Annotated in this window: 48 protein-coding genes, 2 tRNA genes and 1 other RNA gene (2 of these 51 cut by a window edge); 16 read left to right on the forward strand and 35 right to left on the reverse strand. The window is 72.7% G+C overall.

What is annotated here, in order from left to right; all coding sequences use genetic code 11:
* The 4 genes from ribA to ACFQPP_RS10315 form a co-directional block, all read left to right on the forward strand.
* Positions 1-596, forward strand: partial view of a GTP cyclohydrolase II gene (gene ribA, locus ACFQPP_RS10300; RefSeq protein ID WP_376916500.1) — the 3' end only. 685 nt of this gene lie to the left of the window's left edge; the window shows 596 of its 1,281 coding nt (coding positions 686-1,281); the start codon falls outside the window, past its left edge; the stop codon is at positions 594-596.
* A gap of 1 nt (position 597) precedes the next feature.
* Positions 598-1,062 carry a 6,7-dimethyl-8-ribityllumazine synthase gene (gene ribH, locus ACFQPP_RS10305; RefSeq protein ID WP_376916501.1) on the forward strand — a complete coding sequence of 155 codons (465 nt, stop codon included), beginning with the start codon at positions 598-600 and terminating at the stop codon, positions 1,060-1,062.
* 147 nt (positions 1,063-1,209) lie between these two features.
* Positions 1,210-2,610 (forward strand): MFS transporter, encoded by a 1,401-nt coding sequence (locus tag ACFQPP_RS10310; RefSeq protein WP_376916502.1) that lies wholly within the window; start codon positions 1,210-1,212, stop codon positions 2,608-2,610.
* A gap of 147 nt (positions 2,611-2,757) precedes the next feature.
* Positions 2,758-3,228 (forward strand): hypothetical protein, encoded by a 471-nt coding sequence (locus ACFQPP_RS10315; RefSeq protein ID WP_376916503.1) that lies wholly within the window; start codon positions 2,758-2,760, stop codon positions 3,226-3,228.
* An 8-nt stretch (positions 3,229-3,236) separates the two neighbouring features.
* Here ACFQPP_RS10315 and ACFQPP_RS10320 read toward each other — a convergent pair whose 3' ends face one another.
* The 4 genes from ACFQPP_RS10320 to ACFQPP_RS10335 are packed head-to-tail and all read right to left on the reverse strand — an operon-like array spanning position 3,237 to position 6,805.
* Positions 3,237-4,163 (reverse strand): PfkB family carbohydrate kinase, encoded by a 927-nt coding sequence (locus ACFQPP_RS10320; protein WP_376916504.1) that lies wholly within the window; start codon positions 4,161-4,163, stop codon positions 3,237-3,239.
* Positions 4,164-4,209: 46 nt separating this feature from the next.
* Positions 4,210-5,037 carry an ABC transporter permease gene (locus tag ACFQPP_RS10325; protein ID WP_376916506.1) on the reverse strand — a complete coding sequence of 276 codons (828 nt, stop codon included), beginning with the start codon at positions 5,035-5,037 and terminating at the stop codon, positions 4,210-4,212.
* Positions 5,034-5,876 carry an ABC transporter permease gene (locus ACFQPP_RS10330; protein WP_376916507.1) on the reverse strand — a complete coding sequence of 281 codons (843 nt, stop codon included), beginning with the start codon at positions 5,874-5,876 and terminating at the stop codon, positions 5,034-5,036. Before ACFQPP_RS10330 ends, ACFQPP_RS10325 begins: the two co-directional genes overlap by 4 nt.
* A gap of 5 nt (positions 5,877-5,881) precedes the next feature.
* Positions 5,882-6,805 carry an ABC transporter ATP-binding protein gene (locus ACFQPP_RS10335; RefSeq protein ID WP_376916508.1) on the reverse strand — a complete coding sequence of 308 codons (924 nt, stop codon included), beginning with the start codon at positions 6,803-6,805 and terminating at the stop codon, positions 5,882-5,884.
* A 77-nt stretch (positions 6,806-6,882) separates the two neighbouring features.
* Here ACFQPP_RS10335 and ACFQPP_RS10340 point away from each other — a divergent pair, with 77 nt between their 5' ends.
* Positions 6,883-8,718 (forward strand): ABC transporter ATP-binding protein, encoded by a 1,836-nt coding sequence (locus ACFQPP_RS10340; RefSeq protein WP_376916509.1) that lies wholly within the window; start codon positions 6,883-6,885, stop codon positions 8,716-8,718.
* Positions 8,719-8,775: 57 nt separating this feature from the next.
* Here the strand turns inward: ACFQPP_RS10340 and ACFQPP_RS10345 are convergent, their stop codons facing one another.
* On the reverse strand, positions 8,776-10,245 hold the full coding sequence (locus tag ACFQPP_RS10345; RefSeq protein ID WP_376916510.1) for an NAD-dependent succinate-semialdehyde dehydrogenase: 1,470 nt from the start codon (positions 10,243-10,245) through the stop codon (positions 8,776-8,778).
* A 55-nt stretch (positions 10,246-10,300) separates the two neighbouring features.
* Positions 10,301-11,689, reverse strand: coding sequence for a 4-aminobutyrate--2-oxoglutarate transaminase (gene gabT, locus ACFQPP_RS10350; protein ID WP_376916511.1), 1,389 nt, complete (start codon positions 11,687-11,689; stop codon positions 10,301-10,303).
* A 92-nt stretch (positions 11,690-11,781) separates the two neighbouring features.
* On the opposite strand from gabT, the gene ACFQPP_RS10355 reads away from it, so the two are divergent.
* Both ACFQPP_RS10355 and ACFQPP_RS10360 read left to right on the forward strand, forming a co-directional pair.
* Positions 11,782-13,272, forward strand: coding sequence for a PucR family transcriptional regulator ligand-binding domain-containing protein (locus tag ACFQPP_RS10355; RefSeq protein ID WP_376916512.1), 1,491 nt, complete (start codon positions 11,782-11,784; stop codon positions 13,270-13,272).
* A gap of 93 nt (positions 13,273-13,365) precedes the next feature.
* Complete coding sequence (locus ACFQPP_RS10360; protein WP_376916513.1) at positions 13,366-14,658, forward strand: cation:proton antiporter; 1,293 nt, start codon at positions 13,366-13,368, stop codon at positions 14,656-14,658.
* Here the strand turns inward: ACFQPP_RS10360 and ACFQPP_RS10365 are convergent.
* The 4 genes from ACFQPP_RS10365 to ACFQPP_RS10380 all read right to left on the reverse strand — a co-directional run bounded on the left by ACFQPP_RS10365 (position 14,630) and on the right by ACFQPP_RS10380 (position 18,067).
* Positions 14,630-16,867 carry an MMPL family transporter gene (locus tag ACFQPP_RS10365; protein WP_376916514.1) on the reverse strand — a complete coding sequence of 746 codons (2,238 nt, stop codon included), beginning with the start codon at positions 16,865-16,867 and terminating at the stop codon, positions 14,630-14,632. The genes ACFQPP_RS10360 and ACFQPP_RS10365 overlap by 29 nt on opposite strands.
* Positions 16,864-17,427, reverse strand: coding sequence for an isochorismatase family protein (locus ACFQPP_RS10370; RefSeq protein ID WP_376916515.1), 564 nt, complete (start codon positions 17,425-17,427; stop codon positions 16,864-16,866). Before ACFQPP_RS10370 ends, ACFQPP_RS10365 begins: the two co-directional genes overlap by 4 nt.
* Before the next feature lie 54 nt (positions 17,428-17,481).
* A complete protein-coding gene (locus tag ACFQPP_RS10375; RefSeq protein WP_376916516.1) occupies positions 17,482-17,910 on the reverse strand; it encodes a MarR family winged helix-turn-helix transcriptional regulator in 429 nt (142 codons plus the stop codon).
* A gap of 84 nt (positions 17,911-17,994) precedes the next feature.
* Positions 17,995-18,067: transfer RNA gene (locus ACFQPP_RS10380), tRNA-Thr, on the reverse strand.
* A gap of 218 nt (positions 18,068-18,285) precedes the next feature.
* On the opposite strand from ACFQPP_RS10380, the gene ACFQPP_RS10385 reads away from it, so the two are divergent.
* Positions 18,286-19,983, forward strand: coding sequence for an ABC transporter ATP-binding protein (locus ACFQPP_RS10385; RefSeq protein ID WP_376916517.1), 1,698 nt, complete (start codon positions 18,286-18,288; stop codon positions 19,981-19,983).
* 116 nt (positions 19,984-20,099) lie between these two features.
* On the opposite strand, the gene ACFQPP_RS10390 is transcribed toward ACFQPP_RS10385, so the two are convergent.
* From ACFQPP_RS10390 to ACFQPP_RS10450, 13 genes are all read right to left on the reverse strand, one after another.
* Entirely contained in the window at positions 20,100-21,026 is a 927-nt protein-coding gene (locus ACFQPP_RS10390; protein ID WP_376916785.1) for an ABC transporter permease, read from the reverse strand.
* 32 nt (positions 21,027-21,058) lie between these two features.
* Positions 21,059-22,063 (reverse strand): ABC transporter permease, encoded by a 1,005-nt coding sequence (locus ACFQPP_RS10395; protein WP_376916518.1) that lies wholly within the window; start codon positions 22,061-22,063, stop codon positions 21,059-21,061.
* A 77-nt stretch (positions 22,064-22,140) separates the two neighbouring features.
* A complete protein-coding gene (locus tag ACFQPP_RS10400; protein ID WP_376916519.1) occupies positions 22,141-23,805 on the reverse strand; it encodes an ABC transporter substrate-binding protein in 1,665 nt (554 codons plus the stop codon).
* Positions 23,806-24,023: 218 nt separating this feature from the next.
* Positions 24,024-24,620 (reverse strand): TetR/AcrR family transcriptional regulator, encoded by a 597-nt coding sequence (locus tag ACFQPP_RS10405; protein ID WP_376916520.1) that lies wholly within the window; start codon positions 24,618-24,620, stop codon positions 24,024-24,026.
* 46 nt (positions 24,621-24,666) lie between these two features.
* On the reverse strand, positions 24,667-26,256 hold the full coding sequence (locus ACFQPP_RS10410; RefSeq protein WP_376916521.1) for an alpha/beta hydrolase: 1,590 nt from the start codon (positions 26,254-26,256) through the stop codon (positions 24,667-24,669).
* A 57-nt stretch (positions 26,257-26,313) separates the two neighbouring features.
* Positions 26,314-27,474, reverse strand: a complete 1,161-nt coding sequence (locus ACFQPP_RS10415; protein WP_376916522.1) for a DNA polymerase III subunit delta' — start codon at positions 27,472-27,474, stop codon at positions 26,314-26,316.
* 3 nt (positions 27,475-27,477) lie between these two features.
* Positions 27,478-28,104 (reverse strand): dTMP kinase, encoded by a 627-nt coding sequence (gene tmk / locus ACFQPP_RS10420; protein WP_376916523.1) that lies wholly within the window; start codon positions 28,102-28,104, stop codon positions 27,478-27,480.
* Positions 28,105-28,106: 2 nt separating this feature from the next.
* The gene (gene topA, locus ACFQPP_RS10425; RefSeq protein ID WP_376916524.1) at positions 28,107-30,779 is read right to left on the reverse strand and encodes a type I DNA topoisomerase; all 2,673 of its coding nucleotides are present in this window, start codon (positions 30,777-30,779) and stop codon (positions 28,107-28,109) included.
* A gap of 108 nt (positions 30,780-30,887) precedes the next feature.
* Positions 30,888-31,253, reverse strand: coding sequence for a hypothetical protein (locus ACFQPP_RS10430; protein WP_376916525.1), 366 nt, complete (start codon positions 31,251-31,253; stop codon positions 30,888-30,890).
* 19 nt (positions 31,254-31,272) lie between these two features.
* Positions 31,273-31,593 carry a hypothetical protein gene (locus tag ACFQPP_RS10435; protein WP_376916786.1) on the reverse strand — a complete coding sequence of 107 codons (321 nt, stop codon included), beginning with the start codon at positions 31,591-31,593 and terminating at the stop codon, positions 31,273-31,275.
* The gene (locus tag ACFQPP_RS10440) at positions 31,593-31,769 is read right to left on the reverse strand and encodes a DUF4244 domain-containing protein (protein WP_376916526.1); all 177 of its coding nucleotides are present in this window, start codon (positions 31,767-31,769) and stop codon (positions 31,593-31,595) included. The genes ACFQPP_RS10435 and ACFQPP_RS10440 overlap by 1 nt, the downstream gene beginning before the upstream one ends.
* Before the next feature lie 150 nt (positions 31,770-31,919).
* Positions 31,920-32,756, reverse strand: a complete 837-nt coding sequence (locus ACFQPP_RS10445; RefSeq protein ID WP_376916527.1) for a pilus assembly protein TadB — start codon at positions 32,754-32,756, stop codon at positions 31,920-31,922.
* Positions 32,743-33,729, reverse strand: coding sequence for a TadA family conjugal transfer-associated ATPase (locus ACFQPP_RS10450; protein WP_376916528.1), 987 nt, complete (start codon positions 33,727-33,729; stop codon positions 32,743-32,745). The genes ACFQPP_RS10445 and ACFQPP_RS10450 overlap by 14 nt, the downstream gene beginning before the upstream one ends.
* A 331-nt stretch (positions 33,730-34,060) precedes the next feature.
* On the opposite strand from ACFQPP_RS10450, the gene acs reads away from it, so the two are divergent.
* Positions 34,061-36,007: an acetate--CoA ligase gene (gene acs / locus ACFQPP_RS10455; RefSeq protein ID WP_376916529.1), complete on the forward strand. Its 1,947-nt coding sequence runs from the start codon at positions 34,061-34,063 to the stop codon at positions 36,005-36,007.
* 80 nt (positions 36,008-36,087) lie between these two features.
* On the opposite strand, the gene ACFQPP_RS10460 is transcribed toward acs, so the two are convergent.
* Both ACFQPP_RS10460 and ACFQPP_RS10465 read right to left on the reverse strand, forming a co-directional pair.
* Positions 36,088-36,546: a RidA family protein gene (locus tag ACFQPP_RS10460; RefSeq protein ID WP_376916530.1), complete on the reverse strand. Its 459-nt coding sequence runs from the start codon at positions 36,544-36,546 to the stop codon at positions 36,088-36,090.
* Entirely contained in the window at positions 36,543-36,695 is a 153-nt protein-coding gene (locus tag ACFQPP_RS10465) for a hypothetical protein (protein WP_376916531.1), read from the reverse strand. Before ACFQPP_RS10465 ends, ACFQPP_RS10460 begins: the two co-directional genes overlap by 4 nt.
* A 53-nt stretch (positions 36,696-36,748) precedes the next feature.
* On the opposite strand from ACFQPP_RS10465, the gene ACFQPP_RS10470 reads away from it, so the two are divergent.
* The 4 genes from ACFQPP_RS10470 to ACFQPP_RS10485 all read left to right on the forward strand — a co-directional run bounded on the left by ACFQPP_RS10470 (position 36,749) and on the right by ACFQPP_RS10485 (position 40,908).
* Positions 36,749-39,331: a transglycosylase domain-containing protein gene (locus ACFQPP_RS10470; RefSeq protein WP_376916532.1), complete on the forward strand. Its 2,583-nt coding sequence runs from the start codon at positions 36,749-36,751 to the stop codon at positions 39,329-39,331.
* A gap of 55 nt (positions 39,332-39,386) precedes the next feature.
* Positions 39,387-40,283 carry a metallophosphoesterase gene (locus ACFQPP_RS10475; RefSeq protein WP_376916533.1) on the forward strand — a complete coding sequence of 299 codons (897 nt, stop codon included), beginning with the start codon at positions 39,387-39,389 and terminating at the stop codon, positions 40,281-40,283.
* 31 nt (positions 40,284-40,314) lie between these two features.
* Positions 40,315-40,391: transfer RNA gene (locus ACFQPP_RS10480), tRNA-Pro, on the forward strand.
* Between the two features lie 103 nt (positions 40,392-40,494).
* Positions 40,495-40,908: a hypothetical protein gene (locus tag ACFQPP_RS10485; protein ID WP_376916534.1), complete on the forward strand. Its 414-nt coding sequence runs from the start codon at positions 40,495-40,497 to the stop codon at positions 40,906-40,908.
* 25 nt (positions 40,909-40,933) lie between these two features.
* On the opposite strand, the gene ACFQPP_RS10490 is transcribed toward ACFQPP_RS10485, so the two are convergent.
* The 7 genes from ACFQPP_RS10490 to ACFQPP_RS10520 all read right to left on the reverse strand — a co-directional run bounded on the left by ACFQPP_RS10490 (position 40,934) and on the right by ACFQPP_RS10520 (position 49,643).
* Entirely contained in the window at positions 40,934-41,533 is a 600-nt protein-coding gene (locus ACFQPP_RS10490; RefSeq protein WP_376916535.1) for a thymidine kinase, read from the reverse strand.
* An 11-nt stretch (positions 41,534-41,544) separates the two neighbouring features.
* Positions 41,545-42,177 carry a sigma factor-like helix-turn-helix DNA-binding protein gene (locus ACFQPP_RS10495; protein ID WP_376916536.1) on the reverse strand — a complete coding sequence of 211 codons (633 nt, stop codon included), beginning with the start codon at positions 42,175-42,177 and terminating at the stop codon, positions 41,545-41,547.
* A gap of 183 nt (positions 42,178-42,360) precedes the next feature.
* Positions 42,361-43,863, reverse strand: a complete 1,503-nt coding sequence (locus tag ACFQPP_RS10500) for a malate:quinone oxidoreductase (protein WP_376916537.1) — start codon at positions 43,861-43,863, stop codon at positions 42,361-42,363.
* A gap of 123 nt (positions 43,864-43,986) precedes the next feature.
* Entirely contained in the window at positions 43,987-45,030 is a 1,044-nt protein-coding gene (locus tag ACFQPP_RS10505) for an aspartate-semialdehyde dehydrogenase (protein ID WP_376916538.1), read from the reverse strand.
* On the reverse strand, positions 45,027-46,298 hold the full coding sequence (locus tag ACFQPP_RS10510; RefSeq protein WP_376916539.1) for an aspartate kinase: 1,272 nt from the start codon (positions 46,296-46,298) through the stop codon (positions 45,027-45,029). Before ACFQPP_RS10510 ends, ACFQPP_RS10505 begins: the two co-directional genes overlap by 4 nt.
* A gap of 100 nt (positions 46,299-46,398) precedes the next feature.
* On the reverse strand, positions 46,399-46,998 hold the full coding sequence (recR, locus tag ACFQPP_RS10515) for a recombination mediator RecR (protein ID WP_376916540.1): 600 nt from the start codon (positions 46,996-46,998) through the stop codon (positions 46,399-46,401).
* Entirely contained in the window at positions 46,998-49,643 is a 2,646-nt protein-coding gene (locus ACFQPP_RS10520) for a DNA polymerase III subunit gamma and tau (protein ID WP_376916541.1), read from the reverse strand. Before ACFQPP_RS10520 ends, recR begins: the two co-directional genes overlap by 1 nt.
* Before the next feature lie 122 nt (positions 49,644-49,765).
* Here ACFQPP_RS10520 and ACFQPP_RS10525 point away from each other — a divergent pair, with 122 nt between their 5' ends.
* Together ACFQPP_RS10525 and ffs are read left to right on the forward strand one after the other, a co-directional pair.
* Entirely contained in the window at positions 49,766-50,674 is a 909-nt protein-coding gene (locus ACFQPP_RS10525; RefSeq protein ID WP_376916542.1) for an aldo/keto reductase, read from the forward strand.
* Between the two features lie 14 nt (positions 50,675-50,688).
* Positions 50,689-50,785: signal recognition particle sRNA small type (gene ffs / locus ACFQPP_RS10530), an RNA gene on the forward strand.
* A 98-nt stretch (positions 50,786-50,883) separates the two neighbouring features.
* Here the strand turns inward: ffs and ACFQPP_RS10535 are convergent.
* The 3 genes from ACFQPP_RS10535 to pta are packed head-to-tail and all read right to left on the reverse strand — an operon-like array spanning position 50,884 to position 54,350.
* Positions 50,884-51,057 carry a hypothetical protein gene (locus tag ACFQPP_RS10535; protein WP_376916543.1) on the reverse strand — a complete coding sequence of 58 codons (174 nt, stop codon included), beginning with the start codon at positions 51,055-51,057 and terminating at the stop codon, positions 50,884-50,886.
* A gap of 9 nt (positions 51,058-51,066) precedes the next feature.
* Positions 51,067-52,254, reverse strand: coding sequence for an acetate/propionate family kinase (locus tag ACFQPP_RS10540; protein WP_376916545.1), 1,188 nt, complete (start codon positions 52,252-52,254; stop codon positions 51,067-51,069).
* A complete protein-coding gene (gene pta / locus ACFQPP_RS10545; RefSeq protein ID WP_376916546.1) occupies positions 52,251-54,350 on the reverse strand; it encodes a phosphate acetyltransferase in 2,100 nt (699 codons plus the stop codon). Before pta ends, ACFQPP_RS10540 begins: the two co-directional genes overlap by 4 nt.
* A 212-nt stretch (positions 54,351-54,562) precedes the next feature.
* On the opposite strand from pta, the gene ACFQPP_RS10550 reads away from it, so the two are divergent.
* Positions 54,563-57,296, forward strand: the 5' portion of a protein-coding gene (locus ACFQPP_RS10550) for a cell wall-binding repeat-containing protein (protein WP_376916548.1). It continues 1,247 nt past the right edge of the window; the window shows 2,734 of its 3,981 coding nt (coding positions 1-2,734); the start codon lies at positions 54,563-54,565; its stop codon lies beyond the right edge, outside the window.

Below are 57,296 nucleotides of genomic sequence, written 5' to 3' on the forward strand. Positions count from 1 at the left end.
ACGGCGACTTCCGCATGTTCGCCTACCGCGACCTCGTCACGGGCGCGGATCACGTCGCGATCGTCGCCGGGCATCCCGTGACGGACGGCGCGCTCGTGCGCATCCACTCGGAGTGCCTGACGGGCGAGGCGTTCGGCTCGCTGAAGTGCGAGTGCGGCCCGCAGCTCGACGCGGCGCTGCAGCGCATCCACGACGAGGGCGAGGGCGTCGTCGTCTACCTGCGCGGTCAGGAGGGTCGCGGCATCGGGCTCATCAACAAGCTGAAGGCCTACCGACTGCAGGAGGACGGCCTCGACACGCTCGACGCCAACCTCGCGCTCGGCCTGCCCGCCGACGCGCGCGAGTACGGCGCTGCCGCGGCGATCCTGCGCGAGCTGGGCCTCGGCAGCATCCGACTGCTCTCGAACAACCCCGAGAAGGTCGCGCAGCTCGAGCGGCACGGCATCGAGGTCGCGTCGCGCGAGGCGCTCGTCGTCGGCGTCGGCGACTTCAACGAGGGCTACCTCCAGACGAAGCGCGACCGCATGGGCCACATGCTGCCCGACCAGATCGCGCCCGACCACGCAGCGACGCTGCAGAGCACGACGGGAGACTGACATGGCCGGCTCCGGCGCACCCCACCTCGACCTCGACGCGACGGGCGTGCAGGTCGCGATCGTCTACGGGCAGTGGCACGACGTCATCGCGGGCGGCCTGCTCGACGGTGCGCGCCGTTCGCTCGCCTCGATGGGCGCGACCGTGCGCGAGGTCCCCGTCGCGGGCGCGTTCGAGCTCGCGGTCGTCTCGCAGGCCGTGCTCGAGCGGGGTGCCGACGCGGTGGTGGCGCTCGGCGTCATCCTGCGCGGCGGCACGCCGCACTTCGACTTCATCGCGCACGCGGCGACGGATGGGCTCACCCAGGTCGCGTTGCGCACGGGCAAGCCCGTCGGCTTCGGCGTGCTGACGATCGACGACGAGCAGCAGGGCATCGACCGCGCGGGCCTGCCGGGGTCGAAGGAGGACACGGGTGCGAAGGCGGCCGAGGCCGCCGTGGGCGCGGTGCTCGCGCTGCGCTCGCTCTGACGAGCCCCGCCCACCGATCGTTCCGAGGTCCTCGGCCACTCCTGACATCAGAAGTGGCCGAGAACCTCGCATGGTGCGGGCATGGAGGGTACGCGGTGTCGCACGCATGCATGGCTAGGCTGCTCACAGCACTTCTGAAGGAGCCTCATGGCTGACGCAACCGCCACCACCGATCACGCGAAGCCCGCGAACTCTCGCGGACGGGTCATCTTCGCGAGCCTCATCGGCACCTCGATCGAGTTCTACGACTTCTACATCTACGCGACCGCCGCGGTGCTCGTGTTCCCGCGCCTGTTCTTCCCGGCGGAGAACGAGGCGGCGCAGCTGCTCGCCTCGCTCGCCACCTTCGGCGTCGCCTTCGTCGCCCGCCCGATCGGCTCGATCCTCTTCGGCCACTTCGGCGACCGCATCGGCCGCAAGACGACGCTCGTCGCATCGCTGCTCACCATGGGCATCGCGACGGTGCTCATCGGATGCCTGCCGACGGCGCTGACGCCGGGCTGGGAGATCCTCGCGCCGGCGCTCCTCGCCCTCATGCGCTTCTGCCAGGGCCTCGGCCTCGGCGGCGAGTGGTCGGGCGCCGCGCTGCTCGCGACCGAGAACGCCCCCGCGGGCAAGCGCGCCATCTACGGCACCTTCCCGCAGCTGGGCGCTCCGATCGGCTTCATCCTCGCGAACACGGTCTTCATCGTCATCAACGCGACGCTGCCGCCCGAGCAGTTCGACGCGTTCGGCTGGCGCATCCCGTTCCTCCTGTCGGCCATCCTCGTGATCGTCGGCCTCTACGTGCGCCTCAAGCTCATCGAGACGCCCGCGTTCACGAAGGTGGTCGAGCGCAACGAGGTCGTCAAGGTGCCGCTCGGCAGCGTCTTCCGCCACAACTGGGTGCAGGTGCTGCAGGGCACGATCATCATGTTCGCCACGTACGTGCTCTTCTACCTGATGACGACGTTCACGCTCACCTTCGGCACCACGCCGTCGTCGGTCGAGGCGGGCGCCGCAGCCGCCGAGGCCGCCGGCCGGCCGTTCGACCCCGAGGCGTTCGTGCCCGGCCTCGGCTACCTGCGCAACGACTTCCTGTGGATGCTCATCGTCGGCGTCGTCTTCTTCGGCATCTTCACGCTCGTCGCGGGTCCGCTCGCGGAGCGCTTCGGCCGCAAGTGGATGCTCACGGGCGTCACCGCCGCGATCATCGTGTTCGGCCTGCTGTGGGTGCCGCTGTTCGGCGCGGGCTTCGGCGGCGTCATGTTCACGCTCATCCTCGGCTTCACGCTCATGGGCCTCACGTTCGGACCGATGGCGTCGTTCCTGCCCGAGCTCTTCCCGGCGAACGTCCGCTACACGGGCTCGGCGGTCGCCTACAACCTGTCGAGCGTCATCGGCGCGGCACCGGCGCCGTTCGCGGCCGTCGCGCTGTGGGGCGCAGCCGACGGCTCGCCCCTGCTCGTGGGCCTGTACCTCGCGGGCGCGGGCGTCGTGACGCTCATCGTGCTGCTCCTGTCGAAGGACACGCGCGACCGCGACTACGTGGGCACCACCTCGGCCTGACCTCGAGCGCGCATCCGGCTCGCGACGCACGGGCCCCGACCACGGTCGGGGTCCGTTCGTCGTCTCGGAGCGGACGCCCATGCCGCGCACGCCCCGCTCCCGTCGGATGCTCGGCCCGCTCGTCGCTCGTGGCCGTACCGTGCAGGCATGGCCCTCCCCCGCCCTCGCGCCGCGCTCGTCGCCGCGGCCCTCGCCGCCACCGCCGTCGTGCTCGCCGGATGCGTCGCGCTGCCGCCCGGCGCGGATCCCGACATGCCCTGCGGCGCGGTGGGCGTCGCTCCCCTGGCTCGCTGCTCGGTCGAGCCGGCGCTTCGGATCGACCGGGCGATCGTCACGCAGCAGCAGGCGCTCCCCGGCTTCGACGGCGGCCCGTACGTCGTCGACGACGCCGCCATGCTCGACGAGCTCGAGGCGACGCTCGGCGGGAGCGGCGCACGCGACCAGACGCTCGGCGACTCCTGCCCCGGCAGCCGCTCGACGACGATCGACGTGACCGACGCCTCCACGGGCGCCTTCACGATCCAGCTGGGCGCCTGCACCGACGACCCGCTCGTGGCCGAGCTCGACGCGCTCGTCGCCGAGTGGATCGCGTCGGGCACCCTGCAGCCCGCACCGTAGCGCTCGGGTCAGCGCTCCACGCGCTCGACCTGCACGTGCGTCGCGACGGCGCGGATCGCCTCGGCGTCGCCCGTGCCGAGCCCGTGGCGCGTGACGTTGATCGCGCCGGCCGCCGCACCGAGCCGGATGGCGTCCTCGACGCCGTCGCCGGCGGCGAGCGCGACGGCGAGCCCCGCGGTGTACGAGTCGCCGGCGCCCGACGCATCCACGACCTCGAGTCGCGGTGCCGTGACGCGCAGCAGCCCGCCCTCGTGCAGCACGAGCGAGCCGACGTCGGCGCGCGACACGGCGACGACGTCGACGCCGCGCTCGCGCAGCGCCTCCATGGCTGCGACGATCTGCTGCTCGTCCTCACCGTCGTCGACGAGGCCGTCGGCGACGAGCTCCTCATGGCTCACCTTCACGATCGACGCGCCGCCGTCGATGGCCGCCTCGAGCCGGTCGCCCGCGAGGTCGACGAGCACGCGACGGTCGAGCGCCGTCAGGTCGCTCGCGAGCCGCCGGTAGACGTCGGCGTCGAGCGTGTCCTCGTCGACCGGCCCCGAGAGGATGACGAGGTCGGCGTGCGCAGCCTCGCGCAGGACCATCGAGTACAGCGCATCGAGGTCGTGGCGGTTCAGCGGCGTACCGTCGGTCTCGACGATGGCGACGCGCTCGCCGGAGCGCCGATCGGTGATGCGCACGGGGTTGACGCCGCCCTCGCGGTCGAGGTCGGCCACCGCGATGCCCTCGTCGCCCAGCAGCCGCTCGGCGACGCGACCCGGCTCGCCCGCGAACGATGCGGCGAGCGCGACGTCGGCGCCGAGCGCTCGCAGCATGCGCGCCTGCCAGACGCCCTGCCCGCCGACGTGGATGTGCACGTCCGGCTGGTCGCCGTGCTCCTCGATCGCGATCGAGAGCAGCGGGGCGGGGGCGAAGACGAGGATGCGCGGCATGCCTGCCACGCTAGGCGACCTCGGATGCCCGGGCTCGCGACGCGCGTCAGCGCAGGAAGAGCGCCTTCAGCCGCGACGTGGTGAAGACGATGCCGAGCGCCGACATGACGGCGAGGTAGCCGACGTGGATCGCGAGCGACCAGTCGACGACGCCGAGCGTGAGCTGCCGCATCATGTCGACCCCGTGCCACAGCGGCATGGCCATGATGACCCACTGGATGGGCTGCGGGTACACCTCGATCGGGAAGAACGTGGCCGACAGCAGGAACATCGGCATCATGACGAAGTACACGTAGTCGAGGTGCTGGAACGTCTTCATGTAGCTCGTGACCGCCATGCCGAGGCTCGCGAACGCGAACGCGATGAGCACGGCGGCGGGGATCGCGAGCAGCGCCGTCGGCGAGAGGTTGAGGCCCATGATCGTCGTGACCGCCATGAAGCCGCACGCGTAGAGGAAGCCTCGGAAGAGCGCCATGAAGATCTCGCCGAGCGCGACGTCGAGCGGCCCGAGCGACGTCGAGAGCATGCCGTCGTAGAGCTTGCCGTAGTGCATCTTGAAGAACACGTTCATCGTCGAGTCGAAGACGGCGCCGTTCATCGCCGACACTGCCATGAGCGCCGGCGCGATGTAGGCCGCGTACGGCACCTCGACGTCGCGGTACTCGAGCACGCCGATGAGCGTGCCGAGGCCGATGCCCATCGACAGCAGGTAGAAGATCGGCTCGAAGAAGCCGGAGACGACGACCGTGAGGTTGTTGCGCCGCATCACGTGCATGCCGCGGCCGATGACGGCGCGGGCGTTGCCCGCGTAGATGCCGGAGAGCGGACCGCGGGGGCGCTGCGTCAGCAGCGGCTCGGAGGCGTGGATGGTCACAGGTCGAGCCTCCTCCGGAACACGCGCACGGCGAGCAGGAACCCGACGACCGCGAAGCCCACGAGCACGGCGACGTGCACGACGACGAGCCACGGGGGCACGGGCGCCGAGTACAGGGCCCAGCGCCCCAGGTCGACGGCGTGCCACAGCGGCGAGATCCACCCGATCCACTGCAGGAACCACGGCAGCGTCTCGAGCGGGAAGTAGGTGCCGGAGAACAGCATGAGCGGCAGCGTCACGAAGCGGTCGATGAAGTTCAGCTGCCCGCGATCCTGCTCCTGGTGCGCGGCCCACGCGCTGACGGGCAGCGCGACCGCGAGCACCAGCACCCACGCGATCGGCACGAGCCACAGCGCACGCGGCGAGTCGGTGACGCCGAGCAGCCAGATCGCCGCGACGTAGACGAGCGACAGCGGGATGGCGCGCACGAGGGTGCCCACGGTGTAGCCGATCACCATCTGCGCCGGGCTCACGGGGCTCGAGCGCATGGCGAGGAAGATCGGCACCCACTTGAAGCCGCCGAAGATGCCGTACGTCGACTCCTGCGCCGCGGTCTGCATCGCAGAGCCCAGCACGAGGGCGGGGGCGAGGAAGAGCAGGAAGTCGGCGCCCCCGACGTCCTGCCCGCCCTGCGCGTCGTTCACGACGACCGCGAGCCCGAAGCCGAGCCCAGCGACGTACAGGAAGGGCGACGCGAGCCCGAGCCCGATCCACGTGCCCACGTAGGCGCGCATGGCCCGGATGCGCTGCTCGGCGACGTACCACCAGCCGAGCCTGCGGGTGCGGCGCGCGGCGGCGACCCCGATCGCGACGCGATCGAGCTGCGGCGAGGCATCCATCGTGCTCATTCGATGAGCGATCGGCCGGTGAGCCTGAGGAAGACGTCCTCGAGGCTCGAGCGGCGCACGAGGCTCGTGATGGGCCGCAGGTCTCGCGCGTGGATGGCCTGCAGCGCCGCGTCGCCGTCGTGCGCGTAGACGAGGATGCGGTCGGGCAGCACCTCGAGGCGGTCGCCGATGCCGGCGATGGTCGCCGCGGCCTGCTCGTTGCGGCTCGAGCCGAAGCGCACCTCGAGCACCTCGCGCGACGAGTGCTCGCGGATGAGCGTCGCCGGGCTGCCCTCTGCGACGATGCGGCCGTGGTCGACGACGACGAGGCGGTCGCACAGCTGCTCGGCCTCGTCCATGAAGTGCGTCGTGAGCACGAGCGTCGTGCCGCGCTCCTTCAGGCGGAAGAGCCGATCCCACAGGATGTGCCGCGCCTGCGGGTCGAGGCCCGTGGTGGGCTCGTCGAGCAGCAGGATGCGCGGCTCGTTCATGAGGCCGCGCGCGATCGTGAGGCGCCGCTTCATGCCGCCGGAGAGGTCGTCGACGCGGGCCTTCGCCTTCTCCTCGAGCTGGGCGAAGGCGAGCAGCTCGTCGGCGCGCTGCTGCACGACGGCGCGCGGCAGGCCGAAGTAGCGGCCGTAGACGACGAGGTTCTCGCGGGCGCGCAGCTCGGTGTCGAGGGTGTCGGCCTGCGGCACGACGCCCAGCTGCGCCCGGATCTCGGGGCCGTGGTCGTTCGTGTCGAGCCCGAGCACGTCGAGCGAGCCGCCCGTGCGCGTGGAGACGGCGGAGATCATGCGCATCGTCGTCGACTTGCCTGCGCCGTTCGGGCCGAGGAAGCCGAACGACTCGCCCTGCTCGATGTCGAAGTCGATGCCGTCGACGGCGGTGAAGTCGCCGTAGCGCTTGACGAGTCCTCTGGCGGAGATGACGGCGGGCACGAGCACTCACTGTAGCCGCGGCCACCGACACGGTCACCGGCGAGCGGTCGACGGGCGCGGTGGGAGGATGGTGGGCGATGAGCGAGCGACGAGGACCCCTGCGCCGAGCGAAGGACGACGGCGGCCCGAAGGCATCCGTGCGGGAGCTGCTGCCCTACCTGTTCCCCAAGAAGGGGCTGCTCGCCGGCGCGCTCGTGCTGTCGGTGCTCGGCGCGGTGACGAGCCTCGTGCAGCCGCTGCTCGTGCAGCAGATCATCACGGCGGTGCAGGCCTCCGAGCCGCTGCGCTGGCTGCCGTGGGTGCTCGTGATCCTCGTGCTCGTCGACGCCGCGCTCGGCGGCTTCCAGCACTTCCTGCTGCAGATCCTCGGCGAGCACGTCGTGCTGCGCACCCGCACGCAGCTCGTGGGGCGCCTGCTGCACCTGCCGATCGCCGAGTTCGACCAGCGCCGCACGGGCGACCTCGTCTCGCGCGTCGGCTCGGACACGACGCTGCTGCGCGCCGTGCTCACGCAGGGGCTCGTGGAGTCGGTGGGCGGCCTGCTGACGTTCGTCGGCGCCATCGTCGCGATGCTCGTCATCGACCCTGCGCTCTTCGGCCTCACGCTGCTCGTCGTCGTCGCGGCGTTCACCGCGGTCCTCGTCGTCATGCCGATGCTCACGCGCGCCACGCGTGCCGCGCAGGAGCAGGTCGGGCACCTCACGAGCGCGCTGGAGCGCGCGATCTCGGCGGTGCGCACCGTGCGCGCGTCGAACGCGACCGATCGCGAGATCGCGGTCGTCGGCGAGCGCAGCGAGGCCGCGTTCGGCGCGGGCGTGCGCGTCGCGCGCATCTCGGCGCTCGTCGTGCCGATCGCCGGAGTCGCCGTGCAGGTGGCCTTCCTCGTCGTCATCGGCGTCGGCGGCCTGCGCGTGGCGACGGGCGACCTGTCGATCGCGTCGCTCGTCGGCTTCCTGATGTTCCTGTCGTACATGATCTTCCCGCTCGGGCAGATGATCGGCGCCGTCACGGCGGTCTCGACCGCGCTCGGCGCGCTCGGCCGCATCCAGGAGATCGTGCGCCTCGCGCCGGAGGACGCAGGCGACCTCGTCGTCGACGCGGCCCCGACCGGCGACGCCGTGGCGTTCGAGGGCGTCTCGTTCCGGTATCCGGAGTCGGTGGTGCGCTCGCGCCGCGCTGCCGAGGACGGCGTCGAGGAGGACGCACCCGTCGAGTCGCCCACCGTGCTGCACGACGTGTCGTTCACGGTCGCGCCCGGCACGCGCACCGCGATCGTCGGCCCGTCGGGAGCAGGCAAGTCGACGCTCTTCGCGCTCGTCGAGCGCTTCTACGATCCCGTGGCGGGGCGCATCGTCGTCGCCGGCAGGGATGCACGCTCGGTCGAGCGCCGTGCGCTGCGCGCCGGCATCGGCTACGTCGAGCAGGATGCGCCCGTGCTCGCCGGCACCATCCGCGACAACCTGCTGCTCGCATCCCCCGACGCCACCGACGAGCGGCTGCTCGACGTGCTGGGCCGCGTCAACCTGCGCGAGGTCGTCGACCGCTCGCCGGAGGGGCTCGATGCCGTGGTCGGCGAGCGCGGCGTGCGCCTGTCGGGCGGCGAGCGCCAGCGGCTCGCCATCGCGCGCGCGCTGCTCTCGGCGCCTGCGCTGCTGCTGCTCGACGAGTCGACGTCGAGCCTCGACGGCCGCAACGAGGCGCAGCTGCAGGGCGCGATCGACGAGGTCGCCGAGGGGCGCACGCTGCTCGTCATCGCGCACCGGCTGTCGACCGTCGTCGGCGCCGACCAGATCGTCGTGCTCGATCAGGGCCGCGTCGTGGCGACGGGCACGCACGAGCAGCTGCTCGCGTCGAGCCCGCTCTACCGCGAGCTCGCGCAGCACCAGCTGCTCGTGGCGGCCGACCAGCCCTGACGACCGAGCGCAGGACGGCCCCCTCCGACGCGGAGGGGGCCGTCGTGCTCGCGGGGATCAGGCGTAGGGGTTCGGCATGAGCGTGTACTTCGTCTCGAGGTACTCGTAGATGCCCTCGGCGCCGCCCTCGCGCCCGAGGCCCGACTGCTTCACGCCGCCGAACGGGCCGGCCGCGTTCGACACGACGCCGACGTTGAGGCCCATCATGCCGGTGTCGATCAGGTCGATCATGCGCTGGCCGCGCGCGGCGTCCTGCGTGAACACGTAGCCGACGAGGCCGTACTCGGTGGCGTTCGCGAGCGACACCGCCTCCTCCTCGGTCGAGAATCGCTGGATGCCGACGACGGGCCCGAAGATCTCCTCGATCGAGACCGACATGTCGGCCGAGACGCGGTCGATCACCGTCGGCTCGAAGAACGAGCCGGGGCCGTCGATGGCCTTGCCGCCCGTCGTCACGACCGCGCCGGCAGCGACGGCCTCGTCGACGAGGCGCACGGCGTTCGCCACGGCCTTCGGCTCGACGAGCGGGCCGATCTGCACGCCGTCGTCCGTGCCGCGACCGACCTGCATGCCCTGCACCCTCGCGGTGATGCGGGCGGCGAAGTCGTCGGCGACCGACTCGTGCACGATGAAGCGGTTCGCCGCCGTGCACGCCTGGCCGATGTTGCGGAACTTCGCGAGCATCGCGCCCTCGACCGCCTTGTCGAGGTCGGCGTCCTCGAACACGACGAACGGGGCGTTGCCGCCGAGCTCCATGGATGCCTTCAGCACGTTGTCGGCGGCCTGCTTCAGCAGGCCGACGCCCACGGGCGTCGAGCCCGTGAACGACACCTTGCGCAGGCGCGGGTCGCTCATGATGCGATCGGTGAGCGCACCGGTGCTCTTCGTCGTGATGACGTTGATGACGCCCTTCGGCAGCCCGGCGTCCTCGAGCAGCTGCACGAACGCGAGCGTCGTCAGCGGCGTGAGCGTGGCGGGCTTCACGACGGCGGTGCAGCCGGCCGCGATCGCGGGCGCGATCTTGCGCGTCGCCATGGCGAGCGGGAAGTTCCACGGCGTGATGAGGTAGCACGGGCCCACGGGGCGGTGCGTCACGATCATCTGCCCCGTGCCCTCGGGGTTCTGCGCGTAGCGGCCTCCGATGCGCACCGCCTCCTCGGAGAACCACCGCAGGAACTCGCCGCCGTATGCGACCTCGCCGCGCGCCTCGGCGAGCGGCTTGCCCATCTCGAGCGTCATGAGCAGCGCGAAGTCCTCCGTGCGCTCCTGCAGCAGCTCCCACGCCTTCCGCAGGACCTCGCCGCGCACCCGGGCGGGCGTGCGCGCCCAGTCGTCCTGCGCGGCGACGGCCGCGTCGAGCGCGCGCACGCCGTCGGCGACGGATCCGTTCGCGATGGTCTTGATGACCTCGCCCGTCGACGGGTCGGTCACGTCGATCGTGCCGTCCTCGCCGGCCACCCACTCGCCGTCGATGTAGAGCGCGCCGTGCACGCCCTCCAGCAGCGCCGTCTCGTCGTGGTGCGTCATGGATGCTCCTTCGCAGTCTCGCTGGTCCCAGCCTAGGCCGGATGTGGGGTTCGTCTCAGGCTGCCGCGAGGGCGTCGCACAGCACGTCGAGGCCCTCGCGCAGCAGGTCGTCGCCGATCGCGAGCGGCGGCAGGAGGCGGATGACGTTGCCGTCGGTGCCGCACGTGAGCAGCACGACGCCCGCCGCGTGCACCGCGGCGGCGACGCGCGCCGTCAGCGCGGCGTCGGGCCGACCCGTCGCGGGGTCGACGAGCTCGATCGCCATCATCGCGCCGCGACCGCGGACGTCGCCGATGCGAGCGTCGAGGCGCTGCGCCGCGAGCAGCCGCTCCTCGACGATCGCCTGGATCCCGCGCGCCCGCTCGACGAGGCCGCCCTCGAAGGCGGCGATCGCGGCGAGCGCCGCCGCGCACGCGACGGGATTGCCGCCGTACGTGCCGCCGAGGCCGCCCGCGTGCGCGGCGTCCATGATCTCGGCGCGGCCCGTGACCGCCGAGAGGGGCAGCCCGCCCGCGAGGCCCTTCGCCGTCACGACGAGGTCGGGCTCGAGGCCGAGCAGCTCGGAGGCGAACATCGCGCCCGTCCGGGCGAAGCCCGTCTGCACCTCGTCGGCGATCACGACGATGCCGTGGCTGCGGGCCCACGCGGCCAGCGCGGGCAGGAACCCGTCGGCGGGCACGATGAAGCCGCCCTCGCCCTGGATGGGCTCGACGATGATGGCGGCGATCTCGTCCACCTCCACCTGTCGCGCGATGCGGTCGATCGCGATGCGCGCCGCCGTCTCGCCGTCGAGGCCGTCGCGGAACGGGTAGGACATGGGGGCGCGATGGATGTCGGGCGCGAAGGGACCGAAGCCGCGCTTGTACGGCATCGACTTGGCCGTGAGGCCCATCGTGAGGTTCGTGCGCCCGTGGTACGCGTGGTCGAAGGCGACGATCGTGCTGCGTCCGGTCGCGACGCGCGCGATCTTGACCGCGTTCTCGACGGCCTCCGCACCCGAGGTGAACAGCGCGCTGCGCTTGGCGAAGTCCCCCGGCGTCAGGCGGTTGAGCGCCTCCGCGACCGCGACGTAGCCCTCGTAGCCCGTGACGGTGAAGCACGTGTGGGTGAACTGCTCGAGCTGCCGCGACGCGGCCTCCACGATCGCGGGATCGGCGTTGCCCACCGAGGTCACGGCGATGCCGGAGCCCAGGTCGATGAGCGAGTTGCCGTCGGCGTCGACGACGACGCCGCCGCCGGCCGCGGTCACGAAGACGGGCAGCGCGATGCCGACGCCGCGCGCGACGGCGTCGGTCTTGCGTGCGAGGAGCGCCCGCGACGCGGGGCCGGGGACCGCGGTGCGCAGGCGGCGCACCTGCTCTAGCGTCGGGCCGCCGAGCGGTGCTGCGGCCGGGGATGCCGACGCATCGACGTGCGCCACGGTGGCGGTCTCCTGCAGGGTCATGTCGGCTCCTCGCTGCTCGTGCCCTCACGCTAGGGACGCCCGGCGTCGCCGGGGATGCCACGATGGCGCTCTTGCATGCGAGAATCGCCACCGTGGCACCCCACGCCGGCCAGCGCTCCCCCATCGTCCCCACGGTCGAGGCCATGGCGGCCGAGCCCGCCCTCGCGCTGCGCGAGCTCGTCGCAGGCGACGAGCGTCGATCGGCGCCCATCTCGTGGATCGCGAGCTCGGACCTCCTCGACCCCACGCCGTTCCTCGCCCGCGACCACGTGCTGCTCACGACGGGCAGGCAGCTCGTGGAGGACGAGGCGTCGACGCCGCGCTACGTGCGTGCGCTGCAGGACGCTGGCGTGCTCGCGGTCGGGTTCGGCACGGGCGTCCACGTCGATGCCGTGCCCGCGTCGCTCGTGGACGCGTGCCTCGCCGCCGACCTGCCGCTGCTCGAGGTGCCGTACGCGACGCCGTTCCTCGCCGTCATCCGGTGGAACGCCGAGCGGTCGACGGCCCGCGAGCGATGGGCGGCGGACGCGCAGCGGTCGATCGCCGCCGCGGCGAGCCGGTCCGACGGGTCGACCGCCGTCGTGCGGGCGCTCGCGCGCGAGCTCGGGGTCGACGCCGCCCTGCTCGACGAGCGCGCGCGCGTGCGCGTCGCATCCGCCCGCGGCATCGAGCCGGCGCTCGCCGAGGAGGCGCGTACGGCGCTGCGCTCCGGTCGACGTGCGGCGCGCATGACGGACGGCCCCGACGGTGCGTGGACGCTCGTGCACACGCTCGGCGGCGCCGGCAGGCTCCACGGCGCCCTCGCCATCGCGGGCTCCGCCGCCCTCGACGCGCCGGCGCGATCCGTCGCGACCACGGCCGCGGGCCTCCTCGACCTCGCGCTCGCGACCTCGCAGGTCGCGCGCGATCGCGTCGCGGCGCTCGAGGGCGCCATCCTCGAGCAGGCGCTCGCGGGCGAGGTGCGATCGGCGGCCGCGCTGCTCGCTCGCGTGGGCGAGGCGCTGCCCGCCGAGCCGATCGTCGTCGCGGTCGTCGGCGGTGCCGCGAGCCTCGACGCCGACCCGGCGGGCACGGCGATGGCGACGGTGCGGGGCGGCGAGACCCTCGTGGTCGCGAGCGCGAGCGACGTCGAGCGCATCGCGGCCGCGATCGACGGGGCCGAGGCGGCGGTGGGGTGGTCGACGCCCGCGTCGTGGGGCGCGGCGCGCACGGCCCTCGCCCAGGCGCGGACGGCCCTCGCGCGCGCACGCCGCACGCAGGCGGCGTCGGCGACGTTCGATGCGCGCGTCGACGGGCTGCTCGGCCTCCTCGACGACGCCGAGGTGCGCGCGGCCGCGACCGCCCACCTCGGCGCCGCGCTCGCGACGGAGTCCGGCATGCGCGACGTCGCCCTCGCCCGCACGTGGTTCGCGCACGACTGCGCGTGGGATGCCGCCGGACGCGCCACGGGCCTCCACCGCCACACCCTGCGCGATCGGGTCGTCGCGCTCGGCCGGTCGCTCGGGCTCGACGTGGGCGTCTTCGCCGATCGTGCGACGCTGTGGGCGTGGCTGCAGGCGACGGCCGAGCCCGAGGCCCGCTGATCCTCCGGCGCGGCGCCGAGCGCGGTCGCTAGCACGATCCACCCTTCCCCGGGACCTGCTTGTCCGGTGGATCCGGCACCGTGAGACTGCAGCGTGACCGCGGACCTGGCGTACCTCATCCTCGGCGTCGCGCTGCTGATCGCCGTGGTGCTGCCCGTGGCCCTGAGGCGCGTGGCGCTGTCGGCTCCCGTCGTGCTGCTCGCCGTCGGGTGCCTCGTCGGGCTCCTGCCCGTGTGGGAGGACGAGACGTTCTCCCCGATCGTGCACGGCGACGTCACCGAGCACCTGACCGAGGCCACGGTGCTCGTCTCGCTCATGGGGGTCGGGCTGGCGCTCGATCGCCCGCTGAGCCTGCGTCGCCTGGGCGACTGGCGTCGGTGGTCGGCGACCTGGCGCCTGCTCGCCATCACGATGCCGCTGTGCATCGGGGCCGTCGCGCTCCTCGGCTGGTGGTGGATGGGGCTCGCGCTGCCCGCCGCCCTCCTGCTGGGCGCGGCGCTCGCCCCCACCGACCCCGTGCTCGCGAGCGACGTCCAGGTCGAGGGCCCTGGGCAGCCGAGCGAGTCGACCGGCGAGATCGACGAGTCCGACGAGGTCCGGTTCGCGCTGACGTCCGAGGCCGGCCTCAACGACGCGCTCGCGTTCCCCTTCGTCTACGCCGCGATCCTCCTCGCCGGCCAGGCGGCGGTGTCGGAGTGGATCGGCGCGTGGGTCGGCTTCTACCTCGTGGCCAAGGTCCTCATCGGCGTCGCCATCGGCGTCGGCGTGGGCTGGCTGCTCGGGCGGATCGCGTTCCGCTCGTCGAGGGAGTCGATGCGCGTGGCGGATCGTGGCCAGCCGCTCATGGCCGTCGTCGCGCTGCTGCTGGCGTACGGGGTGGCCGAGGTGGCCCAGGGGTACGGCTTCGTCGCCGTGTTCGTCGCGGCCCTCACCCTGCGCTCGGTCGAGCGCGGGCACGACTACCACCGGCAGATGCATGCGACCATCGAGCGCCTGGAGCAGCTGCTGACCCTCGTCGTGCTGCTGCTGCTCGGCATCTCGCTCACGAACGGCCTCCTCGCCGACCTGACCCCCGGTGGCATCGCCGTGGGGATCGCGCTCGTGCTCGTCATCCGGCCGGTGACGGGATGGATCGCGCTCGCGGTCGGCAGGCGGCGCCCGACGAGCGGCGATCGCCCGCTGCGGGGCCGTGAGCGGCTCGCCGTGGGCTTCTTCGGCGTCCGCGGCATCGGGTCGATCTTCTACGTGGCGTACGCAGCCGGCGAGGCCGGCTTCGCCGAGCTCCCTGCGCTCTGGTCGACCGTCGGCTTCACCATCACGCTCTCGGTGATCGTGCACGGCATCTCCGCGACCCCGATCATGCGTCGGGTCGGCGCCGAGGCGTGATGCCGCCCTCGTCGCGCCGGCGCCACAGCGCCGACGGCCACCACGTCGCGGCACCGAGCTCGAGCGCGAGCGCGGGCACGAGCAGCGAGCGCACGAGCACGGTGTCGATGAGCACGCCGAGCGCGACGATGATCGCGATCTGCAGCAGGAACAGCACGGGGATGACCGCGAGCGCGGCGAACGTCGCGGCGAGCACGACGCCCGCCGACGTGATGACGCCGCCCGTGACCCGCAGGCCCGTGAGCACGCCCTCGCGGTGGCCGAGCCTGCCGACCTCCTCGCGCACGCGCGACATGAGGAAGATGTTGTAGTCCACGCCGAGCGCGACGAGGAAGACGAACGCGAACAGCGGCACCGACGGATCCATCGCCTCGCGCCCCATGGCGTGCAGGATGAGCGCGGCGACGCCGAGCGCCGTCGCGAACGACAGCACGGTCGTGAGCACGAGCAGGATCGGCGCGACGATCGCCCGCAGCAGCAGCGCGAGGATCACGAGGATGACGGCGAGCACGATCGGGATGATGAGCGCGCGGTCGTGGATGGCCGTGTCGTTCGTGTCGACGGCCGTCGCCGTGGTGCCGCCGACGAGCGCGTCGGCGAGGTCGGCGTCGGCGAGCGCGACGCGGAGGTCGCGCACCGTCTGCTGCGCCGCGTCGGAGTCGGGGGCCGCGGCGAGCGTGAGCTGCAGCAGCACCCGTCCGTCGACGACCTGCGGCTCCCCCGTCGGCGCGCCCGGCGGGCCGGACGGCGCCTGGGCGGCGTCGTCGCCGATCGGCACGGCGCCTCCCGGCGCGTCCTCGCTCGTGGCCGCCACGGCATCCACGCCGTCGACGCCGCCCGCGACCTCGGCGACCGCGTCGAGGTCGCCCTCGTCGGCGAGCACGTACGTCGGGGTGCCCGATCCACCCGGGAAGTGGTCGGAGAGCACGGCCTGGCCGTCGCGTGCCTGGGACTCGCCGACGACGAACTCGCTCGAGGGCACGCCGTTCGCCTGCAGCTGCGTCAGGCCGAGCGCGCCGGCGGCGAGGACGAGCGCCGTGACGATCCACACGGGGCGCGGGCGGGCGCCGACGAGCCGCGCCACACGGCCCCAGAGGCCGAGCCGCTGCGGCTTCGCATGGGTGGCAGCATGCTCGTGCGCGCCGGCGTGGCGGGGCGCGAGCGGCCAGAAGGCGACGCGACCGACGGCGTACAGCAGCGCGGGCAGCATCGTGAGGCCGGCGAGCAGCGCCATCGCGATGCCGATCGCGGCGACGGGGCCCAGCTGCCGGTTCGACTGCAGATCCGACAGCAGGAGGCACAGCAGGCCGGCGATGACGGTGCCGCCCGAGGCGAGGATGGGCTCGAACGAGCCCTTCCATGCCGCCAGCGTCGCATCCCACCTGCGCGCGTGCTGCCCGAGCGCCTCGCGGTAGCGCGCGGTGTAGAGCAGGGCGTAGTCGGTGGCGGCGCCGACGACGAGGATGAAGAGGATGCCCTGCGTCTGACCGCTGAGCTGCAGCACGCCCGCCTTCGCGAGCCCGAAGACGACGAGGATCGCGAGGCAGAGCGCCGCGACCGACGTGAGCAGCACGAGGATCGGCAGCAACGGCGAGCGGTAGACGATGACGAGGATCACGAGCACGGCCGCGAGGGCGACGAGCAGCAGGATGCCGTCGATGCCGCTGAATGCGGATGCGATGTCGGCGGCGAAGCCCGCCGGCCCCGTCACGGCGCCCGTGAGGCCTCCCGGCGCGTCGGCGACGAGCGACCGGATCTCCTCGACGGCGGCGTCGACCGCCTCCGACTCGCTCGCGTCGACCACGGCGACGATCTGCACGGCCTCGCCGTCGTCGCTCGGGATCGCAGGCGACGCCTCGGCGACGCCCTCGACGTCCGCGACGTCGGCTGCGAGCGTCTGCGCGTCCGCCAGCTGGTCGTCGGAGAGCGTGCCGTCGCCCTCGAGCACGATGATGGCGGGCACGCGATCGTCGCCCAGGAAGCCGCCGAGCGCCTCCTGCACGGCCGTGGCATCCGCCGACTGCGGCAGGAACGCGGCCTGGTCGTTCTCGACGACCTCCTCGAGCCTGCCGAACGTCGGGCCACCGACGCCGAGCGCCGCGAGCCACCCCACGATGAGCACGGCGGGGATGAGCGCGCGCAGCCAACGCGGCACGCGGGACGACGCCGGGCGGCTCGTGGGCGGCTCGACGGGGGCGGGCGAGCTCACCGGACCACGACCCCGGCGGCGGCGAGCTCGGTGAGCGCGGCGGCGCGCGTGCCGGGTGCGACGGCGGCGGTGAGGGCGTCGACGACGGTCACGGTGGGCACGACGGGCATGGCGTCGAGCGCGGAGGCCTTGACGCAGAAGTCGGTCGCGATGCCGACGACGACGAGCTCGTCGATGCTCGCCTCGTCGAGGATCTCGGCGAGCGTGCGGCCGTCGTCGGTCTCGCCCTCGAACGCCGAGTAGGCAGGCTCGCCCTGGCCCTTGAAGACGTGGACGTCGACGAGGGAGGCGTCGAGGGCCGGGTGGTAGTCGGCGCCTGCCGTGCCCGCGACGCAGTGCACGGGCCAGGTGTCGACGAAGTCCGGCTCGCCGGTGGCGAAGTGGCCGCCGTTGTCGTCGTCGCCGTGGTGCCAGTCGCGGCTCGCGACGACGAGGGCGTAGTCGCTCGCACGGACGTGCTGGGTGATCGCCGCGGCGACGGCCGCGCCGCCGTCGCAGCCGAGGGCGCCGCCCTCGGTGAAGTCGTTCTGGACGTCGACGATGAGGAGCGCTCTGGCCATGGCTCGAATACTACGCTGGCTGACCTTCAGTTGGCAAAGGGAGCCGCGGCCGGGTCACGCCCAGCGCTCGGCGCTCAGCGCCCGCACGATCTGCAGCAGCTGCGCACGCAGCGCATCCGGCGCCTCGACCTCGGGGATCGCCGTCGTCTCGAGCGTGCGCGCCTGCGTCCACGCGGCCTCGCCCGCGGTCGTGCGCGCCACGAGTCGCGAACGCCGATCGGTGGGATCCGGCGTGCGCTCGACGTGCCCCTCGCGCTCGAGGCGATCGACCGTGCGCGACATCGTCTGCACCTCGACGCGCGCCCGCCGCGCGATCTCGGCCTGCGAGAGCGGGCCGTCGGCGAGGAGGTCGAGCACGACGAGGCCCGCGTGCGTGATGCCGATGCCCTGCAACGTGTCGTGCCAGCCGTGCTCCACGAGCCGAGCCGCCATCGACAGCAGTCGACCGGTCGGCCAGTCCTGCATGTCTGGGGCGTCGGGCACCCACTCACCGTATCCCCGGATGCCGGGAGCGCCGCGCGGGCGCACGCAGAAGGCCCCCGCTGCTGCGGGGGCCTTCTCGTTCGGAGCCACCCGTGGGAATCGAACCCACGACCTATTCATTACGAGTGAATCGCTCTGCCAACTGAGCTAGGGCGGCATGTGACGCAGTGCGGCACGAGAGACGATGCTAGCGCATCCACGAGCGACGCGCGAACCGTGCACGCGGCGCCCACGGGGTGCGGATGCCGTCGGCCGCGACCCGCCCGCCGGCTCCGCCTGCGCGCGCCGCGGGGGATCTGCACCCGAAGGCTACGGTCGTGTGACGATCGGCCGGAACCGCGCATCCACGGTCCCGGCGTCCGGCAGGATGGCAGGATGAGCGAGCCCGCTGCCGCGCCCGTCGAGCCCACCCCCGCCGACGCATCCGCCGCATCCGCCACCACCGACGAGCACGTGCCCCTGCTGCGCGTGCGCGACCTGCAGGTGACGTTCCGCACCATGGCGGGCACGGTCGACGCCGTGCAGCACGTGTCGTTCGACGTCGAGCGCGGCGAGACCGTCGCGATCGTGGGCGAGTCGGGCTCGGGCAAGTCGACGACGGCGATGGCGATCATCCGCCTCCTCGCCGCGAACGCCACCATCGCGGGCGGCAGCATCCAGCTCGACGGCCGCGAGCTCGTCGGCCTCTCCGAGTCGAAGATGCGCGGCCTGCGCGGCAACGAGATCGGCATGGTGCCGCAGGATCCGATGTCGAACCTCAACCCGGTCTCGAAGATCGGCACGCAGGTGGCGGAGACGCTGCTCGCGCACCGGAAGGCGACGCGACGCGACGTCGGAGGCAAGGTCGTCGAGGCGCTGTCGGCCGCGGGCCTGCCGGATGGCGAGCGCCGCGCCGGCCAGTACCCGCACGAGTTCTCGGGCGGCATGCGCCAGCGCGCGCTCATCGCGATCGGTCTCGCATGCGCTCCGCGCCTGCTCATCGCCGACGAGCCCACGAGCGCGCTCGACGTCACGGTGCAGCGCACCATCCTCGACCAGATCGGCGCGCTCACGCAGGAGCTCGGCACGAGCGTGCTGCTCATCACCCACGACCTCGGCCTCGCCGCCGAGCGCGCGTCGAAGGTCGTCGTCATGCACCGCGGCCGCGTCGTCGAGGCGGGCCCGGCCGCGCAGATCCTGCAGGATCCGCAGCACGAGTACACGAAGGCGCTCGTCGCCGCCGCGCCCTCGGTCGCCGCGGCACGCGCCCAGGTCATCGAGCACGGCCAGGAGGCCGACGCGCCGCGCGCCGCCGACAACATCGTCGAGGTCGAGGGCCTCACGAAGGTCTACCCCGTGCGCGGCGGCGACGACTTCACCGCCGCGAAGGACGTCTCGTTCGTCATCCCCCGCGGCCAGACGGTCGCGATCGTCGGCGAGTCCGGCTCCGGCAAGACGACGACGGCGCGGATGCTGCTGAAGGCCGTCGAGCCGACGTCGGGCTCCATGCGCTTCGACGGCCAGGAGATCGCCGACCTGAAGGGCGACGAGCTGCGCTCCTTCCGCCAGCGCGTGCAGCCGGTCTTCCAGGATCCGTACTCGTCGCTCAACCCGTCGTTCACGATCGGACGCATCGTCGGCGAGCCCCTCGACGCCTACCGGCGCGGGTCCCGCGCCGAGCGCCGCGCGCGCGTCGCCGAGCTCATGGACCAGGTGGCGCTGCCGCAGTCGATGCTGCGTCGCTACCCCGGCGAGCTGTCCGGCGGCCAGCGCCAGCGCGTCGCGATCGCGCGTGCGCTCGCCCTCAAGCCCGACCTCGTCGTGTGCGACGAGCCCGTCTCGGCGCTCGACGTGCTCGTGCAGTCGCAGATCCTGCACCTGCTCGGCGAGCTGCAGCGCGAGCTGGGGCTCTCGTACCTTTTCATCTCCCATGACCTCGCCGTCGTGCGCCTCATCAGCGACCACGTCGCCGTGATGCAGCGCGGCGAGATCGTCGAGCAGGCGCCGAGCGAGGAGCTGTTCCAGAACCCGCGCCACCCGTACACGCGGCAGCTGCTCGCCTCGATCCCCGGCGCGGAGCTCGGCGCGGCCTGACGCCCTGCTCCCCTGCGTCCTGCCGACTGGGCACTCGATGCACGCGAATGGGCAGTAGATGTCGAGATTCGGGCCGAATCACGACATCTACTGCCCAGTCGAGGGATGCTGCGGCGCTAGGCCTTCCGCTGGCGCGGGTCGAGCGCCTCGCGCAGCGACTCGCCGAAGAGCGTGAAGCCGAGCGCCGTGATCGCGATGCAGATGCCGGGCAGGAACGCCAGGTGCGGCGCGATCGCGAGCTCGTTCTGCGCGTACGTGAGCATGCGCCCCCACTCGGCCGTCTCCGGGCGTCCACCGCCGAGGCCGAGGAACGACAGCGCGGCCGCGTCGATGACGGCGGTGGCGAGCGCCAGCGTCGCCTGCACGACCACGGGGCCGAGGGAGTTCGGCAGCACGTGGCTCATCGTGATCGTGCGACGCGAGAGGCCGAGCGTCTGCGCCGCGAGCACGTAGTCGGCCGAGCGCTGCTGCAGCATCGACGAGCGCAGGAGGCGCGCGAAGATCGGCACCTGGCTCGCGCCGATGGCGATCATCACGGCAGCGGGCGTCTGCCCCAGCACCGCCGCGATCGACACGGCGAGCAGCAGGTTCGGCACCGACAGCAGGATGTCGACGACGCGCATGACCACGTTGTCGACCCAGCCACCGAATCCGGCGGCCACGAGCCCGAGCAGCATGCCGCCCACGAGGCCGAGCGCCGTCGACACGAGCCCGATGAGCAGCGACGCCTGCGCGCCCCAGATCAGCTTCGACAGCACGTCGCCGCCGAAGCGGTCGAGCCCCAGCGGGTACTGCGCGAGGTCGCCCGGCACGGGGATGCTCGTCGGCGTGATCTCGGAGCGGCCGGGCAGGGCGGTGCCCGAGTACGGCGCCAGCACGGGCGCGAGGATCGCGACGAGCACGAAGAGCCCGACGATCGCGGCGCCGACGATCGCCTGCGGGTTGCGGCGCAGGCGCGAGAACGCGGCACCCCACACCGACTGGCCGGCCTCGCGTCGCGCGCCGGGCCCCTGCCCCTTCGGCTCCTGGGGGTCGGGGCCGATGCTGGCGTCGCTGGCGGGAGGGAGGACGGCGCTCACTGGACACGCACCCTGGGATCGATGAACGAGTAGCTGACGTCGACGATGAGGTTGATGAGCGCGTATCCGATCGCGATGAAGAGGATGAAGCCCTGCAGCACGGGGAAGTCGCGCGCGAAGATCGACGACGCGAGGAACTGGCCGACGCCCGAGAAGGCGAAGACGGTCTCCGTGAGCACGGCTCCGGAGATGAGCAGGCCCACCTGCAGACCGATCGTCGTGACGACGGGCAGCATGGCGTTGCGCAGCACGAAGCGGTCGCGGATCGTCGACTCGAGGATGCCCTTCGCCCGCGCCGTGCGCACGTAGTCGGCGCCGAGGACGTCGAGCACGCTCGCACGCGTGATGCGCACGATGATCGCCAGCGGGATCGTGCCGAGCGCGATGCCGGGCAGCACGAGGTGCAGGAACGCATCCCCTGCCGCGTCGAGCTCGCCGGTGAGCAAGCCGTCGAGCACCCAGAAGCCCGTGAAGTGCGTCGCGTCGATGCGCGGATCCTGCCTGCCGTCGGGCGGGAACCAGCCGAGCTGCACCGCGAAGAGGTACTTGAGGATGAAGGCGAGGAAGAAGACGGGGATGACGATGCCGATGAGGCTCAGCACCACCGAGCCGTGGTCGACGAGGCGGCCGTAGTGCTTGGCCGCGAAGTAGCCGAGCGGCACGCCGATCAGCACCGCGAAGAGGATCGCGAACGTCGCGAGCTCGAGCGTCGCCGGGAAGCGGCGCGCGAACTCCTCGAGCACGGGCCTGCCGGTCTCGATCGAGACGCCGAAGTCACCCGTGAGCAGTCGTCCCATGTAGGTGACGTACTGCTCCCACAGCGGGCGGTCGAAGCCGTAGAGCGCGTTGATGCGCTCGATGGCCTCGGGGGTCGCGCGCTCACCGAGCAGCGCGGTCGCGGGTCCGCCGGGGAGGGCGCGGACCCAGAGGAAGAGCAGCAGGCTCAGCCCGACGAGGGTCGGGACGAGGAGCGCCAGCCGCTTGCCGATGACTCGGAGCACGAAGGCCTTTCGTCGCAGAAGCGGTGGGAGGGGCCGGATCGCAGCCCCTCCCACCGATGGTCATGCCGAGGTCGAGGCTACGACGTCAGCTCGATCATGTTGAACACCTCGTCGTTCACGGGGCTCGTCGGGTACGACTCGACGCGCTCCGAGAACGCCAGCGACGGGGCCGGGTGCGCGAGCGGCACGCCGGGCACGAACGTCGCGACCTCCTCGTTGATGGCCTCGTACAGCGGGATCTGCGCGTCGAGGTCGGGCTCGGCACGAGCGGCCTCGAGGTCGGCGAAGAGCTGCTGGTTGTCGAAGCCCCACTCGTTCGACTGGCTGCCGAAGAAGACGCCGAGGAAGTTGTCGGTGTCGTTGTAGTCACCCGTCCAGCCGAGCAGGTGGATGCCGTGGTCGGCGCCGCCCTGGATGCGGTCGAGGTAGTCGGGCGACCATGCGTTCGGCTGCGGGTCGACCGTGATGCCGACCTCCTCGAGCTGCGCGGAGAGGTTCGTGAAGATCTCCTCCGGGTTCGGCATGTACGGACGCGAGACGTTCGTCGGGTAGTTGAATTGCAGCGTGAAGCCGTCCGGGTAGCCGGCCTCGGCGAGCAGCGCGCGCGCCGCCTCCGGGTCGTACTCGTACTCGGTGACCTCGTCGTTGTAGCCGGCGACCGACGACGGGATGAACTGGTTCGCGACCTCGGTGCCCTCGGGCAGCGTCTGCGACACGAGCTGGTCGCGGTCGATCGCCATCGTGATGGCCTGGCGGACGCGGACGTCCTGCAGCTCGGGCACCTGCTGGTTCATGCCCAGGTAGAGGATCGTGAACGGGTCGCGCGACTCGATGAGGTAGCCGTCCTCCTCGAGCGCCGCCGCGTCGGCGGGGCTCACGAGGTCGTAGCCGTCGATGTCGCCGGCCTCGAGGGCCTGACGGCGTGCCGTCGGGTCGTCGATGACGCGGAAGATGATCTGCTGCACGTCGCCCTGCTCGCCCCAGTAGTCGCCGTAGGCGCTCAGCTCGAGCTGCGAGCCGACCTCCCACGAGTCGAACGAGAACGGGCCGGTGCCCACGGGGTGGCCCTGCGCGTACTCGGAGAGCGTCGGCGCCTCCTCGGTGCCGCCGACCTCGTCGGCACCGAACTCCTCGAGCGCCGTGGGCGACTGCATGGCGAAGGCCGGCAGCGACAGGGCGGCGATGAAGCCGGCGAAGGGCTTCGCGAGCGTCACGGTCGCCGAGAGCTCCTCGTCGGCCGAGCACGATGCGTAGACGGCGCCCTCGGGGCTGTCTGCGTAGCCCTTGAAGAGGCTCGTGTAGTAGTAGGCCATGCTCTCGGCCTGCGCGACGCCGGTGAAGTTGAACCAGCGGTCGAAGTTGAAGCACACGGCCTCGGCGTCGAACGCCGAGCCGTCGTGGAAGGTCACGCCGTCCTGCAGCTGGAACGTGTAGGACAGGCCGTCCTCCGACTGCTCCCAGCTCTCGGCGAGCAGCGGAGCGGGGTCGGCCGTGCCGGGCTCGACGCCCACGAGGCCCTCGAAGATCTGGCGCGAGACGCGGAAGGACTCGCCGTCGCTCGCGAACGCCGGGTCGAGGCTCGACGGGTCGGACGAGGCTGCGAAGACGAACGTCGAGTCGACGTCGCCAGCCTCGCCGGACTCCTCGCGGTCGCTCTGCACGCAGCCGACGAGCGCGACGGCTGCGGCGGTGGCACCGGCGAGCGCGACGAGCGCGCGACGCCTGGATGCGGGTCGGGACACGGTGACCTCCTGGGTCCTGGTGCTGTGACAGGCGTGCGACCGATGGCGACGGGGTCGGCCACGGCGCACGCGTTCGCTCGTACGCTACCCGCGCCGCGCACGCAGGATCGGCCAGACGGCGAGGTCGTGACCGGACCGTGACCAGACGGCGACGTCGTGTCCCGCAGGCCCCCGCGCGCCGCCGCGTCACGGCGCGCGGCGTCGCATCGCGCGCTCGGTCAGGAGGAGGCGGCGTCGCGCACCATGCGGCGCACCTCGTCGAACGTCGCGCGCACGGCATCCTCGAGGCTCTCCCCGCCTGCGCGGTCGACCCAGCGCATCCACCCGGCGCGCAACGCGCCCATCGCGACGAGCGCCGCGATGCGACCGCGCTCGTGCGGTCGGGCGTCGCCGTCGAGCTCGGCGCGGCGCTCCGCGAGCCGCACGAGCTCCTGCTCGATCTCCTGCCCCTGCACGACGCGCCTGGCGAAGAGCTCCGGATGCTGCCGCATGACGTCGCGGCGCAGCATGATGAGGTCGCGGTCGAGCTCGCGGTCGCCGAGCACCTGCAGCGCGATCGTCTCGAGCATGTCGAGCAGGTCGGCGCCCACGCGGGGATCGGCGTCGTCCGGGAACCGCATGGGCTCGCCGACGAGCGCCTCGTCGCGCGTCGCGAAGTAGTTGAAGAAGGTGCGCGGGCTCACGTCGGCGCGCGCCGCGATCGCGTCGACCGGCGGCTGCAGATCGCCGCGCTCGAGCGCGAGCTCGAGCGCAGCGCGCTGGATGGCCGCGCTCGTCCGGCGACGCTTGCGCGCCCGCAGTCCCTCGTCCGTCATGGGTCCATTGTTGCAGCCACTGCAAGGTTGCAGCGGATCATCGGCGTCAGCAGTCGGCGATGTCGCCCGACGGCGCCGTCCCCGTGAGGAAGTACTCGTCGACCGGCTCGTCGACGCACGCGTTGCCCTGGTTGTACTGCGAGTGCCCCTCGGCATCGACCGTGATGAGCACGCCGCTCGAGAGCTGCTCGGCGAGCGACACCGACTGCTCGTACGGCGTCGCCGGGTCGTTGATGCCACCGATCACGATGATGGGCTCCGCCCCGTCGGCGGTGATGACGTGCGGCTCGCGCGTCGCCTCGAACGGCCACGCAGCGCAGGTCGACATGCCCGTGAACGCCTGCCACAGCGTCGGCGCCACCTCGCGGATGGCCTCGGCGTTGGCGCGCACCTCGTCGAAGTCGGTGACGGCGGGCGCATCGAGGCAGTTGACGCCGATGAGGGCCTCGAACGAGTTGTCGGCGAAGGTGCCGTCGCCATTGACGCCGTAGTAGCGATCGGCCTCGACGAACGCGGAGTCGGCATCGCCAGCCAGCACGTCGGCGAACACCGAGCGCAGCGTCGTCCACTGCTGCGGCGAGTACAGGTTCGCGGCGATCGCCGTGAACATCGAGCTCGACCCCAGCTGCCGGCCGTCGCTCGCCGCGATGGGCGACGCCTCGAGCTGCGCGAGCAGCTCGCCGATCTGCTGCATGCCGCCGTCGACGTCGGAGGCGTCGAACGGGCACGTGCCCACGCTCTGGCAGTCGGCCATCCAGTTGCGCAGCGCGAGCTCGAAGCCGCCCGCCTGGAAGAGGGTGCCGTCGGCATCCGTCGCATCCGGCGCGACGGCCGCGTCGAGCACGAAGCGCCCGACGTGGTCCGGGAAGAGGTCGGCGTACGTCGCGCCGAGCAGCGTGCCGTAGGAGACGCCGAGGTAGTGCAGGCGCTCCTCGCCGACGAGCGCGCGGATGAGGTCCATGTCGCTCGCGGCCTGCTCGGTGCCCATGAACTCGAGCGCCTCGCCCGTGAACTGCAGGCAGGCGTCGCCGAAGCTCCCGGCCTCGTCGAGCTGCTGCTGCAGATCCTCGTCGGAGAGCGGCTCGGGCGCGGGGCCCTCCGGGATCTCGTAGAGGTAGTCGTACAGCGTCGACGGGTCGTCGTAGCAGGTGATCGGCGTCGACTGCCCGACGCCGCGGGGGTCGAAGCCGACGAGGTTGTAGTGCTCGAGCACCTCGGGTGCGACGAGGTACTCGCCGTAGTCGCGGACGTACTCGAGACCCGAGCCGCCCGGGCCACCCGGGTTGTACAGCATCGTGCCCCAGACCTCGCCATCGGCCGGCCGCACGATCATGCTCACCTCGACCGATCGGCCGTCTCCCGGCGCGAACCAGTCCATCGGCGCATCGATCGTGCCGCACGTCATGCCGCTCGCGCAGAGCGTCCAGTCGACGTCCTGCGCGTAGTACGGCTCGAGCGCGGCGTCGACCGTCTCGCCCGTGGGCGTGAAGTCGATGGCGCCGGAGCCGGGCTGCTGCGCCCCCGGCCCGCCACCGGGCTGCAGAGCCGGCGGCAACACGACGCATCCGGTCAGCGCGAGCGCGACCGCAGCGGCGGCCGCGGCCACCGTGGTGCCCAGACGGAGCGTCGAAGCCATGGGAGTCCCTTCGTCCGCGGCCATGCTACGGGCGGCCGCCTCGGTGTGCGATGCGGGTCAGCGCTCGTCGGGCATCGCGACCACGACGAGCAGCGCCTCGAGCGCGAGCAGCGGCGGCACGTTCGCCTCGATCCGCTCGCGCGCGACCTGGATCGCATCGAGCACCGCCAGCGCGTCCTCGGGGCGGCGACCTCGCGCCGCCTCCTCGATGCGGGCCCGCTGCGCCTCGTTCACGAGCTCGCTCGCGACTCCCAGCTGGGTGAGCAGGATGTCGCGGAAGAGCGAGAGGAGGTCGACGAGGATGCGGTCGACGCCATCGCGCAGGCCGCGCTTCGCGCGATCCTTCTGCGCCTTCTCGAGCTCGCGCAGCTGCCTGCGCAGCTGCGGCGGCACGGTGCCGCCCGGCGCGATGCCCAGCTGCCGCAGCGCCTGCTCGCGCTCGGCAGCGTCCTGGTCGGCGCTCATCGCCTCCGCGTCGGCGCCTGCGATGTCGACGTACCTCGCGGCAGCGAGCACGGCGTGGCCCGCGGTCTGCACTCGCAGCGCGACGTCGAGCGTCTCGAATCGTCGCGCGCGCGCCGCGTCGCTCGTCGCGAGCCTGCGCGCCATGCCGATGTGGCTCTGCGCCTCGCGGGCGACCTGCGCTGCGAGGCCGGGGTCGACCCCGTCGCGGTCGACGAGCAGCCGCGCCACGGCGTCGGGGTCGGGCACGCCGAGCGAGACGGTGCGCACACGGGAGCGGATCGTCGGCAGCAGGTCGCTCTCCCCCGGCGCGCAGAGGATCCACACCGTGTCCTCCGGCGGCTCCTCGAGCGCCTTCAGCAACGTGTTCGACGTGCGCTCGACCATGCGGTCGGCGTCCTCGACGACGACGACCCGGTAGCGCGACGACGCCGGCGACAGCGCCGCGCGCTGCACGGCCTCGCGCGCCGCATGGATCGAGATCGTCACGCCCTCGGTCGCGAGCACGACGAGGTCGGGATGCGTCCGCGCGTCGACCTGCACGCGCACGCGGTGGTCGATCCCCTCAGGCGGCGACAGCAGCGCCGCCGCGAACGCGAACGCGAGGTTCGACCTGCCGGAGCCGGGCGGGCCCGTGATGAGCCACGCGTGCGTCATGGCCGACGTGCCCGGCGACGACGCAGCGCGCCGCAGCGTCGCGACCGCGTCGTCCTGCCCGATGATCTCGGCCCACGGATCGCCCTCGGCTGCGACCACGCCTCAGCCCTCCAGCAGCGCCGCGACCCGCTCGCGCACGACGGCGTGGATCGCGGCCGGCTCGCCCGACGCGTCGACGACGAGGAAGCGCTCGGGCTCGGCCTCCGCCAGCGCCAGGTACTGGTCGCGCACGCGCAGGTGGAAGTCGTCGGGCGCCGCCTCGAGACGGTCGTACGGTGCGTCCGCACGGGCCGCCATGCGCCTGCGCCCCTCGACGGGGTCGAGGTCCAGCAGGATCGTGAGGTCGGGCAGCAGGCCGTCGACCGCCCACAGCGAGAGGCCGCGCACCTCGTCGGCGCCGAGCACGCGGCCCGCACCCTGGTAGGCGACCGACGAGTCGAGGTAGCGGTCCTGCAGCACGACATCGCCGCGGTCGAGCGCGGGGCGCACGAGCGTCGCGACGTGGTGCGCGCGATCGGCGGCGTAGAGCAGCGCCTCCGCACGGGGCGCGACGTGGCCGCGGCGATGCTGCACGAGATGCCGGATCTCGACGCCGAGGTCGGTGCCGCCGGGCTCGCGCGTCGTCACGACCGTGCGGCCGTGCTCGCGCAGCCACGCGCCGAGCAGCGCCGACTGCGTCGACTTGCCCGCGCCGTCGCCACCCTCGAGGGTGACGAACAGTCCAGCCACGCCTACTTCTTCGCCGGGGTGCGACGCTTCGCCGGCGCCTTGCGCGCGGGCTTCTTCGCCGGGCCCTTGTCGCGCTTGATCTGCAGCAGCTCGACGGCCCGCTCGAACGTGACGGCCGAGACCTCCTCGCCGCGCGGGATCGTCGCGTTCGTCTCGCCGTCGGTCACGTACGGGCCGAACCGGCCGTCCTTGACCTTGATCGGCTTGCCGCTCACGGGGTCGGCGTCGAACTCCGCGAGCGCCGACGACTGACGACGCGCACCGTACTTCGGCTGCGCGAGCTTCTCGATCGCCTGCTCGAGCGTGATCGTGAAGATCTCGTCCTCGCTGTCGAGCGAGCGCGTCTCGGTGCCCTTCGTGATGAAGGGGCCGTAGCGGCCGTTGCGCACCGTGATGGGCGTCGCCGACTCGTCTGCCGGGTCGACGCCGATCGTGCGGGGCAGCGAGAGCAGCGCGACGGCCGTCTCGAGGTCGATCGACTCGGGCGTCATCGACGAGAAGAGGGATGCCGTGCGCGGCTTCGGCGGCTTCGGCACCTTCTTCGGCTTGCCGGTCTTCGTGAGCGCGGGCTCGGCAGGCGTCTCGGGCTCGGGCTCGACCTCCTGCACGTACGGGCCGAATCGGCCGTCCTTCACGATGATCGACTTGCCGGTCTCGGGGTGCTCGCCGAGCACCCGCTCCTCGACGGGAGGGGCGTCGAGCAGCTCCTGCGCTCGCGCCAGCGTGAGCTCGTCGGGCGTGAGCTCCTCCGGCACGTTCGCACGCTGGATCGTGCCCTGCTCGTCGATGCGCTCGAGGTACGGGCCGTACTGGCCGACGCGGAGCGTCACGCCCTCGCCGAGGTCGATCGAGTTGACCGCTCGCGCATCGATCTCGCCGAGGTTGCCGACGACGTCGCGCAGGCCCGGCTTGCCGTCGTGGCCGCGGTAGAAGCGCGACAGCCACTCGACGCGGTCGGCGTCGCCGTCGGCGATGCGGTCGAGGTCGGCCAGCATCTCGGCGGTGAAGTCGTAGTCGACGTACTGGCCGAGGTGCTCCTCGAGCAGGTTCATCGTCGCGAAGGCGATCCACTCGGGCACGAGCGCGCCACCGCGGACGGTGACGAAGCCGCGGCGCACGATCGTGTCGATGATCGACGCGTACGTCGACGGGCGGCCGATCTCGAGCTCCTCGAGCGCCTTCACGAGGCTCGCCTCGGTGTAGCGCGGCGGCGGCGTCGTGACGTGGTCCTTGCGATCGAGGCTCTCGAGCGCCACGGCGTCCTTCGCCTTGACGTCGGGCAGCGTCGCGTCCTGCTCGGCGTCGTCGGCGTAGCGATCGACGTCCTTGCCCTCCTCGTAGGCCTGCAGGAAGCCGGGCTCGGTGATGACGGTGCCGGAGGCCGTGAACTCGGCGACGCCGCGGCTCGTGGGCGCCGACGCGATCGTGATCGTGGCCGTCTGCCCCGTGGCGTCGATCATCTGGCTCGCGACCGTGCGCTTCCAGATGAGGTCGTAGAGGCGCGACTCGTTGTCGGTGAGGCGGCCGGCGAGGGACTTCGGCGTCTGGAAGGCGTCGCCGGCGGGGCGGATGGCCTCGTGGGCCTCCTGCGCCGACTTCGACTTGCCGGAGTAGAGACGCGGCGCCTGCGGCACGGAGCCGTCGCCGTAGAGCGCCGCGGCCTGCGTGCGCGCGGCCGAGATCGCCTGCGCGGAGAGCGAGGGCGAGTCGGTGCGCATGTAGGTGATGTAGCCGTTCTCGTAGAGCGACTGCGCGACCGACATCGTCTGCTTGGCCGAGAAGCGCAGCTTGCGCCCCGCCTCCTGCTGCAGCGTCGACGTGGTGAACGGCGCCGACGGACGGCGGCGGTACGGCTTCGACTCGACGCCCGCGACCTCGAACGTCGAGCGCTCGAGCTCGTCGCCGAGCGCGGCGGCGCCCTCGGCGTCGAGGATGGTGCGCACGCCCTTGATCCGACCGCGGTCGTCGAAGTCGGAGCCCGAGGCGATGCGCGCGCCGTCGAGGCGCACGAGACGCGCGAGGAAGTGCTTGCCCTCGGCGTCGAACGTCGCGGCGAGGCTCCAGTAGGCGGCGGGCACGAACGCCATGCGCTCGCGCTCGCGATCGACGATGAGTCGCGCGGTGGGCGACTGCACGCGGCCGGCGGAGAGGCCCTGGCGCACCTTGCGCCACAGCACGGGGCTCACCTCGTAGCCGTAGAGGCGGTCGAGGATGCGGCGGGTCTCCTGCGCGTCGACGAGGTCCATGTCGAGCTGGCGCGTGTTGTCGCGCGCGTGCTCGATGGCCTCCTTCGTGATCTCGTGGAAGACCATGCGCTGCACGGGCACCTTGGGCTTCAGCACCTCGAGCAGGTGCCATGCGATGGCCTCGCCCTCGCGGTCCTCATCGGTGGCGAGGATGAGCTCGTCCGCATCCTTCAGCGCCTTCTTGAGGTCGGTGACCGTCTTGCGCTTGTCGTCGTTGACGACGTAGTAGGGCTCGAAGCCCGACTCGACGTCGACGGCGAACTTGCCGAAGGGCCCCTTCTTCATCTCGGCGGGCAGATCCCGCGGGCTCACGAGGTCGCGGATGTGCCCCACCGAGGCCATCACCTTGTATCCCTCGCCGAGGTAGCGCTCGATCGTCTTGCCCTTCGCAGGGCTCTCGACGATGACGAGCTTCGTGCCATCTGCCAACGCTCTTGTCCTTCCCGCTGACGCGCCCTCACCATACATGCGCCGTCCGACCCGGTCGGCCACGAGGGTGGCGCCGTTCGCGGCGAGCGTGTGCGGCGCGGTGGCCGCTCACGACGCGTCCCCCTCGCCGCGACGTGGGCCTGCCACGGCGAGCGCCGCCACCGGCAGCCCGCTCGCGTCGACGAGCCGCACCGTCGCGTCGAGGCCCTGGAGCCCGCACGACGCGACGATCGCGTCGTTCGCCGCGGCGACGAGCGCTGCCCGCGCGCACGGGTCGGCGTCGACCCAGCCGGCGGCGGCATCGGCCGCAGCCAGCGCGGACGCGTCGGCTGCCGCAGCGACGCGCGCGGAGGCCACGACGAGCGCGCACGCCGCGAGGGCGACGGCGGCCGCGGCGACCGTGGCTGCCACGAGCGCGAGCGCGAGCACCGCGCCGGCTCCCCGCTCGTCGTGCAGGCCGCCGCGGCGCGTCACCGGCGACCGCATCGTCGCATCACCGGCCACCCGCATCGGCGCAGCTCGATGCCGCGAGCGGCAGGGCGCCGCCGAGCACGGTCGTGCGCAGCGTGACGCATGCGAGCCCCTCCGTCGTCTCGACGCCGACCTCGGCGCCGATGGCATGCGGCTCGGGCGCGTCGCCGCGTGCCACGGCGCGTGCCGCATCGCCGGCGGCGTCCTGCAGCGCGACCTGCTGCGCGGCCGCACCCACCCCGCCGATCGCGAGCGCAGCCACGAGCGCCACGGCAGGCAGCGCCGCGGCGAGCTCGGCCGTCACGGCGCCGAGCTCGTCGCGCACGCCGCCGCCGCGGCGCATCACCGCTGCACCGTGAGTGCTTGCTGCACCATGTCGGTGAGGATCGCGCGCACCTCCTCGCTGCGCAGGATCACCACCAGGAGCCCCGCGAACCCCACAGCCGCCATCGTCGCGATGACGTACTCGGCGGTCGCGGCCCCCCGCTCGTCGTCGACGAGCATCCTCAGCCTGTCCATGGCACTCCTCCTCCTCTGCGCGTGCTCCGCGCGGGCCACCACCACAGCAGGCCTCGCCGCCCCGCATCGCCGGCCGCGACGCGACTGTGGACGACGCGCGTCTGTGGAGACCTCGTGGCCGCACCGTGCGCGGCGCGACGTCGACGCGCGTCAGGCGAGCGGGCCGATGGCCTGCTGCAGCATCGTGAGCACGAGCGGCACGATCGCCAGGAGTCCGAACGCGGGCAGCACGCACACGCCGAGCGGCACGACGAGGCGCACCGACGCGCGCTCGGCCCGCTCCTGCCCGGCGAGCCGCTCGCGCGTGCGGGCCGCATCGGCCTCCGCTCGCAGCAGGGCCGCAGCGGGCACGCCCGCCGCCTGCGCGATGCGCAGCGTCTCGTCGACGACCTCGGCGTCGACCCCGACGACGCCGTGCGCAGCGAGCGCGCCCGCGACGACGGCGCGGGCGCGATCGACGCCGATGCCGCCCGAGAGCGCGATCGCCACGAGCTCGAGCTCGAGACCCGCCGTCGGGCGCCCGCGAGCGGCCGCGCGCACGATGCGACGCGTCCAGGCCCAGGCGACGCCGCCGAGCGACAGGCCGAGGGCGAGCGAGGCGAGGCCGATGGGAGACCCCACGAGCGCGCCGACGGGGTCGAGACCGAGGAGCATGCCGAAGACGATGCCCACGAGCGGCAGCGCCGCGACGACCCTCGCCGTGGAGCGCGGGGCGGCGAGCGCGACGTCGACGGCGCGCGATGCCGCGGCCCGGTCGCGCAGCGTGGTCGCGAGCCGCGACAGCACGCCCGCGACGGGTGCGCCCGCGTGCGCGGCGACGTCGAGCGCGGCGTCGCACAGACTCCAGGCCTCCTCGTGCGCGGGGTCCCGCACGTCTCGATCGACGCCGACGTAGCCCCAGGCCGCTTGCAGCGGCACGCCGCCCGCCGTCACGGCCGCCACCCGCTGCACGTGCGTCGCGACGGCCTCGAGCTCACTCGCGCGCATCGACGACCTCGAGCGTGCCGCCCCGCATCGCGAGCGCGCCGAGCGCGGCGACGCGTCGTCGCTCGCCCGCCCGCTCGACGTGCAGCACGGCGTCGAACGCGCTCACCGCCTGCCTGGCGAGCGCGTCCGGCGAGAGCCCGGCCAGCGCGCCGAGGGCCTCGAGCCTCGCGGGCACGTCGGCGAGCGCGTTGGCGTGCAGCGTGCCCGCTCCCCCGTCGTGGCCGGTGTTGAGCGCGGCGAGCAGCTCGCGGATCTCGGCGCCCCGGCACTCGCCGAGCACGAGACGGTCGGGTCGCATGCGCAGGGCCTCGCGGACGAGCCGGGCGAGGTCGACCTCGCCCGCGCCCTCGAGGTTCGCCTGCCGCGTCTGCAGCGCGACGACGTGCTCGTGACGGATGCGCAGCTCGGCGACGTCCTCGATCGTCACGATGCGCTCGCCGGGCGCCGCTGCCGACAGCATGGCGCCGAGCAGGGTCGTCTTGCCCGAGCCGCCCGCGCCAGACACGAGCACGTTGGCACGGCGCGCGACGAGGGCGTCGATCGCCGCGCGAGGCACGAGCACGAAGGCTCCGGCCGCCTCGAGCGCGTCGAGGCCCAGCGCGTCCGTGCGCGGCAGACGGATCGACAGCTGCGTGCCCGCGACGGCGACGGGCGGCAGCGCGACGTGCACGCGCACGCCGTCGTGCAGCCGCACGTCGACGCACGGCGTCGCCTCGTCGACGTGCCTGCCTCCCGCCTCGACGAGCCGCACCGCGAGCGCGCGCACGCGCCGCTCGTCGAGCACGAGCGAGGTCGGCTCGGCACCCCTGCCGCGGTCGACCCACACGCGGCCCGCACCGACGAACACGTCGGTCACCGCAGCGTCGCCGACGAGGGCGGCGAGCTCGCCGAACTCGCGCATGGGGGCTCCGGAGGCGCCGAGCCGCGCCAGGGGCGCGACCGGCAGGCCGGCGACGAACGGGATCCCTCGCATGCTCAGCACCATGCCGCAGCGCCGAGCGTCGTCGGCGAGGCCTGTGGATGCTCGCCGCGATGCCGCGCATGGGGAGACCGCCGGACGCAGAAGGCGGCGCCCATTGGGGGGAACGGACGCCGCCGCAGTCGCGCGGATCGGGGGAATCCGACTGCTCCTGCCGTGTCGACACGGGATCGACACCCGGAGCATACTCCGCCGCCTCCCCGTCGGCGGAGTGCCCGGCTGCCCCGCGTCGCGCGCTCGCCATCGAGCGTGCCCGGGCGACGGCCGCCCCTCGGGCATCCCCTAGGGTCGAGACGTCACGTCCGCATGCAAGGGAGCACCCGACATGACCGAGCACCTCGCGCACCTCGCCGACACCGAGCAGCGCACCTTCCCGCCCAGCGACGCGTTCCGGGCGCAGGCGATCGCCGATGCGGGGATCTACGACGAGGCGCGGGCCGACAGGCTCGGGTTCTGGGCCGATCGGGCGCGCGAGCTGCACTGGCACCGCGACTTCACGGAGGTGCTCGACTGGCAGCCGCCGCACGCGCGCTGGTTCGGCGACGGGCAGCTGAACGTCGCGTACAACTGCCTCGACCGGCACGTCGCGGCGGGCCACGGCGACCGCGTCGCGCTGCACTGGGAGGGCGAGCCCGGCGACCGGCGCACCGTGACGTACGCCGAGCTCACCGCCGAGGTGCAGCGCCTCGCGAACGTGCTCGAGGCCGCAGGCGTCGGTGCGGGCGACCGCGTCGCCATCTACCTGCCGATGCTGCCCGAGGCCGTCGCCGCGATGCTCGCGTGCGCACGCATCGGCGCCATCCACTCCGTGGTGTTCGGCGGCTTCAGCGCCTCGAACCTGCGCATGCGCATCGACGACGCGAGGGCGCGCTTCGTCATCACCGCCGACGGCACGTGGCGCAAGGGCAAGGTCTTCCCCCTCAAGCCCATCGTCGACGAGGCGCTGCGCGAGGACGGCCACGAAGTGACGGGCGTGCTGGTCGTGCGCCGCGGCGAGAACGACGTCGAGTGGGTCGACGGCCGCGACCGCTGGTACCACGAGGCGATGGCCGAGGTCGATGCCGACCACGAGCCGCAGGGCTTCGACGCCGAGCACCCGCTCTTCATCCTCTACACCTCCGGGTCGACGGGGAGGCCGAAGGGCATCCTGCACACGTCGGGCGGCTACCTCACGCAGGCGGCGTTCACGCACCGCACGGTCTTCGACCTGCACCCCGAGACCGACGTGTACTGGTGCACGGCCGACGTCGGCTGGATCACCGGCCACTCCTACGTCGTCTACGGGCCGCTCGCGAACGGTGCGACGCAGGTGCTGTACGAGGGCACGATGGACACCCCGGGTCCCGAGCGCCCGTGGCAGCTCGTCGAGCGCTACGGCGTCACGATCCTCTACACGGCGCCCACGGCCATCCGCACGTTCATGAAGCTCGGCCGCCAGCACGTGCAGTCGTCGGACCTCTCGAGCCTGCGCGTGCTCGGCACCGTCGGGGAGCCCATCAACCCCGAGGCGTGGATGTGGTACCGCGAGGTCGTGGGCTCGAACCTCGCCCCGATCGTCGACACGTGGTGGCAGACCGAGACCGGCGCGATGATGATCGCGCCCCTGCCCGGCGTGACGGCGCTCAAGCCCGGCAGCGCGCAGGTGCCGCTGCCCGGCATCGAGATCGACGTCGTCGACGAGCAGGGCGCCCACGTCGAGGACGGCGCGGGAGGGCTGCTCGTCGTCACCGAGCCGTGGCCGTCGATGCTGCGCACCATCTGGGGCGACGACGACCGCTACCGCGAGACGTACTGGGAGCGGTTCGGCGACCGCTACTTCGCCGGCGACGGCGCCCGCCGCGACGAGGACGGCGACATCTGGCTGCTCGGCCGCGTCGACGACGTCATGAACGTGTCGGGCCACCGCCTGTCGACGGCCGAGATCGAGTCGTCGCTCGTCGGGCACGAGTCGACGGCGGAGGCCGCGGTCGTCGGTGCGTCGGACGAGACGACGGGCCAGGCCGTCGTCGCCTTCGTCATCCTGAAGGCGCGGTTCGCGGATGCGCAGACCGTCGAGGAGGCCGAGGCCGCGCTGCGCGCGCACGTCGCCTCCGACATCGGCCCCATCGCGCGTCCGCGGCAGGTCTTCATCGTGCCCGACCTGCCGAAGACCCGCTCGGGCAAGATCATGCGGCGGCTGCTGCGCGACCTCGCCGAGGGCCGCGACCTCGGCGACACGACGACGCTCGCCGACCAGGGGGTCGTGGAGGCCATCCGCTCGCAGCTGCGCTGACGCGACGACGCGGATGGACCGAGGTCCTCGGCTCCTCCTCCAGGGGCAGCCGAGGACCTCGGTCCGTCTGCGGGTCGTGCCTAGGCGAACTCGGCGATGAGCTCGATCTCGACCGGAGCGCCGAGCGGCAGCTCGGCGACGCCGACCGCCGACCGCGCATGCACGCCCGCGTCGCCCAGCAGCTCGCCGAGCAGCTCGGAGGCCCCGTTCACGACGCCCGGCTGCCCCGTGAAGCCCGGCGCGCTCGCGACGAACCCCGTGACCTTCACGATGCGGGTCACTCGGTCGAGCGAGCCGATCTGGGCCTCGACGGCGGCGAGGGCGTTGAGGATGCACGTGGCGGCGTAGCCCCTCGCATCCTCGGGCGACACGTCGGCGCCCACCTTGCCCGTCGCAGGCAGCGCGCCGTCGACGAAGGGCAGCTGGCCGGAGGTGAAGACGTGGCTGCCCGACACGACGGCGGGCACGTAGGCGGCGACGGGCGCGGCGACGGCCGGCAGCGCGAGGCCGAGCTCGGCGAGCCGGTCGGCGACGCTCACGCCTTGGGCCGCTTCAGGAACGCGACCATGCCGCCCTCGGTGCCCGTCGCGATGTGCACGAGCTCCCAGCCGTCGGCGCCCCAGTTGTTGAGGATCGCCGTCTCCTTGTGGATGAGCAGCGGCGTCGTGGCGTACTCCCAGTTCGTCATGGGGCCTCCAGAGGATCCATCGGTTCATAGCGTGGTGCCGTACCCTCGCTAGCATGCCAGCCCGCTCGACCGCCAAGCATGCGCCGGGATCCCTGCTCGGGAGCCTCCTCGGCCTCATCGGCTTCAGCGTCGTCGCCGGCCTCCTCGTGAGCGCCACCGTCACGCCCGCCGTCGCCGTCGCCTCCAGCACCGCCAACAGCGGTCTCGACATCTTCGAGAACCTCCCCGAGTTCGCGCAGATCGAGGAGCAGTCCGAGGTCTCGACGATCTACGGCACACTCGACGGGGCCCCGACGCCCATCGCCGAGTTCTACAGCCAGAACCGCGAGATCATCTCGCTCTCCCAGGCCGGTCAGTGGGCGCCGCTCGCGGCGATCGCCGGAGAGGACCGCCGCTTCTACGACCACGGTGGCGTCGACGCCCCGTCGATCGCGCGGGCGGCGGTCGGCCAGATCACCGGCGGCTCGGGCGGAGCGTCGAGCCTCACGATGCAGCTCGTGCGCCAGCAGATCGTCGAGATCGCGTGCCAGATCGTCGACGTCGACACCGGCGAGCGCTACGACCCCGAGCTGTGCGCCGACCAGACGACCGACTCGTACGGGCGCAAGCTGCAGGAGATGCGCTTCGCCATCGGCCTCGAGCAGCGGTACACGAAGAACGAGATCCTCGCGGCGTACCTCAACATCGCGAACTTCGGCAACGCGACGTACGGCATCCAGGCCGCCGCGCAGCGCTACTTCGGCGTGAACGCCGACCAGCTGACGATCGCGCAGGCCGCCTCGATCATGACGATCGTGCAGAACCCGTCGACGCTCAACCTGTTCTCGCCGGACAACTACGAGCGCAACGAGGTGCGTCGCAACTACATCGTCGACGCGATGCTCGAGGTGGGCTACATCACGCAGCAGCAGCACGACGAGGCGGTCGCGACGCCCGTCGACGAGGCGTTCATGAACGTCCAACCCGCGGGCTCGGGATGCATCGCCTCCTACTACGGCTCGACGGGCTTCTTCTGCGACTACGTGCAGCAGCTCCTCCGGAATCCGCAGGCAGACGGCACGTACCTGCTCGGTCAGGACATCGAGGCCGCGACGCGCGCGCTCAACCTCGGCGGGCTGCAGGTCTACACCTCCATCGACGTCGGGCTCAACGAGCAGGTGCAGGGCGTGCTCGACGAGTACACGCCGATCGACGAGACGAGGCTCGAGCTCGGCGGTGCCGTGACGATGCTGGAGGTCGGCTCCGGGCGCATCCTCTCGATGGCGCAGAACAAGGACTACGGGCTCGGCGCGGAGACCGCGACGGAGACGTCGGTGAACTTCAACGTCGGCGGTTCGGAATGGAACGGCGGCGGGGGCTTCCAGCCTGGATCCGGCTACAAGATCTTCACGCTCGCTGCGTGGATCGAGGCCGGCTACTCGGTGAACACCTCGCTCGACACCTCGCGACGTGAGCGCACGATCGACGTGTGCGGCTCGCGCCTGTCGGACGGCAACCCGCAGAACAACGAGGGCCGCACCTTCAACCGGCAGACCGTGCTGGGCATCATGCAGAACTCCCTAAACACCGGGATCATGGAGATGGGCACGCGCCTCGACGTCTGCGACGTCTTCGACGTGGCGACGCGCATGGGCACGACGCCCGCAGACGGTTCGGACTATCCGACCCAGGCGGGCGGAGGCTGGGGCTACGCGCCGGCGCTGATCGGCGGCACCGGCAACGTCACTCCCATGGGCATGGCCGAGGCGTTCCAGACGGTGGCCAACGGCGGCGTGCACTGCGAGCCCACGGCGATCGATCGCATCATCGCTCGCGATGGCAGCGAGATCCCCGCGCAGGAGCGCCAGTGCGAGCGTGCCATCAGCCCCGAGGTGGCATCCGTGATGCAGTACGTGCTGCAGGAGGTCACGAACGCCAACCCCGCGAACAACCCGCCAGGCGCCGCGCCCGTGATCTCGAAGACCGGAACGAGCAACAACGTCGTGCAGACGTGGGTGAACGGCGCCTCGTCGTCCGTGGCGTCCAGCGTCTGGATCGGCAACATCCGAGGACAGGTCGGTCTGCGCGATGCGGGTGGCCAGGAGATGTGGGACCGGCGATCCGTGGTCTTCCGTGCGGTCATGGGGGCAGCGCTCGAGCGCTACCCAGGCGGCCAGTTCCTGCAGCCCGATCCGGAGACGCTGCAGGGGAACGCGGTCGAGCTTCCGAACGTCGCCGGGCAGACCCCCGACGAGGCTCGTGCAGCGCTCGAGGCGGCGGGCTTCTCCGTCGTCGTCGGCTCGACGGTGGCTGGTGCGCAGGAGGCGGGTCGCGTCGAGTACACCTCGCCCGGTGCCGGATCGCTCGTCCTGCCGGAGACCTCGATCACGCTGCTCGTGAGCGACGGGTCGCAGTTCACGCCACCCGAGGCGCCCATCCCCAACCTCGAGGGGCAGTCGCTCGCCGACGCCAGGGCGTCGATGGGCTCGGCGGGCTTCGATCCCGCCAACCTGCAGATCACATGGGCCAGGGCCTCGGGCGGCGAACGCTGCCAGGTGCTCGACCAGAACCCGGATGCGGGCACGAACGGCCCGCCCACGGCACCCGTGTCGATCGTCGTCGGCGCGTCGAGGGACGGCGAGGACCCTGGCTGCTGATGCTGGTGGGCGCGCCCTCGGCATCGCCGGGGGCGCGCTCGCGGGCGTCGGCATCGTGACCGCCGCCTACGCGACGCTCGTGGAGCGCACGGCGTTCCGGGTGCGGCACGAGCGCCTGGCCGTGCTGCCGCCGGGCAGCGCGTCCATCCGCGTCCTGCACCTCGCCGACCAGCACCTCGCGCCCTGGCAGCGCGGCAAGGTGGAGTGGCTGCGGTCGCTCGCGGCGCTCGAGCCCGACCTCGTCGTCTCGACGGGCGACGCGCTCGGCCACCGCGACGCCATCCCGGCGCTCGCCGAATCGCTCGAGCCGTTGCGCGGCATCCCCGGCGTCTTCGTGCACGGCTCGAACGACGTCTACGGACCGGTGCTCAAGAACCCGCTGCGGTACGTCCTCGGGCCGTCGTCGCGCGGTGCGCGGCGGCACGAGCCCGACCTCGACACCGCGGCCCTCGAGGCCGTGTACGCCGATCTCGGCTGGCTCGACCTCGACAACGCCGCACGCGGGCTCGAGGTCGCGGGCACGCGGCTCGAGCTCTTCGGCGTGCACGACGCGCATCACGGCTGGGACCGGCTCGACGTGGTCGCCGACGAGCTCGCGACGCTGCGCACGGAGGCCGACTGGACCCCGGGCACGGGCGGCCCCGTGTCGATCGGCGTCACGCACTCCCCCTACCGCCGCATCCTCGACGCCTTCGTGCGCGAGGGCGCCGACGTCGTCTTCGCCGGGCACACGCACGGCGGACAGGTGCGCATCCCCGGCGGGCCCGCGCTCGTCGCCAACTGCGACGTGCCGCGCGAGCAGGCGTCGGGCGTGTCGACGTGGCGGCACGGCGGCGCGAGCGCCGTGCTGCAGGTGTCCCAGGGCATCGGCACGTCGATCTACGCGCCGTTCCGGCTCGGCACGCCGCCCGAGGCCGTGCTCGTGTCGCTGGAGGCCCGCCGGATCGGCTAGCATGGACAGGTTGCTGCGGAAGCGGCAGCACCGGGGTGTGGCGCAGCTTGGTAGCGCGCGTCGTTCGGGACGACGAGGCCGCAGGTTCAAATCCTGTCACCCCGACCAGCACGAAGGCCCTCTCCACGCGGAGAGGGCCTTCGTCGTGTCGCAGTCGCGGCCGGCGCGCGCGCAGGCTACGCGGAGCACTTTGTCGGGTGACAATCAGACAATGACGGCGCAGCGCGAAGAGACTCGAGAAATGAGCGTTCCCTCACTTGGCATCCTGTCGACCCTCGTCCTGGCGGCCTCCGCCTTCACCGGCATCGCGCTCTCGGCGCCTGTGGCTCACGCGAGCGCAAGCACGCCTTCATCGCAGGTGATGCCAGCCCATACGGCCGCGTCGCCGACGCTGGCTCGTGCTGACAGCCTCGCAGCGACTCCCTCCGGTTGCGTCTGGTCGCTGTCCGGCCAGTACTCCGCGCGGGCAACCTGCAGCAGTGGACCCGGCCAGTACCGCCTCGTCGGCCGCTGCACGAACGGCACCGCTCTCTATGGCCCCTGGCGCGTCGCGGGAGGCACGCCGCAGACGTCGACGATCTCCTGCGGTCTCGGGATCCGCGAGGCATGGATCGAAGTACGTTGACGGCTCGGATGCCTGGGGGGCCCGGTCAGGCGAGCACGCCGCCCGACTCGCGCAGGTAGCACGTCGCGCAGAGCGACTCGTACGCCACCGCCTCGCCGTCGATCGCCACCTGGTCGCCCTCGAACACGAAGCGCTCGCCCACGCGGCGGCCGTTGAAGAGCGCCTTGCGACCGCAGCGGCAGATCGTCTTCAGCTCCTCGAGCGAGTGCGCGATCTCCATGAGGCGCGCGGAGCCCGGGAACGCGTGCGTGCGGAAGTCCGTGCGGATGCCGTAGGCGAGCACGGGGACCTCGTGGAGCACCGCGATGCGCAGCAGGTCGTCGACCTGCGGGGGCGAGAGGAACTGCGCCTCGTCGACGAGCAGGCACGCGACGCGATCGCCACCCGGGTCGCCGCCGGCCGCGTGCACGAAGGCCGGCAGCATGCCGTCGGCGGGGCCGACGCAGAAGTCCGCGTCGCGAGTGACGCCGAGGCGCGAGACGATCGCGCCGTCGCCCTTCGTGTCGGCCGCCGGCTTCGCGAGCAGCACGCGCTGGCCGCGCTCCTCGTAGTTGAAGGCCGCCTGCAGCAGCGCCGTCGACTTGCCCGAGTTCATCGCCCCGTAGCGGAAGTAGAGCTTTGCCACGAGGATCCAGGCTAGAGGATGCCGTCCTCCGTCGCGCGCACGATGAGGTCGGCGCGCTTGCCGGCCGCGCGATCGACGGCGGCGTACTTCTGGCGCACGCGCCGCAGGAACGTCTTCGCCGTCTCGTACTTCACGTTCATCGCCGTCGCGACCTGCTGCGTCGAGTAGCCCTGCACGTAGTACGTGAGGGCCTGGCGCTCGCCGGGGCTGAGGCGCGGGCGCTCGAGCGGGGCGCTGCGGCGCACCACCGGCACCTGGCGCTGGCTCGCGCGACGGATGGACTGCACGATCTCGAGCATCGGGGTCTTGCGGGGCAGCGCCTCGGCCGCACCGGCCTGCAGGGCCTGCCTGTGGTCGACCGATCGGTCGTCGGCGACGATGACGACCTGCGAGCCGGCGGCGACGCACGCCTTGATGCGCGACGCGATGGTCGTGGACTCGTGGCGCAGCTCGCCGATGAGCGTCACGTCGGGCGGGAAGGACTCGTCCATCGCGAACTCGCGGAACGTCGACGCGCACACGACGACCTCGAGATCCGGCGCATTCCGCTCGAGCCATACGGTCAGGGACTCGAGCAGGATCGCGAAGTCATCGATGATCCCGAGGGTGACGCGGCCTCGAGTTCGCGCAGCATCCGAACTCATGCTCGGATCGTACCCCAGGAATTGAGCAACCGTCACAACTTCTCCACATCGACGATCTCGACGCGGATTCCGGGCGGCAAGGGCACCCCTGGCGCAAGGAACCCGCGCCGTATGACGCTTCTCGCGTCCTGCCCGGCGCCGACCGGCGACGGCGAGGGCCGCCGCGCAGGCGAAGGGCGTCCGCTACGCCGACGCCTCGACGACCGCCGTGCTCGACGCACCATCGAGCCCCAGCGTGCGCGCCGTCGACGCGATGCTCGCACGCGCGGCCTCGCGGTCGTCGTTGAGGCGCGTGCCGAACGACGGGACGAGCCGCTCGATCTCGCCGCGCCAGCCCGCGAAGCGGTCCGGGAAGCAGCGCTCGAGGATCGTCAGCATGATGGGCGCCGCCGTCGACGCGCCAGGCGAGGCGCCCAGGAGGCCCGCGATGGTGCCGTCCGCACCCGTGACGACCTCGGTGCCGAACTGCAGCACGCCGCCCTTCTTCGGGTCGCGCTTCATGACCTGCACGCGCTGCCCCGCCGTGATGAGCCGCCAGTCGGAGCTCTTCGCGTTCGGCACGAACTCGCGCAGCGCCTCCATCTGCTTCTCCTTCGTCGACAGCACCTCGCCGGCGAGGTACGTCACGAGGCCGAGGTTCGCGAGACCCGCCCGGATCATCGGGTAGAGGTTGTGCGGTCGGATGGTGGAGAAGAGGTCGAGGTTCGAGCCCGTCTTCAGGTACTTCGGGCTGAAGCCGGCGTACGGGCCGAAGAGCAGGCTCGCCGAGCCGTCGACGACGCGCGTGTCGAGGTGCGGCACCGACATGGGCGGCGCGCCGACGCTCGCCTTGCCGTAGACCTTCGCGAGATGGCGGTCCACGATCGCAGGGTCGTCGGTGCGCAGGAACTCGCCCGTGATGGGGAAGCCGCCGAAGCCGCGCGCCTCGGGGATGCGCGCCTTCTGCAGCAGGCGCAGCGCGCCGCCACCGGCACCCACGAACACGAACCGGGCTCGGATGCGCGAGGGCGTGCGGCCGACCTCGTCGCGCAGGCGGATCGTCCAGATGCCGTCCTTGCCGCGACGCAGCCCCTCGACGCTCTTGCCCGTGCGCACGCGCGCCCCGCCGCTCTCGATGCCCTGGAAGAGCAGGCGAGAGAGCGCGCCGAAGTCGACGTCGGTGCCCGACGTGATGCGCGTCGCCGCGATCGGCTGATCCTTGCGACGCCCCGGCACGAGCAGCGGCGCCCACCGGCGGATCTGCGCGACGTCGGTCGAGAACTCCATGCCCTCGAAGAGGGGCTCGTCCTTCAGCGCCTCGTAGCGGCGGCGCAGGTAGTCGACGTTCTCCTCGCCCCAGACGAAGCTCATGTGCGGCGTCGCCGAGATGAAGGCCGACGGGTCGGGCAGGAACCCGTCGTCGACGAGCGACGACCACAGCTGCCTCGACACCTGGAACTGCTCGTTGATCTCGATCGCCTTCTTGGGCGAGATCGTGCCGTCGGGCCCCTCCGGCGTGTAGTTGAGCTCGCAGAGGGCCGCATGGCCCGTGCCCGCGTTGTTCCAGGGGTTCGAGGACTCCTGCGCCACCTCGCCCAGGCGCTCGAACACCTCGATGCTCCAGTCGGGCTCGAGTCGCTGGACGAGAGCGCCGAGCGTGGCGCTCATGATGCCACCGCCGATGAGGGCCACGTCGATCGTCTTCATCGGCACCCATCGTACTCGCGTGCGGCGCCTCCCGGTCACGCTCCCGTGCCGCGGACGACCCTCGCACCCGCTGCGAGCACGAGGGGGCGGGGCCGCCTGGCCCCGCCCCCTCGATCGTGCGCGCTACGCGGCGATGCGCGCGGCGAGCAGCTCGGCGATCTGCAGGGCGTTGAGCGCCGCGCCCTTGCGCAGGTTGTCGCTGGAGAGGAACAGCACGAGGCCCCGACCCTCCGGCGCCGACTGGTCGGCGCGGATGCGCCCCACGATCGTCGGATCGGTGCCCGCGGCATCCTGCGGCGTCGGGACGTCGGCGAGGACGACGCCCTCGGCCTCCGCGAGGATCTCGCGCGCGCGCTCGGGGCTGATCGGCCGGTCGAACTCGGCGTGGATCGACAGCGAGTGGCCCGTGAAGACCGGCACGCGCACGCATGTGCCCGCGACGAGGAGGTCGGGCAGCTCGAGGATCTTGCGGCTCTCGTTGCGCAGCTTCTTCTCCTCGTCGGTCTCGCCCTCGCCGTCGTCGACGATCGAGCCGGCGAGCGGCAGCACGTTCATCGCGATGGGTGCGACGTAGCGCTCGGGCGCGGGCAGCTCGAGGGCGTGACCGTCGTGCGTGAGACGCTCCGGATGCTGCGCGACGGCCGCCTGCAGCTGGCCGAGCAGCTCCTCGACGCCCGCGAGACCCGTGCCCGAGACCGCCTGGTACGTCGCGACGGTGAGCCTCGTGAGGCCCGCCTCCGCGTCGAGCGGCTTCAGCACGGGCATCGCCGCCATCGTCGTGCAGTTGGGGTTCGCCACGATGCCCTTGGAGATCGCGTCGAGCGCGTGCGGGTTCACCTCGGAGACGACGAGCGGCACGTCGGGATCCATGCGCCATGCCGACGAGTTGTCGACGACCGTGACGCCCGCTGCGGCGAATCGCTCGGCCTGCGCACGCGACGTCGTCGCGCCCGCCGAGAAGATCGCGACGTCGAGCCCTGCGGGGTCGGCGATCGCCGCATCCTCGACCGTGATCAGCTCGCCGTCGACGCTGAGCTGCGAGCCGGCGGAGCGTGCCGACGCGAACAGCCGCAGCTCGTCGTACGCGAGCCCGCGCTCCTCGATGAGCTGGATGACCTTGCCGCCGACCTGCCCCGTGGCGCCGACGATGCCCAGCCGGAGTCTCATCGCCCGGTCCCCGCGTGCACGACGGCATCCTCGTCGGCGTCGAGGCCGAACGCGGAGTGCACCACGCGCACGGCGTCGTGGAGCTGGTCGGCGCTCGTGACGACCGAGATGCGGATCTCGCTCGTCGAGATGAGCTCGAGGTTGATGCCGGCGTCCGACAGCGCGCGGAACAGCTTGGCCGAGACGCCGACGTTCGTGCGCATGCCCGCCCCGACGAGCGCGAGCTTGCCGATCTGGTCGTCGTGCAGCACCTGCTCGAAGCCGACCTCGTCGCGTGCCGCCTCGAGCGCCTCGAGCGCGCGCGCCGCATCCTCCTTCGGCAGCGTGAACGTGATGTCGGTGCGGCCGGTGGCCGCCGCCGACACGTTCTGCACGATCATGTCGACGTTGGCGTTCGCCTCGGCGACGATCGTGAAGATGCGCGCGGCCGTGCCCGGCACGTCGGGCACGCCGACGATCGTGATCTTCGCCTCGCCGAGGTCGCTCGCGACGCCGACGATCTGAGCCTCTTCCATCGTCCCCTCCTTCTCGGGGTCGTAGACGATCGTGCCCTCCTGGTTCGTGAACGAGGAGCGCACGTGCAGCGTGACGCCGTGGCGCCGCGCGTACTCGACGCTGCGGATGTGCAGCACCTTCGCGCCCGCGGAGGCGAGCTCGAGCATCTCCTCGCTCGTGATCCTGTCGACCTTGCGGGCGCGGGGCACGATGCGGGGGTCGGTGGTGAACACGCCGTCGACGTCGGTGTAGATCTCGCAGACGTCGGCGTCGAGCGCCGCGGCGAGGGCGACGGCGCTCGTGTCCGAGCCGCCGCGGCCGAGGGTCGTGATGTCGCCCGTGCCCTTGTTGAAGCCTGCGAAGCCCTGGACGATGACGATCTTGCCCTCGTCGAGCGCGTCGCGGACGCGGCCGGGCGTGACGGAGACGATGCGCGCGGAGCCGTGGGTGGCGTCGGTGAGCATGCCCGCCTGGCTGCCCGTGAGCGACAGCGCCTCGCCACCCATCGACGTGATCGCCATCGCCAGCAGCGCCATCGAGATGCGCTCGCCCGCGGTGAGCAGCATGTCGAGCTCGCGGCCGTGCGCAGGCAGGCCGGGCACGACCTCGTGCGCGAGGTCGAGCAGCTCGTCGGTCGTGTCGCCCATGGCCGACACGACCACGACGACGTCGACGCCGCGCTTGCGCGTCTCGACGATGCGCTTCGCCACGCGCTTGATGCTCTCGGCGTCGGCGACGCTCGAGCCGCCGTACTTCTGCACGATGAGGCTCACGGGAACTCCTGGAGGGGTTGGGCGAGCACTCAGTCTACGGTCGCCGGCATGCGGCGCTCGGCCGTGTGACGCGCTGCGTCGAGCGGCGCTCGACGCAGCGTCAGCTCGTGACCTGGCGGCGCCCCTCGAAGGCCCGGCCGAGCGTCATCTCGTCGGCGAACTCGAGGTCGCCGCCCACCGGCAGGCCGCTCGCGAGCCGCGAGACCGTGATGCCGAGCGGCGAGAGCGTGCGGATGAGGTAGGTCGCCGTGGCCTCGCCCTCGACGTTCGGGTCGGTGGCGATGATGATCTCCTGCACCGTGGCGTCCTGCAGGCGGCGCAGCAGCTGCGAGATGCGCAGCTGGTCGGGACCGACGCCCTGCATGGGGTTCAACGCGCCGCCGAGCACGTGGTACAGCCCGCGGAACTCGCGCGTGCGCTCGATGGCGACGACGTCCTTCGGCTCCTCGACGACGCAGATCGTCGTGGGCACGCGGCGCGGATCGCGGCAGATCACGCAGCGCTCCTGCTCGCCGACGTTGCCGCAGATCTCGCAGAACCGCACCCTGTCGCGCACCTCGGCCAGCACGCGCGACAGGCGAGACACGTCGAAGGTCTCGGTCTGGATGATGTGGAACGCGATGCGCTGCGCCGACTTCGGGCCGACGCCGGGAAGCCTCCCCAGCTCGTCGATGAGCTCCTGCACGATGCCGTCGTACATCAGCGCATGCCCTCCCTGCCGTCGAGCGGGATCTCCTCGAGGAACTCGGCTCCGAGCTCCTCGCGCACGACGGCCTCGCCGTAGCGCGCGTCGTCCATCGCGGCGCGGCGCGCGTCGACGACGCGATCGGGCCCAGCCATCGACGTCGCCGGGGCGGCCTGGGCCGCGGCGCGGGGCGCCGTGGCGGAGGGCGCCGCCTGCATCGCCGCGGCGGTCGCCTCGACGGCCGCCGCGGCTGCTGCGTGGTCGACGACCTGCTCGTCGGGACCCCAGGGATCGTCGGGCGCCTCGTCGTCGGGCACGCCGTCGGACGCGGGCGTCGGCGCGGGCGCGGGCGCCGATGCCTGCGCGGGTGCGGGCGCCTGCGCGGGTGCGGGGCTCGCGCCAGGCACGGGCGGCGCCGACGTCGGCGCCTGACGGATGGGCGTCACGACGGCGCCCGGGGCCTCGGCCTCGGCGCTCGGGATCGTGGCGACCGCCCAGCCCACGGTGGCAGGCGCGGTCGCGGGCTGCGTGCGCGCAGCAGGCGCGGAGGCGGCCGGCTCGGGCCGCGCCCCGCCGGCGGCTGCCTCGCGGCGCGGCGCGGGTGCCGGCGCGACGGGATCCGGGCCGGAGCGCTGCGATGCGGAGGGCTGCGATGCGGAGGACTGCGCGGCGGTCGCGGTCGCGGCTGCGCCACCCGTGGGAGCAGGGGCCGCTGCCCCGCGCGTCGATGCCTCGGTGGCGCTCGTCGGGGCCGGCGGAGCACTCGTCGGCGGCTCGGGGGCGCTCGTCGGCGGCTCGGGGGCGCTCGTCGGCGGCTCGGGTGCGCTCGTCGGAGGCTCAGGGGCGCTCGACGGCGCCTCGGGCGCGGTCGGCTGCGACTCGGCCGCCGACGTCGACGGCTGCGGGGCCGCGAGCGACGGTGCGGTGGGCGCCCGGGGCGCAGGCTCCGCGTCGGCGTCGTCGGCAGGGGACTGCGTCGCGCGAGCACGCGGACGCGTGCCCTCGGGCGGGCCGATGAGGTTGCGCCGGTACTTCACCGACATGCCGAGCACGTGCTCGATCGAGGCGCGCAGGTGCTCGGCGGGGCTCGTCGCGCCGCCGGGCTTCGCCGGGAACGCATCGTGGTCGCCCTGGTTGCGGAATCCCATGCGCAGGATGTCGCCGTCGAGCTCGAGCACCTCGGCCTGCGACACGAGCAGCCAGGCGGGCCTGCTGGCGTCGCCGAGGTGCGTGAGCACCTCGTCCCAGGCGTCGCGCAGCTGCTCGACGCTCACCGAGCCGACCGCGGCGGGCGCGGCGACCTCGGCTGCGGACACCGCTGCGGCGGCCGGCGCGGGCGACGCGGGCGCCGGCTCGGTCTCGGCGACGCCGGCGGACGTCGAGGTCGACGCGGGCGCGGACGCGGGGGCCGCCGCGGCGGGCGCAGCCACGCGTGCAGCCACCGGCGCGGTGGCAGCGGGCGCGGCAGCCGCTGCCGGAGCGGCATCCGCGGTGGCGCCCGCGACGCCGATGCGGCGCTCGAGGCGCTCGACCCGCGCGAGGGTGCCGAGCTCCTGGTCGCCTGCGGCGGGCACGAGCAGGCGCGCGGCCATGAGCTCGAGGTGCACCTTCGGGCTCGTGGCACCCGTCATGTCGGTGAGGGCCTTCGCGACGACGTCGGCCGAGCGCGACAGCTCGACGGGCCCGAAGGCGCGCACCTGGCGCAGCATGGCGTCGAGCTCCTCCTGCGGCACGCCGTGCAGCAGCGACGCGGGATCGTGGGCGGCACGCACCACGATGAGGTCGCGCAGCCGCTCGAGGAGATCCTCGACGAAGCGCCGAGGATCCTGGCCCGACTGGATGACGCGGTCGACGGCCGAGAACATGGCGGCGGCGTCTCGCGCGCCGAGGGCGTCGACGGCGTCGTCGAGCAGCTCGGCGTGCGTGAAGCCCAGCAGCGCCACGGCCTGCGCGTACGCGACGGTGGGCGTCTCGGAGCCCGCGATCAGCTGGTCGAGGATGGAGAGCGTGTCGCGCGCGGAGCCGCCGCCGGCGCGGATGACGAGCGGCAGCACGCCGGGCTCGGCCTGCACCCCCTCCTCCGCGGTGAGGCGCGAGACGTACTCGAGCATGGGCGCCGGCGGGATGAGCCGGAACGGGTAGTGGTGCGTGCGCGAGCGGATGGTGCCGATGACCTTGTCGGGCTCGGTCGTCGCGAAGATGAACTTCACGTGCGGCGGCGGCTCCTCGACGATCTTCAGCAGCGCGTTGAAGCCGCCGGAGGTCACCATGTGCGCCTCGTCGATGATGAAGATCTTGAAGCGGTCGCGCGCGGGGGCGAAGGCGGCGCGCTCGCGCAGGTCGCGTGCGTCGTCGACGCCGCCGTGGCTCGCGGCGTCGATCTCGACGACGTCGAGCGAGCCACCGCCGTCGCGGCCGAGCTCGACGCACGAGTCGCACGTGCCGCACGGGGTGGGCGTGGGGCCCGCGGCGCAGTTGAGGCAGCGCGCGAGGATGCGGGCGCTCGTGGTCTTGCCGCACCCGCGCGGCCCCGAGAACAGGTAGGCGTGCCCGACGCGATCGCCGCGGATGGCGGCGCTCAGCGGATCGGAGACGTGCGACTGCCCGATGAGCTCGGCGAACGACTCCGGCCGATACCGGCGGTAGAGCGCAGCGACCATGCAGGCCAGGCTACCGGCGGCCACCGACGCGCGGCGCACGCCCGCAGCGGACGACGCGCCCGAACGGCCGGCCGCGTGCGCGTGAGGGGAATCCCGCGCGACGCGGGACGTTGACCCCCTGCATGACCTCCCTCGACCACGGCCCCCTCATCCTCGGCGGCAACGCCTTCGGCTGGACGAGCGATCGCGACGAGTCCTTCGCCGTGCTCGACGCGTTCCTCGCGGCGGGCGGACGCTCGATCGACACCGCCGACGTCTACTCCGCGTGGGTCGACGGCAACGCCGGCGGCGAGTCCGAGACGATCCTCGGCGAGTGGATCGCGTCGCGCGGCGTGCGCGACCGCGTCGTCGTCGCGACGAAGGTCTTCCAGCACCCCGAGCGCCCCGGCCTCTCCCCCGCCAACGTGCGCGCCGCGCTCGACGACTCGCTGCGCCGCCTGCAGACCGACCACGTCGACCTCTACTACGCGCACCGCGACGACCCCGAGGTGCCGCAGGAGGACGTCGCCGCCGTCTTCGACGAGCTCGTGCGAGCAGGCAAGGTGCGCGAGGTCGGCGTCTCGACCTTCGAGCCCGAGCGCGTGCGCTCGCTCGTCACCGCGGCCGACGCCGCGGGGCTCGCTCGCCCGACGACGAGCCAGGACCGCTACAACCTCGTGTCGCGCGAGGCCGAGGAGACGCTGCTGCCGACCCTCGCGGACCTCGGGCTCGTCGAGGTGCCGTACCCGTCGCTCGCCTCCGGCTTCCTCACGGGCAAGTATCGCCCCGGCGTCGACGTCGACTCGCAGCGCGCCGGCATCGCAGCCCGCTACCTGGAGGATGCGGCGAACGTCGCGCTGCTCGACGTGCTCGACGACGTGGCAGCCGCCCACGGCACGACGGTCGCCGCCGTGTCGCTCGCATGGCTGCGGCAGCAGCCGCTCGTCGCAGCGCCGCTCGCGAGCGCGCGCACGCCCGAGCAGCTCGCCGACCTCCTCGCGTCGGCCGACGTCGAGCTGACGACCGACGAGCTCGCACGCCTCGCCCGATAGCGGGTACGATGGTCGACGGCTCCCCGCGTGGCGCCATCCAGGCCAACTCCCCCAGGGCGGAGACGCAGCAAGGGTAACCGGGCTCTGGCGGGTGCGCGGGGAGTCTTCTGCATCCTCGGGCCGGCGCGGCCGGCCGCGCACGCGAGCGGCCCGCCGAGGACGCGATGCGCGGTGGCTCGCCGAGGCCGCGCCGCGACGCGGCGCGCGGGCTACTCCGCGGGCTTCCGCAGCACCGCGCGCAGCACGAGCAGCACGACGACGGCGACGATGGCGACGAGCGCGAGGCGGAAGCCGAACGCGAGCACGCGCAGCGCGACGTCGACGACGAACCAGGCGATCACGACCGCGACGACGACGCCGAGGACGGTCCAGACGCTGCGCATGCCCCCAGGCTACGCGCCGACGACCGCGGCCGACTGCGTCGCGATCTCGAGCTCCTCGTCGGTCGGCACGATCCACACCTGCACGCGCGAGTCGTCGGTCGAGATGCGGCGCTCGCGCGGACCCGACGCGTTGCGCTCGGCGTCGACGCGGATGCCGAGCTCCTCGAGCCCCTCGAGCGCCGCGGCGCGCACCTGCGGCGCGTTCTCGCCGACGCCTGCCGTGAAGGCGATGGCGTGGGCGCCGCCGAGCACGGCGAGGTAGGCGCCGACCGTCGAGCGCAGTCGGTGCGCGAGCACCTCGAGCGCCTCGACCGCATGGTCGACCCCGGCATCCGCCGCCCGCTGCACGTCGCGCATGTCGCCAGACCCCGTGAGCCCCAGCAGGCCGGAGCGCTTGTTGAGCAGCGCGTCGAGCTCGTCGACCCCGAGGCCCGCGACCCGGTGCAGATGCACGAGCACGCCCGGATCGACGTCGCCCGAGCGCGTGCCCATCACGAGGCCGGCGAGCGGCGTCATGCCCATCGACGTCTCGACCGAGCGGCCGCCGTCGACCGCGCACGCGCTCGCACCGTTGCCAAGATGCAGCACGATGGTGCGCGTCTCCTCCAGCGGGCGACCGAGCAGCTCGGCCGTGCGACGCGAGACGAACTGGTGGCTCGTGCCGTGGAAGCCGTACTTGCGCACGCGATGCTCGTCGGCGACCGAGCGGTCGATCGCATAGCGCCACGCCGCGCGCGGCAGCGTGCGGTGGAAGGCCGTGTCGAACACCGCGACGTGCGGCAGCGCCGGGAAGGCGACGCGCGCGGCGCGGATGCCCAGGAGGTTCGCCGGGTTGTGCAGCGGCGCGAGCGGCGAGAGGTCGTCGATCTGCGCGGCCACCGCATCGTCGATCACGACGGCGCCGTCGAAGCGTGCGCCGCCCTGCACGACCCGGTGCCCGACCGCGACGAGCCCCGCGTCGTCGAGCGCGGGGCCGTGCTCCGCGAACGCGGACAGCACACGGCGGAAGGCCTGCTCGTGGTCGCCGACGTGCAGCTCGGCGTCGTGCCGCGCATCGCCCACCCTGTGCCGAGCGCTCGATCGGGCCTCGCCGATCCGCTCGACGAGCCCCGTCGCGAGCGCCGAGCCCGACGCGAGGTCGACGAGCTGGTACTTGAGGCTCGACGAGCCGGCGTTGACGACGAAGACGCTGCTCACTCGGCGCCACCCTGCGACTGCGTCTGGGCCTGGATGGCCGTGATGGCGACGGTGTTGACGATGTCCTGCACGAGGGCTCCCCTGGAGAGGTCGTTCACGGGCTTGTTGAGACCCTGGAGCACGGGGCCGATCGCGAGCGCGCCGGCCGAGCGCTGCACCGCCTTGTACGTGTTGTTGCCCGTGTTGAGGTCGGGGAAGACGAAGACGGTGGCGCGGCCCGCCACCTCGCTGCCAGGCATCTTCTTCGCGGCGACGACGGGGTCGGCTGCGGCGTCGTACTGGATGGGCCCCTCGACGAGCAGCTCGGGTGCGCGCTCGCGCACGAGGGCCGTGGCGGCGCGCACCTTGTCGACCTCGGCGCCCGAGCCTGACTCGCCCGTCGAGTACGACAGCATCGCCACGCGCGGGTCGATGCCGAAGTCGCGCGCCGTCTGCGACGACGAGATGGCGATGTCGGCGAGCTCGGTGTCGCTCGGCTCGGGCACCACGGCGCAGTCGCCGTAGACGAGCACGCGATCGGCGAGCGCCATGAGGAAGACGCTCGAGACCACCGAGACGCCCGGCTTCGTCTTCACGACCTCGAACGACGGGCGGATGGTGTGCGCCGTCGTGTGCGCAGCGCCCGAGACCATGCCGTCGGCATCGCCGAGGTGCACCATCATCGTGCCGAAGTACGACACGTCGGTCACGCGCTCCCACGCATCCTCGAACGTCACGCCCTTGTGGGCTCGAGCCTCGGCGTACGCCTCGGCGTAGCGGCGCCGCAGCGTCTCGTCGGTCGTCGGCACGACGCGCGCGTCGGCGAGGTCGAGGCCCAGCTCGGCAGCGCGAGCGCGCACCGTCGACTCCTCGCCGAGGATCGTGAGCCTCGCGACGCCGCGCTGCAGGATCGTGGAGGCGGCCTGCAGGATGCGGTCGTCGTCGCCCTCCGGCAGCACGATGTGCCGCACGTCGGCGCGCGCGCGCTCGATGAGGCCCTGCTCGAACATGAGGGGCGTGACGACCGTGGAGTCCTGCAGCTCGAGCAGGTCGAGCAGGGCGTCGACGTCGACGTGCTGCTCGAAGAGCGCGAGCGCCGTGTCGCGCTTGCGCTGCGTGCCGGTGGAGATGGCGCCGCGCGTGCCGGCGATGCGCCTCGCCGTCTCGTAGGTGCCGTGCGGCGATCGCGCGATGGGCATCGTGAGGTCGAGGCCGTCGATGAGGCGCTGCACGGGCGGCGCGAGGTCGAAGCCGCCGTTCAGGATGATGCCCGCGACCGTCGGGAACGACTCGGAGCGCTGCGCGAGCAGCGTCGCGACGACGACGTCGGAGCGGTCGCCGGGCACGACGACGATGCCGCCGTCGATGAGCCGGTCGAGCACGTGCTCCATCGACATGCCCGCGACGACGGTGCCGAGCGACTCGCGCTGCGTGCGCGCGGCATCCCCTCCGACCATCTCCGCGTCGGTCGCGTCGAACAGCTGCTGCACCGTGGGGGCGCCGAGGATGGGATCCTCGGGGATCGCCCACACCGGCACCTCGATGCCCACCGCGCGGGCGACGGCCTCGACGTCGGCCGTCGCGGCGTCGCTGCGGTTGACGACGACCGCCGCGAGCCGCGCGTGGCCGGCCCGCAGCTCGGGCAGCGTGAGCTCGCCGAGCTGGCCGAGCGCGTCGACGCTGCGCGCCGCGCCCGTCTCGGGGTCGCGGCCGCCGAGCACGAGCACGACGGGCGCGCCGAGGTTCGCGGCGACGCGGGCGTTGAAGCCGAGCTCGGTCGGGCTGCCGACGTCGGTGTAGTCGGAGCCGACGACGACGATCGCGTCGAAGCGGTCCTCGAGGAGGTGGAAGCGCGTCACGATCGTCGAGAGCGCGGCCTCGGCATCCTCGTGCACCGCCTCGTACGTCGTGCCGATCGCATCCTCGTAGGAGAGGTGCACGGCGTCGTGGGCGAGCAGCAGCTCGAGCACGGCGTCGCGCTCGGTCGTCGAGCGCGAGACGGGCCGGAAGACGCCGACGCGTCCCACCCGGCGCGAGAGCGCATCGACGAGGCCGAGCGCGACGATCGACTTGCCTGCGTGCCCCTCGGGGGAGGCGATCATCATCCGTGAGGTCACGTCGTCCAGCCTAGGGATGGGTGGTCGCGGGGGCGACGGGTTGCGGCCTCTGACGGGCGCTTTCCGTGAGCATCGCTCACGACACGCCGTGTCTCTGGCGCGATGGTCACGACTGGGTAACGCTTCGCCATGCCCGCGACAGCAGCCGCCTAGGTTGTCCCACAACATCCCGCCGACCGTGCGGGGATCCTCGTGACGAAGGACACCCTCCTGTGAGCACCACCACGCAACGCCGTGTGCCGCTCCGCCGCTGCCTCGCCTCGATCGCCGCCGTGACCATCGGTCTCGGCGGCGTCGTCGTCGGCGCGACGGCGGCGTCCGCAGCGCCGAGCAGCCCGAGCGCCGACCTCAGCGGCTTCGTCGACGGACGCTACGTCGTCCAGCTCGTCGACGACAGCGCCGCCCTCTACATGGGCGGCCTGCCCGACCTCCAGCGCACCGCGCCCACCGGCACCGAGTCGCTCGACGACGCCGACCCCGAGGTCGTGGCGTACAGCGACTACCTCGCGACCGAGCAGGCCGAGGTGGCCGACTCCGTCGGCGCCGACGTCGAGACGAGCCTCACGCTCACGATCAACGGCTTCATCGCCGACCTCTCCGTCGACCAGGCGATGCGCCTGAGCCTCGACCCGCGCGTCGCGGCCGTCACGCCCGACGAGGTGCTGCAGATCACCTCCTCCCCCGCCAACGAGTTCCTCGACGTCGAGGGCATGTGGAACCAGATCGGTGGCGTCGAGGGCGCAGGCGACGGCGTGGTCGTCGGCGTGCTCGACACCGGCATCGCACCGGAGAACCCGCTCTTCGCAGGCGAGGCGCTCGGCACGACCGCCGGCGCGGAGCCGTACCTGTCGGGCGACGAGATCCTCTACGTCAAGGGCGACGGAGAGACCTTCACCGGCACGTGCGAGACCGGCCCCCAGTTCACCGCCGAGATGTGCTCCACGAAGATCGTCGGCGCCCAGTTCTTCGCCGAGGGCGCCCTCGCAGGCGCCGCCGCGGGCAGCTTCGAGTTCGGCTCCGAGGAGCAGGTGCCCGGCGAGTACCTGTCGCCGCGCGACGGCGACGGCCACGGCTCGCACACCGCATCCACCGCCGCCGGCAACCACGACGTGCCCATCACGTCGGCGGGCGGCCAGGACCTCGGCACGATGTCGGGCGTCGCACCCGAGGCCCGCATCGCCGCGTACAAGGTCTGCTGGTCGGGCCCCGTGCCCGAGTCGACCGACGACGACGCATGCTTCGGCACCGACCTGCTCGCCGGCATCGAGGCCGCGACGGCCGACGGCGTCGACGTCATCAACTTCTCCATCGGTGGCGGCGCAGCCGACTCCGTGCTCGCCGCATACGACGTCGCCTTCCTCGGCGCCGCGGCAGCCGGCATCTTCGTGTCCGCATCCGCGGGCAACGCCGGCCCCGACGCGACGACGCTCGACCACGCGTCGCCCTGGTACACGACCGTCGCCAACACGACGATCCCGAACTACGAGGCCACGATCACGCTGCCCGACGGCTCGCTGATCCCCGGCGCCTCCATCACCGTCGACATGACGGAGGGTGCCGAGCCGTTCTCGGGCCCGCTCGTCTACGCGGGCGACATCCCCGCCGAGGGCGCCTCGGCAGCCGACGCAGCGCTCTGCCTCCCGGGCTCGCTCGCGACCGTGGCCGAGCGCACCATCGTGCTCTGCGACCGCGGCAGCAACGCGCGCGCCGAGAAGTCGACCGTCGTGGAGGCGGCAGGCGGCGCAGGCATGATCCTCGGCAACCCCACGCCGAACTCGATCGACCTCGACGACCACGCGGTGCCGACGGTGCACATCGACGCGGCGTACTACGCCGAGGTGCTCGCCGTCGCACGCACGACCCCGTCGCAGACGGTCTCGTTCACCGCGGGCAACACCTCCGGCATCGAGACCCCGGCCCCGATCGTCGCGGCCTCCTCGTCGCGCGGACCGGTCATCGCCGACGGCAACGACGTCATCAAGCCCGACATCGCGGCCCCCGGCACCGGCATCATCGCGGCCGGGCCGAACGCCGCAGGCGCCGAGCCCAGCTACGCCTTCCTCAGCGGCACCTCCATGGCGGCGCCGCACGTCGCGGGCCTCGCAGCCGTCTACCTCGGCGACCGTCCGCTCGCGACGCCCGCCGAGATCAAGTCGGCGCTCATGACCACGGCGACCGACACCGTGAACGCCGACGGCAGCGTGAGCCAGGACTGGTTCGCGCAGGGCGCCGGCTTCGTGAACACGGCCGACTTCCTCGACGCCGGCGTCTACTACGCCAACGGCACGGCCGACTGGTACGGCTACCTGCGCGGCATCGGCTACGCACTGCCCGACGCATGGGTGGGCGCTCCGATCGACCCGAGCGACCTCAACATCCCGTCGATCGGCATCGGCGCCCTCGCAGGCACGCAGACGATCACGAGGACGCTCACGGCGCTCGAGCCCGGCTCGTACGCCGTCGAGGTCGACGCACCCGAGGGCGTCGCCACCACGGTGTCGCCCACGACGCTCTCGTTCACCGAGGCGGGGCAGCAGCTCTCGTACACGGTCGAGTTCGACGTGCAGGGCGCCGCGACCGACGCGTGGTCGACGGGCTCGCTCACGTGGAGGAGCGCCGAGCACACGGCACGGTCGCCCATCGCGGTGTACCCCGTGACCGTCGCCGCTCCCGAGTGGCTCGAGGGCACGGGCACGGCGGGCACGGCGCCCGTCACCGTCACCTCCGGCATCACGGGCACGATCGACGTCGGCGCCAACGGCCTGTTCCCGTACGAGGAGCTCTTCTCGGGCGAGGGCGCGTCGGACGACCGTCTCGCATCGCCGGCCTTCCAGGTCGCGGAGGGCGAGCTCGCTCGCCACTTCTCGCTCGACAGCCTCGACGACGCCTCCGACCTCGACCTCGTCGTCGACCGCGTCGTGCCGATCCCGGGTGGCGGCTTCCAGC

It is taken from the genome of Agrococcus sp. GCM10030265 (genome assembly GCF_042666675.1).
Taxonomy (GTDB): domain Bacteria; phylum Actinomycetota; class Actinomycetes; order Actinomycetales; family Microbacteriaceae; genus Agrococcus.

Bases quoted from the DNA above. Each gene is read 5' to 3' on its own strand.
- ribH (WP_376916501.1), top strand. From the start codon at position 598: ATGGCCGGCTCCGGCGCACCCCACCTCGACCTCGACGCGACGGGCGTG.
- ACFQPP_RS10310 (WP_376916502.1), top strand. From the start codon at position 1,210: ATGGCTGACGCAACCGCCACCACCGATCACGCGAAGCCCGCGAACTCT.
- ACFQPP_RS10315 (WP_376916503.1), top strand. From the start codon at position 2,758: ATGGCCCTCCCCCGCCCTCGCGCCGCGCTCGTCGCCGCGGCCCTCGCC.
- ACFQPP_RS10320 (WP_376916504.1), bottom strand. From the start codon at position 4,163: ATGCCGCGCATCCTCGTCTTCGCCCCCGCCCCGCTGCTCTCGATCGCG.
- ACFQPP_RS10330 (WP_376916507.1), bottom strand. From the start codon at position 5,876: ATGGATGCCTCGCCGCAGCTCGATCGCGTCGCGATCGGGGTCGCCGCC.
- ACFQPP_RS10340 (WP_376916509.1), top strand. From the start codon at position 6,883: ATGAGCGAGCGACGAGGACCCCTGCGCCGAGCGAAGGACGACGGCGGC.
- ACFQPP_RS10345 (WP_376916510.1), bottom strand. From the start codon at position 10,245: ATGACGCACCACGACGAGACGGCGCTGCTGGAGGGCGTGCACGGCGCG.
- gabT (WP_376916511.1), bottom strand. From the start codon at position 11,689: ATGACCCTGCAGGAGACCGCCACCGTGGCGCACGTCGATGCGTCGGCA.
- ACFQPP_RS10370 (WP_376916515.1), bottom strand. From the start codon at position 17,427: ATGGCCAGAGCGCTCCTCATCGTCGACGTCCAGAACGACTTCACCGAG.
- ACFQPP_RS10385 (WP_376916517.1), top strand. From the start codon at position 18,286: ATGAGCGAGCCCGCTGCCGCGCCCGTCGAGCCCACCCCCGCCGACGCA.
- ACFQPP_RS10405 (WP_376916520.1), bottom strand. From the start codon at position 24,620: ATGACGGACGAGGGACTGCGGGCGCGCAAGCGTCGCCGGACGAGCGCG.
- ACFQPP_RS10410 (WP_376916521.1), bottom strand. From the start codon at position 26,256: ATGGCTTCGACGCTCCGTCTGGGCACCACGGTGGCCGCGGCCGCCGCT.
- ACFQPP_RS10435 (WP_376916786.1), bottom strand. From the start codon at position 31,593: ATGCGCCGCGGCGGCGGCGTGCGCGACGAGCTCGGCGCCGTGACGGCC.
- ACFQPP_RS10440 (WP_376916526.1), bottom strand. From the start codon at position 31,769: ATGGACAGGCTGAGGATGCTCGTCGACGACGAGCGGGGGGCCGCGACC.
- ACFQPP_RS10445 (WP_376916527.1), bottom strand. From the start codon at position 32,756: ATGCGCGCGAGTGAGCTCGAGGCCGTCGCGACGCACGTGCAGCGGGTG.
- ACFQPP_RS10450 (WP_376916528.1), bottom strand. From the start codon at position 33,729: ATGCGAGGGATCCCGTTCGTCGCCGGCCTGCCGGTCGCGCCCCTGGCG.
- acs (WP_376916529.1), top strand. From the start codon at position 34,061: ATGACCGAGCACCTCGCGCACCTCGCCGACACCGAGCAGCGCACCTTC.
- ACFQPP_RS10465 (WP_376916531.1), bottom strand. From the start codon at position 36,695: ATGACGAACTGGGAGTACGCCACGACGCCGCTGCTCATCCACAAGGAG.
- ACFQPP_RS10470 (WP_376916532.1), top strand. From the start codon at position 36,749: ATGCCAGCCCGCTCGACCGCCAAGCATGCGCCGGGATCCCTGCTCGGG.
- ACFQPP_RS10485 (WP_376916534.1), top strand. From the start codon at position 40,495: ATGACGGCGCAGCGCGAAGAGACTCGAGAAATGAGCGTTCCCTCACTT.
- ACFQPP_RS10495 (WP_376916536.1), bottom strand. From the start codon at position 42,177: ATGAGTTCGGATGCTGCGCGAACTCGAGGCCGCGTCACCCTCGGGATC.
- ACFQPP_RS10500 (WP_376916537.1), bottom strand. From the start codon at position 43,863: ATGAAGACGATCGACGTGGCCCTCATCGGCGGTGGCATCATGAGCGCC.
- ACFQPP_RS10505 (WP_376916538.1), bottom strand. From the start codon at position 45,030: ATGAGACTCCGGCTGGGCATCGTCGGCGCCACGGGGCAGGTCGGCGGC.
- recR (WP_376916540.1), bottom strand. From the start codon at position 46,998: ATGTACGACGGCATCGTGCAGGAGCTCATCGACGAGCTGGGGAGGCTT.
- ACFQPP_RS10520 (WP_376916541.1), bottom strand. From the start codon at position 49,643: ATGGTCGCTGCGCTCTACCGCCGGTATCGGCCGGAGTCGTTCGCCGAG.
- ACFQPP_RS10525 (WP_376916542.1), top strand. From the start codon at position 49,766: ATGACCTCCCTCGACCACGGCCCCCTCATCCTCGGCGGCAACGCCTTC.
- ACFQPP_RS10535 (WP_376916543.1), bottom strand. From the start codon at position 51,057: ATGCGCAGCGTCTGGACCGTCCTCGGCGTCGTCGTCGCGGTCGTGATC.